Origin of the sequence: Paenarthrobacter ureafaciens (assembly GCF_004028095.1) — a bacterium.
Lineage (GTDB): Bacteria > Actinomycetota > Actinomycetes > Actinomycetales > Micrococcaceae > Arthrobacter > Arthrobacter ureafaciens.
Genome location: NZ_SBHM01000003.1, coordinates 1 through 57,671, shown reverse-complemented (window position 1 = coordinate 57,671; position 57,671 = coordinate 1). Strand labels below are relative to the sequence as shown.

The following is a 57,671-nucleotide window of genomic DNA, read 5'->3' as shown; positions in this document are numbered from 1 at the left end:
TGTGGCGTTGAGGACATCGAAGATGGTGCAGCCGGGTCCCTTGAGGCCGTCCTTGAGCACGAACGCAAGTTCCACCTCCACCCGCGGGTGGGTGTACCGGTCCCACTCCACGGAGCAGCCGGTTTCGAAGACCATGTCATCGAAGATCGCTCCGTAGTCCGGTTCGGTGATGCCGGTGGCGGCCTGCATGGCCTTGGACGTGAGGCCGATCTTTCGCCCCACCAGCGTGCGGCCGGCTTCTTCGTTACGTTGCCGCCACAGCTTCTGCACGGCGTAGGAATCTTCAACCGTCATCTCCGGATAGCGCGCGGTCAGGCGTGGGACCGGTTTGCGGTTCCTGCCCGCCTCGACGAGCTCGTCGGCAATGGCTTCGATTGTCCGGGCATCCAACATCCTCAGACCTGCGCTCCCAGTTTGAATCCTTCGGCTCCGGTGGCCTCGTCGGGGCGGGTGTAGGAGAAACCATCGGCCCCAACCGTGACTGCCATTTCAGACTTCTCTTCACGTTCAATGACCGGCTGGGGGTTGCCGTCGAGGTCCAGGACCAGGGAGGCCTCGGTGTACCAGGACGGGACCACGGGGTTGCCCCACCAGTCACGGCGCTGGTTGTCGTGGACGTCCCAGGTGACGGTGGGGTTGTCCGGGTCGCCGGTGTAGTAGTCCTGGGTGTAGATCTCCACCCGGTGGCCGTCCGGGTCCAGGATGTAGAGGTAGAAGGCGTTGGAGACGCCGTGGCGTCCGGGGCCGCGTTCGATGCGGTCGCTGATGCGCAGGGCACCCATTTTGTCGCAGATCTGGATGATGTTGTGTTTCTCGTGGGTGGAGAACGCGATGTGGTGCAGGCGGGGTCCGTTGCCACCGGTCAGGGCGGTGTCATGCACAGTCTGCTTGCGGTGCATCCACGCGGCGTACGTGACGCCGTCGGAATCCTTGATGTCTTCCGAGACCCGGAAGCCCAGGTCCTCGAGGTACTTGCGGCCGCGCGGAACATCCGGGGTGACCTGGTTGAAGTGGTCCAGGCGGACCAGTTCGCCCGCGGAGTACAGATCGTAGCGCTGGGTGAGGCGTTCAACGTGGTCAACCTCGAAGAAGAACTCGTACGGGAAGCCCAGCGGATCCTCCACGCGGACGGAATCGCCCACGCCCTTGGTGAAGCCTTCCTTGCGCCGTTCCACCCGGCAGCCGAGTTCACGGTAGTAGGCCTCGGCGGCATCCACCTCGGCGGGGGACTTCACCCGGTAGGCGAACGCGGCCGCCGCGGCCACCGGGCCCTTCCGCAGGACGAGGTTGTGGTGGATGAATTCCTCGAAGGAACGGAGGTAGATGGTGTTCTCGTCTTCCTCGGTGACGTGCAGGCCAAGGAGATCCACGTAGAACGCCCGCGACTTTTCCAGGTCCGTGACCACGAGTTCGAGGTAGGCGCAGCGGACGATGTCCGGAGCCGGAACGGTCGGGGTGGGGATGGGGCCGGTGAAGGGAGTAGTCATGATGGTCTTTCTTCGTCGAAAGGATGGTTGTGGGTACCCAACTGGGTCGCATTTGTGCGCGCTTTGAGGGCTGAAAACGCGCTCTATTGCGACCTGGTTGGGTGCTAGGCGCCGGACTTGGGCGTGTCTCCGAATTTGGGGGTGTGGACGGAGCCGAGGGTGATGTGCACGGCTTGCTGGTCGGTGTAGAAGTCGATCGAGCGGTAGCCGCCCTCGTGGCCCAGGCCGGAGGCTTTGACGCCGCCGAACGGGGTGCGCAGGTCGCGGACGTTGTGGCTGTTGAGCCACACCATGCCGGCCTCGACGTTTTGGGAGAAGTTGTGCGCCCGGGTCAGGTTCTGCGTCCAGATGTAGGCGGCCAGGCCGTACTTGGTGTTGTTCGCCAGGGCGAGGGCTTCGTCGTCGTTCTCGAACGGGGTGATGGCCACGACGGGACCGAAGATTTCCTCCTGGAAGATCCGCGCGTCAGGTGCGACGTCGGCAAACACGGTGGGTGCGATGTAGTTGCCTTCGGGCAGGTGGTCGGGCCTGCCGCCGCCGGCCAGGAGCCGGCCTTCGGACTTGCCGATCTCCACGTAGGAGGCCACCTTGTCGTAGTGCTCGGGGTGGACGAGCGCACCCACCTGGGTCTTGGGATCGTGGGGATCGCCGACAACGATGTTTTTGGCCCGGGCGGCGTACTTTTCGCAGAATTCGTCGTAGATGGCGCGTTCCACCAGGATGCGGGAGCCGGCGGTGCAGCGTTCGCCGTTGAGCGAGAACACGCCGAACAGGGCCGAATCGATCGCGGCGTCCAGGTCGGCGTCGGCGAACACGACGCACGGGGACTTGCCGCCGAGTTCCATGGACAGGCCCTTGAGGTTCTCTGCAGCGTTGCGGAAGATCGTCTGGCCGGTGGTGGTCTCGCCGGTAAAGGAGATCAGCGGAACGTCCGGGTGCTTCACCAACGCATCACCGGCTTCCTCACCCAGGCCGTTGACCAGGTTGAACACCCCGTCGGGCAGGCCGGCGTCCTTGAAAATCTGCGCCCACAAGGACGCCGAGAGCGGCGTGAACTCTGCTGGCTTCAGGACCACGGTGTTGCCGGTGGCCAAGGCCGGAGCGAGCTTCCACGACTCGAGCATGAACGGGGTATTCCACGGCGTGATCAGGCCGGCGACGCCGATCGGCTTGCGGTTGACGTAGTTGATCTGCGAGCCGGGGACCTTCATCGCGTCGTCGAACTGGGCCACGATCAGGTCCGCGAAGAAACGGAAGTTCTCCGCCGCCCGGAGTGCCTGGCCTTTGGCCTGGGTGATCGGCAGGCCGGTATCGAACGTCTCGAGCTCGGCGAGGCGGGCTTCCTGCGCCTCGACGGCGTCGGCGATCTTGTTCAGCACCCGGGCACGCTCGCGGGGCTTCATCTTCGGCCAGGGACCGTTGACGAACGCTTCGCGCGCTGCGGCGACGGCGAGGTCGATGTCTTCCTTCTGGCCCGCGGCGGCGGTGGCGTAGTTCTGGTTGGACACCGGGTCCAGCACGTCGAAGGTCTTCCCGGAGACGGAGTCAACGAACTCGCCGTTGATGTAGTGCTGGATATGGGTGGGCAGGTCCTCGGGAACGTAGTGCTTGGTGGTTTCGGTGGAGGTCGTCATCGTTGAGTTCCTAACTGGATACGGCGTGGGCGAGGTAGGCGTCGAGGGTGGCGGCGCGGTGTTGGCGGGCAGCTTTCTCGATGGTGTCGGCGTCTGCTCCGGACTCGATGAGTTGGAGCAGGGCCTCGTGTTCACGCACCGATTCCTGGGCCCGGCCGGGCACGAACCGGAACGTGGATGAGCGCAGGGACGCCAGCCGGTTCCAGCCGCGGTGGACCAGGTCAAGAATGTGCGGGTTGGGGCAGTGCTCGAACAGGACGGAATGGAAGTCCTGGTTCAGGGCGGTGAAGCGGACGGGGTCAAAGTGTTCCAGGCACTCGCGCATCTCGGCATTCACTGCACGGGCGCGGGCGATCGTGGCCGGATCAATCAGCGGTGCGGACAACGCGGTGGCCGCACCTTCCACGATGCTCAGGGTCTGCATCGTGTACAGGTACTCGGTGGGGTCGATCCCGGAGACCGTCGCGCCGACGTTCCGTTCGAACTTCACCAGGCCTTCGGCCTCCAGCCGGCGGATGGCTTCGCGGACAGGGACCACGCTGAAGCCCAGGTCTTCGGCGATCTTGGCCAGCACCAGCCGGTAGCCGGGGGTGTAGGCGCCCTCGACGATCCGGGCCTTCACGGCCTCATACGCTTGCTGGGATTTGCTCCCGACGGCGGTTTCAGTCACCGTGGGCTCCTTCCGTGGCTTGCAGGGACAGCCATTCGGCGTAGCGGGCCTGCCACTCCTTGTTCATGGGGTAAAGACCATCCACGCTGTTGCCTTGCTTGACCATCTCAAAGATGAAGACTTCTTCCTTTTCCTGGGCGATGCAGTCGTCCACGAGTTCCTCGGCGATGGCCGGGGGAATGACCAGGATCCCGTCGGAATCGGCAACGATGATGTCGCCCGGCTGCACAGTGGCGCCGCCGCAGGCAATGGTGATGTCGGTGTCCCACGGGATGTGCCGGCGTCCGAGCACGGCCGGGTGCGGGTTCGCGAAGTATGTCGGCATGTCCAGGTCCGCCACGGCAGAGTAGTCGCGGACACCGCCGTCGGTAATGATCGCCGCGGCTCCACGGACCTGGGCCCGCAGTGCGAGGATGTCCCCCACTGTTCCGGTGCCCTTTTCTCCGCGGGCTTCCATGACCAGGATTTCGCCTTCATTCACCGAATCGATCGCGCGTTTCTGGGCGTTGAAGCCACCGCCGTGGGTCTTGAAAAGGTCCTCACGGTTGGGTACATAGCGCAGCGTCCGGGCCAAACCCACCACCTTGCGGTCCGGGCGGGTGGCCTGCAAGCCGTCGATGCTGACGTTGTTCAACCCGCGCTTGCGAAGCTGCGACGACAGGGTAGCGGTGGCCACCGATTCGAGCTTCGCCTTTAACTCCGGCGTCAGCACACTCGCGGCAGCCGCCGGCTCCGCGGGTGCCAGCCCGGCGGCTTCGCGGGAACCGTAGGCCTCTTCCCGCTGCGTGTCATCGGTCTTGGGGCCGGCACCAAAGTCCGCGAACGGCGTCGTACCTTCCGTCACCTTGGTGGTGAGGCGGCCGGTGCTGAAATCACCTCCGGTGACCTCAATTTCGACGACGTCCCCCGGGACAGCCACGGAAGCTCCGGCGGGGGTGCCGGTGAGGATGATGTCGCCCTCCTCGAGCGTCAGCAGCTGGGAGAGGTCCGCGACGAGCTGCGCGAAGGGGAAGAGGAGGTCCTCGGTGGTGTCGTCCTGGACCAGCTGACCGTTATGCCACGTGCGGATGCGCAGTTTGGAAGGGTCGACGGCGTCTGCCGGGATGAGCGCCGGGCCAACGGGCGTGAAGCCGTCACCGCCCTTGGAGCGGAGGTTGGAACCCTTGTCCGCGTAGCGAAGGTCGTACACGCCGAGGTCGTTGGAAGCCGTGACGGCGGCAACGTGGCTCCACGCATCCTCCAAGCCAACGCGGCGGGCAGCTTTGCCGATCACCAGTGCGATCTCGCCCTCGTAACCGAGCAGCTCACAGCCGGCAGGGCGTTCAACGGTGCCGGGAGCGTCGGGGGAACCCAGGGACAACGACGACGGCGGCTTCAGGAAGTACGACGGTTGCGCCGGAGTCCGCCCACGCTGCGCAGCCCGGCTGGGGTAGTTGATGTGGACCGCAATCACCTTGCGCGCTGCCGCCAGGGTGTCCGATGTGACCTGTTCCAAACCCACTCCTCATCGAGTATGAAATCGTATACGATCACTCTGGCTCATCTGCGGGAAGGTGTCAAGGGCCCAACGTGCTTACTATGGCTGGACACCCGGGTCCGCCTGAAAGGGCGGTTGCCCTCCAGACGCAAGGAGCAGCCATGACGCTAAGCAAAGGCACGCACGTCGAATGGAACACGTCCCAGGGCGCGACGCACGGGAAAATCGTCGAGAAGAAGACGTCCGACTTCGAACTCGAAGGCAACACGCACCGGGCCAGCGAGGATGAGCCGCAATACATCGTGGAGTCGGACAAGACCGGTGCCCGTGCGGCGCATAAAGCCTCGGCCCTGACCGAGAAGAAGTAGCGCTGGCGAGGAGGAGCACTATGGCCAAAGAGCTTGCAACCCAACTCATCGAACAACTCCAAGCTGCCGGAGTGCAGCGTATCTACGGGATCGTGGGCGACAGCCTCAACCCCCTCGTCGATGCTGTCCGGCAGACCGGCGGCTCCGCCCAAGGGGGTATCGATTGGATCCACGTCCGGCATGAAGAAGCTGCCGCGTTCGCCGCAGCGGCCGAAGCGCAACTCACCGGAAAGCTGGCCGTGTGTGCCGGTTCCTGCGGCCCCGGCAACCTCCACCTGATCAATGGCCTCTATGACGCCAACCGTACCGGCGCCCCGGTGCTGGCGATTGCCTCCCACATCCCAAGCAAGCAAATAGGCAGCGGGTTCTTCCAGGAGACCCACCCGGACCGGCTCTTCAACGAATGCTCGGTGTACTCCGAACTGGTGAGCACCACCGACCAGGCGCCGCGCGTCATGCATAGCGCCATCCAAAATGCCGTCGCGTTGAGGGGCGTCGCCGTCGTCACTCTGCCCGGTGACATTGCGGGCCTGGAAGCCACGGCTTCAACGCCACTTCCGGCGACGTTCCGCCCCGCCAGTTTGGTTCCGGATCCGGCCAGCGTGCAGGAACTCGCCGATGCCATCAACGACGCCGGCAAGGTCGCCATTTTTGCCGGCGCGGGCGTCGAGGGAGCACACAGCGAGTTGATTGCCCTGGCTGAGTTGGCGAAGGCTCCGATCGGGCATTCCCTGCGCGGCAAGGATTTTGTCCAGTACGACAACCCGTTCGACATTGGCATGACGGGACTGCTCGGCTACGGAGCCGCGGCCGAAGGCATTGAAGACGCTGACCTGCTGGTCCTCCTGGGAACCGACTTTCCCTATGACCAGTTCCTTCCGGAGACCCGCACGGCGCAGGTAGACCGCGCCGCCCAGCGATTGGGGAGGCGGACCGACGTCGACATCGCCGTCCAGGGTGATGTGCTCCCCACCCTCACTGCGCTCCTGCCCCTGGTGAAGCCGAAGTCGAGCCGCCGCTTTCTGGACCAGATGCTCAAGAAACACGACCGCTTGATGAACAAGGCTGTGGGAGCCTACACGCGGAAGGTGGAGAAGAAACAGCCCATCCACCCGGAATACGCGGCGTCGTTGTTGGACCAGGTGGCCGCCGAGGATGCGATCTTCACTGCGGACACCGGCATGTGCAATGTGTGGACGGCGCGCTACATCAACCCTTTGGGGACCCGCCGGCTGATTGGGTCGTTCCTTCACGGTTCCATGGCCAATGCCCTCCCGCACGCCATTGGAGCGCAATTGGCCTATCCGGGCCGCCAGGTGGTGTCGGTCTCCGGCGACGGGGGACTGTCCATGCTGCTGGGTGAACTCATCACCGTGGCTGCCCACAAGTTGCCCGTGAAGGTGGTCGTGTTCAACAACTCCACGTTGGGCATGGTGAAACTGGAGATGCTGGTGGATGGCCTGCCCGACTTCGGGGTGGACGTCCCGGATGCCAACTATGCCGCTGTGGCCAAAGCACTCGGTTTTCACGCGGTGCGGGTGACGGACCCGGCAGACATTGAGTCAGCCTACCGGGAAGCGTTCGCACATCCCGGCCCCGCACTCGTGGAACTGATCACCGATCCGCAGGCGCTGTCCATCCCTCCGAAGATCTCCGGCTCGCAGGTCATCGGTTTCGCCACGGCCATGTCCAAGGTGGTGCTGAACCGCGGAGCGGGGGAGGCCGTCAGCATGGCCCGCAGCAACCTCCGCAACATTCCGCGCCGCTAGGACCCTGGTTCCGGCGGGCCGGGGGCTTACCTCTCCGGTCCGCCGGACCACTCCTTGCCCGCCCACGGATCGTAGTCAGCGATCAGCTTCTCCTGCTGTGGCCGCTTGTCCTCGGGGACATGCTGGAGGTTCACCCGAACGCGGTACCAGAGCGAGCTTGAGCCGCGCATCCCATCCACCAGGACGTCCGCCGGATGCAACTCGGGAACGACGTCCGCGTGGTTGGCTTTCCACTCCTCCAGGGCTTCGAGGGCTTCCGGCTTGGTTTTGGTCCGGGCTACTTCGATGAGCGGCATGGTCGATTTCCGGCGTCCGGACCCGTCGCCTGCCCTGGGTGCCTTTTCCGCCGGGCCCAATTCCTCCGCGAGCGCGAGGAGGCCCTCCAGGTTTCCCGGGGCTTGGTCGATGCCATCGTGGGGATCGCCGATGTCCTTGTACCTGCCAGGGACGGTGAGGACTGTGAACTGGTCCGGCCGGATGGTTGCTAGTTCTTTCCACGTCAGTGGCGTGGAGACCCTGGCGTCCGGCAGGGGCCTGATGGAGTAGGCGGAGGCCACGGTGCGGTCTTTGGCGTTCTGGTTGAAGTCAACAAATACGCTCTCGCCCCGTTCCTCTTTCCACCACCGGGCCGTGGCCAGCCCGGGCGCCCGGTTCCCGACTTCGCGCGCGAGGGTTTCGGCAGCCAGCCGGACCTGCCGGTAGTCATGGTCCGGCGCTATCCGGACCATGATGTGGAGTCCGCGGGAGCCACTGGTCTTGGGCCAGCCAACCAGTCCGACGTCGTCCAGCACCTCCCGAGCCACGTAGGCGACATCCACTATTTGTTTCCAGTCCACGCCCGGCATCGGATCAAGGTCGATCCGGAGTTCGTCGGGGTGGTCGAGGTCTTCGGCCCGCACGGGATGGGGGTTGAGGTCAAGGCAGCCAAGGTTCACCACCCACGCGAGACCGGCGGCGTCCCGTATCACGGCTTCCTCGGCCGAAGTGCCGGAGGAGTAATGCAGTGTTGCGGTGTCGATGAAGGGTGGGTGGTTCTCCGGAACGCGCTTCTGGAAGAACGGCTCCGCGTCGATGCCCTTGGGGAAGCGCTTGAGGACCATGGGCCGCCCGCCGGCTCCACGGAGTGCGCCTTCGGCAACCGACAGGTAGTACCGGACAAGGTCCAGTTTGGTGAGTCCCGGCTCCGGGAAGACCAGCTTGTCCGGACTGGAGACGCGGACGTCCACATCATCGATCGTAAGAATCTCGGCCGGGGTCTTGGACGGAGTCATGGGCGACACGCTAGCAACGATCAGCGGTGTGGACCATAGCCTGCTGCACCAGGCGGTGACCCTTGAGCACGCGTTGGCACGGCGATAGCATGGCCGCCTCCGGATGGTAGCCGCGTCTGGATTGGTGAGCCCCGGCAAGGCGGGTCGCAGCGGATCGGCGGGCGCCGCGAAGGCGGGTCGCAACGGCACATGCAGATGCACAAGGAGCCAATTATGAGTGAAGCAAACGAAAAGTCCGGCGCAGAGTTAATGGTGGACCTGATCATCAGTTTGGACGGCTACGCCTCCGGCGAGGGTTGGCCGGGCTGGTGGGGCCTTGAAGGACCGGAATACCTTGCCTGGCTCGAAGAAGAGGGAAAGAAGGATTTCACCACCCTCATGGGAGCGAATACCTACAGGGTGATGGCTGGACTGTCCCAGCAGGCGGTGGACGACTCTGCCGCGTTCTCCGAAGATGAAGGCGCCAGCCTGGGTGGCTTGGCTGACATGCGGAAGGTCGTCTTCTCCTCTACCCTGCAAGAGCCCCTTGCCTGGCCACATTGCGAGTTGATTCGCGGCGATGCCGTGGAGGCCGTTCGGGAGATGAAACGCACCCGTACAGGGACGTTGTCGACGCTGGGCAGCCTCAGCCTGTCCAGGTCCCTGCTGACCGCCGGGCTCGTGGACCGGTTCCGGCTTGTTATCTTCCCCGTGATCACGGGCCGGACCGGAAGCGAAAGGATCTATGACGGCTACCCGGACGTTGCCCTTGAGTTGATTAACAGCAGGACTTTTGATGGTCGGTCCCAGTTGTTGGAGTACATCCCCACGGTCTTGGAGGGCCCACCTCCGGCTAGAAAATAAGGCAACTTACTAATAGGCTGACGTGGGGACCTTCCCTGACCAGAGGAAACGAGGCGAACATGACTGAAGAACACGGCATCAGCAAGGTCACGGAAATCATCAACGACTCCAGAATCGGGATGCTCACCACCATCAATGAGTCCGGAGTGCTCGTCAGCCGGCCCCTTGCCGTTCAGGAGGTCCAGGAAGACGGCGACCTGTGGTTCCTGACTTCTCTCGGGACATCCCAGGTGGCGCACGTGAAGGCAGATGCCCGGGTCAACGTATCCTTTGGCCGGAGGACCGAGTGGGTCTCCGTGGCTGGAACAGCGGAGGTCGTAACGGACCGGGCGAAGATCCGCCAGCAGTGGAGCCAGGCCGCTGAAGCATGGTTCCCGGACGGACCGGAAACTCCCGAGGCCTGCCTGCTTCGCGTGGATTCCGACTCCGCGGAATACTGGACCAGTCCCGGCGGTACGGCCGCGACCGTCCTGCAGTGGGTCAAGTCCAAAGTGACGAACTCCCGGATGAGTGTCGGGGAGAGCGACACCGTAGATCTCTGAACCATGGTGGATGCTGAGCGGTTCCGCGCGATATTGAACCGGGAGAAGGAGCAAAAGCTCACCCTCCTGGACTCCCTTCGCGGCGACATCCGCTCGGTAAGCGCCGCCCGGGTGGACTCCAATGTGGACGACGAGCATGACCCCGAAGGCAGCACCATAGCGTTCGAACTGTCACAGGCCGGGGCCCTCATGGAGCAAAGCCGTGGGGGATTGGAGCAAATCGAGGCGGCGTTGGCCCGCATTGACGCCGGTACCTACGGCCGATGTGCCGTTTGCGGGGAGGAAATACCCGAGGGTCGCTTGGAAGCCCGCCCTTGGACTCCCTTCTGCGTCCGGCACGCCTCGGGGCGCAGGTAAACGGTTCAGTAATCCAGGCATTTACAACTGTCCGGTCGAGGGCCAGAATATCGGCCATGTCCATCCTTAACGTACCCTCGGAAGCTGAGGCCACCGGCCGGACGGCTGACATTTACCAATCCGACCTCAAGTCCCTGGGCTACGTTCCCAGCCACACCAAAGCTGTAAGCCTCAACCCCGAGGCCTACGAGGCGTGGGCGTCGCTGGCGCGCGCCATAGGTTCCTCCCTCGGGCTCAGGCGCTATGAGCTTGTCACCTTGGCCGCTGCCCAAGCCATCGGATCTTCCCACTGCCGCCTCGCGCACGGGAAGAAGACCCTGGCGATTATCGACGAAGAAGAACTGGCGGCGATCGCCCGCGACTACCGAACGGCGGGATTGCCACCGGAAGAAGTGGCCATGATGGATTACGCGGTGAAGCTCAGCACGGAGCCGTCCGCCATGTCCGACGACGACACCCTCCGCCTGCGCGACGCAGGGTTCAGCGATCGCGAGATTGTCGATATTACGCTGGCTGCGGCCGCCCGCAACTACTTCAGCAGGGCATTGCTGGCTTTGGCAGTTGATCTGGACGTACCCCAAGGTCTGTCGCCGGGGCTCAAAGACGCTCTACTGGCGCCCCTGCCACCGGACTGACGCACAGGGCTGGCTGACGGCACCGGCTCACTGCGCTGGCTCACTGCACTGCACCGACGTGCTGCATTGAGCCGCCGACGTACCGCACTGCACCGACGCGGGCCGCACTAAATCGACGCGTCGCCGTCGGACTCTATCTAGGCCACCACGCCCCGGTCCGAACCCGTGGGCTCCGGTCCGCTGTGGCCCGGCGGCGACGTCGTGGCGCGGTCGGCTGCAGGAGCTTGCTTGCGGCTGGCGAGAAGGAACGGGACGGCCAGCAACTCGATGACACCGGCAATCGCCAGCGACGCGGGATAGCCGTAAAGGTCCGCGCTGCGGCCCAGGAGCGGTTGGACCACGACGCCTCCGCTGGAACCCATCAGGGAATCAAAGCTCAAGACCGTAGCGCGCTGCTTGGACGGGATCATGTCATTGACGTACGCCTGCCGCACCGGAAGGGCCGCCGAACCCATGACCGCCCAAAGCGCCAGCAGCAGCAAGGCAACCCAGAACAAGCTGGTAAACCCCAAGGCCAGCAGGATCGCCCCACCGATGACGCCGGTCAGGATCAGCACCGAAGTGCGCCTGTGGAACATGCCTCGCAAATGCGGTGCCAACCAGCCCCCAAGAACCTGCGAACCGGCAACGATCGCGGCCGCGAGCCCTGCAATCGAGTAAGCCTTTGGATCGCCGAACAGCTCAAGCAGGAAGGGCTGCAAAGCATAGAAAACGTAAATCCCGACGCCGGCAGTGAAGGGAGCAGCGAGCATCACGTACCGGACGGGGCGGTTTTTCAAACCGTTTTCGATCGACGCCGACAACACCGTCCGCGTGGCTTCCAACGGGCGGGCGGAGCGCTCGGGTGAGAACCCGACGTCGTGCATCAACCGGAAAGCGACCGCGAACATGGCAACGAGTACCAGGACCCTCAGCAGGAACGGCACGCCAAGGTCCGTGGCCTGCGCAATGACACCCCCCGCCACTGAGCCGACCAGCATAGCGATTCCTTGCGCCATCTGCCCGCGGCCCAGGACGGTTTCCAGGCCGCCTTCGTATCCCGAATACCGCAGGGCGTCCACCAGCCAGGCTTCAACTGCCCCGGAGAAAAACGTGAAGCCAAGCCCCAACAGCACCGACACCACCGCCCACATCCAGAACGGTGCGGAGATCTGCCAGAGGACGTAGTAGAGGTAAGTGGACGAGGCGAGCGTCATGGTGCCCAGCAGGAACGAAGTACGCCGACCCCACCCATCGGCAACTACACCGGTGGGCACCTCGAACAGGACCATGCCCGCAGTGAAGAACGCGTTCGCGGCGAAAGCCTCAAGGTTGCTCAGTCCAGCATCCAGCAGGAAAAGGGTGTTGATGCCCCAGATGAAGGATGCCGCGATCGTGTTGCCCAAGGTGAGTGTCAGGTAGACACGCTGTATCGCGCGGGCGGCATCGTTCATGGTGTCGCCGCTGCCTTCGGAGTGAGGACGGGCCACGAGCCCATTGTCTTACCGTTCGGTTCCTGTTGCCATAGCGTTTCGCCGGCCCGTTCGACATGCACTGCCCGCCATCGCGCCGGCAGGAAAAGATGCCATAAACGCAGGATAAGGTGATCCCATGAAATCCGCCGCCGCCAAGGTAGCCGTGGGGGTCGCCGTCGTGGCCGTGGCGAGCCTGGGAGTAGTGGCCCTGGCAGCCAAACCAAGCACGGGGCCCGCAGAGCCCGGCTATTGCAGTGCCCCCGGAAGCCAAGCCACAAAGGTTACCCAGTACGTTGTGGGTGGCTACAAGGATCCGGAAGACACCTCGCGCTCGCTGCAAAAGGCGATTGACGCCGCGGCGAAGGACGGAGGGGCTGTTCTCCAGCTTCCCGAGGGAACGTTCATGCTGGACAAGCCGTTGGTGCTCAAATCCAACGTTGCACTCAAGGGCCAAGGCGCGGCCACAGTATTGAAGGCCGGGCCCGGATTCCTGTCCTCAAAGGGTCCTTTCGGAGGGCATCCGCTCATAACCACCAATGGTGCCAACAACGTGACCATCGCCGGGCTGACCGCGGACCACAGCGGAGACCAGCTGGATGGAAATGCCCCCGGACGGCTCTCCGAATACCTCGTGGACGTCCGGCACTCCAAGAACGCACTGGTGGAGGGTGTCCTAACCAGAAACCCCTTCACCTATTCCATCGCGGTAGTGGCCAGCAGCGACTTCTGTGTCCGCAACAACCAGACCGTTGCAACCAGCAGCGGCTCCTATGACCAGTTGGACGGCATCCACATCACCGACTCCCACGGCGGCGTGGTGGAAGGCAACACTGTGGACCAGGGACAAGGAGCTGATGGCGACGACGGCCTGGTGGCCCAATCGATCGGCGCCGAAGTCCATGACGTGGTGTACAGGAACAACCGTGTCCGCGGGGGCCCGCATGGTTCCGGCCTGCAGCTGGCCGTCGGGAAGCACTCCATCCACAACATCACGGTGGAAAACAACACCTTTTGGGGTTCGCCCAACGGGATCCAAACCGGTTACTACGACGGCAACGCAGCAGTCCGGGACATCCAGGTGTCGGGCAACTCGTTCACCGACATGCCGGGTCCCTGGCTGACTTTCCACGGTGAATTGCAGAACATCAGCGTGACGGACAACACCATTTGCCGCACGGGAGGCCTCAAACTTGGCGATGGCGCTGGAATCAAAGCAACCAACAACAAGGACGGGTGCTAGCGGGATCGCTGCAGTTCAGTTGCCCTGGGCCGGCACAAAGTACGTTTCGGCCCGCGGCGGAATTTTACCGTCGGGGAAGAGCGCGTCCGCCTGGGTGGCATACTGGCGAATCCGCCCTGGCTTGGAGGAAAGCCCCCGGTCCCATGACCAAGGCACGTAGCCGAGGCGTTCCAGTCGGGACGTATCCGGGCCGGACACCAGGTTGTAGGGGAAATCGGAATACAGCACCAGGTTCCGCTTGTGCTCCATTCCAGCCTCCCGCGTGATCAGGTGGTCGACATGCTTGCCTACGCCCACGGGGCAAAACAGGAGCTCGGCGCCAGTGACTGCCATGAGCTCGGCGACGTCCCCCTGCAGCCTGTTGATCAAGGCCTTGTCCGCGCGGGAGATGCGGCCCAAGGCAATGTCGAAGCGATACGTCGGATACGAGTGGGTCAGTTCGGGCAGGATTCTGTCCCACGCTGAGCTGCCATGCCGTGGGGGCCTGCGGCGCCGGAAAAGAGCGTCCACTCCTCCCATGTGCAAGGGACGGGCACCCATGTCCACCAGGACGTTGTTGTCCTCCGCCTTGCGGGCTTCAAACAGGTCCAGTGCGTTCGAATGGGTGCACTGGCGCAGGAAAGAACGGGCGGCCCGGGTGTGCGGACCGGGGGTGGCTTCGGTGAACAGGGTGGCTACGATGATTTCCCTGCCCCGGGCCTGCGCCTCGATCAGTGCTCCGCAGGACAAGACGGCGTCGTCCAGATGGGGAGAGAGGAAGAGCCAGGGGGCGTCCCCGGCCAGGGACCGTTCAATGCGGGTGTCTGTGCGCATGCGGATCACATCTCCTGCCGTGCCGTAGTGACCCCCGGGCGCGGACGGCGCCGGGCGAGTGGGATGGGTGTTTGTGCATATGCCGATCGGTACGCCGCTGCCTGTTTCCTGGCGAGCGCGTCCCAGTTGTAGCCGGCTGCGAAGTCCCGGCCACGGGGTCCCGCGGCTGCCAGTGCGGGATCCGGGTAATGACGCCGCATGGCTTGGGCGAGGGCGTCGACGTCGAACGCCGGCACCAGCCAGCCGGCCCCGGTGGGGACTATTTCGCGCAGGCAGGGAATATCGAAGGTGATGACGGGCGTCCCGGCAGCCAGCGACTCGACGGCGACCAAGCCGAAGGTCTCCGCCCGTGAGGGCACAACCACCAACCGTGCGTCGGCAAGGGCCTCGAATTTTGCCGCGCCGGAAAGCCAACCCAGGAATCGTACGCGGTCGTTGAGTCCTGCCGCCTGCACGGCCATCCTGACTTTGGCTTCGTCCGGGCCGGTTCCGGCAATAAGGAGTTGTCCGCCGGTATGCGGTGCTGCTTTGGACCAGGCCGCGATCAGCAGGTCCAATCCCTTGCCGGTGAATTCCAAGCGGCCGATGCAGAGGATGTCCTTGCCGAGGCGCGGCTGGACTTTCCACGCATCGGGGCTGACACCGTTACCGATGACGTCGACGTGCACGTCAGGGTTGATGGCCGCGAGTTGATCCGCGATGCCCTGCGAAACCGCGATGAGGTTCCGATGGCTGCGGACACCGAACCTTTCCACCCAGTGCAGGGGGAGTTTGTACTCGCGGGCCTTCTGCCGCGCGTGCAGCCACTGGACGACGCCCATGGTGGGCCTGCCCGTCCACAGCGGGGCTGCCATGCTGGAAAAGGGGGCGAAGAAGTCTTCCACCACAAGATCGGCCCGTGAGCGGCGCTTATGTGCTTCCACAGGGAGTTGTGCCGTATAGCCCGCCAGGCGCGTGAGGCGGTTGCCGCCGTCGCCCACCCCGATGGGAACGTAATGGACGCCGTCCTGGATGCGTTCTTCCCAGCCGGGATACCGCGTTGTCAGGACAGTAACGTCGAACCCCTCCGCGGCCAGCCGCCGGTTGATTTCATGCGTGCGGATGGATCCGCCGCCAGCACCCGGCATGGCGGGGTCCTCAAATCCCAGGTGCAGTATCCTCACGACGTCCTACCGCTCAGTTTCGTAATTCTTGGAAGGAATGCCCGTGCCTGACATCGCGGCCTGGTCCAGGACCTCCGGTGCCACGTGCCAGAGCGTGGTGAACCCGTTGGTGGGACCTTCAACCCTGACCAGCGATGTTGCGTTGGATTCGAGCCATTCCAACATGTCCCGTGTGGCGTAGCCGTAGCCTTGGCTCGTGGGGTGCGACTGGGTGAGGATGTAGTCGGCTCCGGCGCCCTGCATGAGTGGAGCGGACGGCCACACGCCGAAGCGTTGGTCGGCTGCGAAGGCGAACTCGGCGGTGCTGTTGGTGACGCTCACCTTCGCGTCTGCCGGCAGGTTGGTTTTCACCCAGTCACGGACCTGGACGAATCCGTTGTCCACTGTGGTGACTGTCCTCACACCCAACACAACGGTCAGGGCGACGAAGCAGACACCGATCACCGTCAGCAGTTTCCGTCCGCGCCGGAAGCGTTCGCGCATTTCGACCACCGCCACCACCGAGCACAGGACACCGGCGATCATGACTCCATAGCCGTACTGTTCCTCGAAGGTGCCAAAGACCGCGCTGTACGCTCCGGCGCAGCCGAGGGTGAGGCCGGTCAGGCCCAGCAGGCGGCGTTTGGCGTGGAGGCTGAAGCACAGCACCAGTCCGACCACCGGGCACAGTGCCAGCAGAACGTAGCTGGTACCAAAGTGGCTGCTCTGGTCTACAAGCCGTGCCAACAGGCTGGGCGAACCTTCCGCGGTGAAACCGGTACTCTTTTCGATGCCGGAGGCCCGCAACAGTCCGCTGGCTTTCGCCGCCACCCAGTCGGGCGCGTGGCCTTGGACGGTTGCCACGGCCAGGTAGGCGATGTAGGGGATTGCGGCGGTGGAAACAACGACGGCGGCCTGCCGCCAGGACAGCGTCTTCTTCCACACGACGGCCAGGACCACAGGGCCCGCGGTGCAGATGATGAAGAAGTCCTTGCACAGGACCGCGTAGCCGAGGAAGATGCCGGCTCCGATCAGTTGTGCAGTACGCCGCCGCATGGTCCGTGTCTCCGCGCTCATCGGCGGGGCCCCCATAATTGATCCTTGCGCGGTGTATTCGGCGGTCTTTTCAGCGGGTCCGACCAACAGGAGCAGGCCTGCCAGCACGGCGGCCATCGCCGAAGTCTCCAGGAAGGCGTGGCTGTTATTGCGGAGAATGAATGGTTCGAACGCGAGCATTGTGGCAGCCAGCCAGGCAGCGCGCGCCCCTGCCAGTCGTCGGATAAGCAGGAAGCCGAGCCCCACTGTGACTGCCCCGAGTGCGGCGTTAAGCCACCTCAGTTGGAGAACGACGTCCACAATGTCGCCTTCGATGCCGAAGAGCTTGATGATCCCGGCTTCCAGGACAAAGAACCCGGGTGGGTGGAGGAAGAACGGCCCGTCCGGAAGGGTGGGGAACTGGCCCTGGCTGACGGATTGGCCCAGCTGGACATACAGCAGTTCATCCACCCAGAGTTCAAAGGCCCGGGCCAGGCCAAAGGCGCGGACTCCGAAGGCCGCGAGTACTACGGCCACCAAGGCGGCGAAGGGGTGAAGGAGGGCACTGCTGATGGCATTTCCGGGCAGACCAAGCGATGAGGGAGACGGCTTGGAGTGCCGGCCGAAAGGGGAGCCTTCCCGTACCTTGCCGGGTGGGGTGATCCGCCGTCGTGCGGTTTCCGGACGCTTCAGCGTCAGCATCCCGCGCTGGTGGGCCAGCACCGCCACCCCACTGATGCCCGCAACCGCCAGCCACACCACCGGCTGCAGCCATGAGGCGAGAGCCAGCGTGAGGATCAGTGCCGTTCCGGCTGCGGCCGGCCGGGCGAAAGCGGTCCAGGGTGTCTCCGGCTTCAGGACGGGAAAGGCGATGGTGCCGAGCACTGCGGCCGCAACTACGGCCCCGACGGCGGAGCCGACAGCCATCCCGGCCACGGCCCCTAAATGCCAGCCGGCCCAAAGACTGCCTATGACGAGGACGCAGGCAAGAGCAAGGCCAAGCTGGCATCGCCGGTAAGCGCGCAGGGCGAGCAGGATGGTGGCCAGGACCGTCAGCACGGCGTAGCCGAGGCCGGCAGCAGCAAGCCACGGCAGGAGGCCAAGAGACCCGTGGTATTTCCCGGGAATAATGAGGCCGGCCAGCGCAGCCGGTGCCGTGGCGATGACGGCGAAGGCCACCAGGGCCAGTTGGCCGAACGAGGCAAAGGCGGACCCCAATACTTCGCGGACGTTCACACCGGGGCGCCGGAGCAGCGGGAAGGCGACCAGGGCCGTGCCCGCCGCGACGTAGACCGGCCCCTTGGCGATGGTAGCCAGGGCCTGGAAACCCGCAGCATCCGGTGAGCCTTGGGCGAGGAAAGCAACCGCCACGACGTCGGTGCCCACCAGGACAGAAACCACGCACAGCACCGAAGCGATGTCCGCCGTTTCCTCCCACCGCCACTTTTCCCTGAGGACGCGGGGCCGCCACGTCAGGTCCTTATAGAAGGACCACGGCACCGCAACGAGCGCAACTGCTCCAACACCGAAACCCGCCACTGCGCCCGCCGCGTTCCATGCGACGGCGATGGCAAGCATGCTGAAGGCCAGACGCAGGCCCACTTCACCGACAGTCGTGAAGGCGTACCACTTGAACCGCAACTCTCCTTGGAGCCAGCCCGAGGGGGCAGCAACCATGAAGATCACCAACGCTGCAACAGCTACGGCGGCCGCAAGTGCCGGCGTTGCGAAACCAAGGGCAAGCACACCGGTTATCAGTGCCGCAGCGAGGCCAGCCAGCAAGGAGACAAAAACGGAGAATGCGATCCCGTCCCGGCGTTCCTCCGAGCCAGCCGGATGCGCGGTCACGAAGTGCGACAGAGGCAGCGGAACCATAGCCGAGGCGACAATCCCCACCACCCCCAGGAGCATGGCGCAAGCGGCAAATTGTGTGTATTCCACGGTTGGCAGCAGATTCGCCATCAGCAGTGTGCAGGCGTAGCTAAGGACGCCAACAATCCCCGCCGCGATGGAAAGGAAACCGCTGTTCTCGGCTACCTTGGCCTCGTCGCGTCTCTGGCTGGAGGCGGATTTCGGCGCCTTGAGAGTTCCCGGCGCCTCACTGGGTTTGGGCGCCTTGGTGGGTGTTGTTTTTGTGGGTGTTGGCCCGAGGCCCACCTCACGCACGGTGTCAGTCATGTTCCCCCTGGATTTGTGGCCGCGGTGTTGGCGACGTGAGTTGTGTGGTCCTAACCGGCTTCGGCGGCAAAGGCGCTGCCGGGCCCGGCCAAGAGCATGCTGCGGCCTGCAGGTCGCAGCTGGACGTTGAGGACCCCTACCCGTTTGAGCAGGGCGAACGCCTCGAACTCGTCCTTGCCCTTCATGAGGAGGGATACTTCTCCGTTGTTCTCGGCGATCTCATCCGTCGGCCTTACGACACTGCTCAGGTCGGCCGCGACGGGCGCAGGAAAACGGATCAACGTCGCCATGTCCGAGGATGCCGCCTCCTCGGCGCCTTGCAGACGGAGTTCTTCTTCCAGGACAACCCCCGCAAGAAGTTCAGCACTGCGGTCCCAGGTGAAGCAGCGGGCCCACTGTTGGCACTGCGCTGAGATCTCCCGGGCTTTATTCGGGTTCGCCATCGTCTCCAGGGCCGTAACCAACGCGGGTCCGAATTCCCTTGCCGTGTCCACCAGCCACCCGGTGCGCCCCTCCACCACGGAGTCGCGGATGCCCGGAACGCGCAGGGCCATGCAGGGCACACCCCACGCAGCTGCTTCTATGACGGAGCAACCCCAGCCTTCAGCAGCGGATGTCGAAGCCGTCACCCATGCGCGGCTGAGGAGGGCATTACGCTGCGCATTGGGTTGATAGCCGTGGAAAGTGACCGTGTCATCGAGGCCAAGGTCCGTGGCCAGTTGTTGCAGCCTCGCCCTTTCGGGTCCGTCACCCATGACTTCCAAACGGAGGCGCGGGATGCTTCTCGCAGCAACCGCTAGCTGCCCCAGCAGCAGGTCCATGCGCTTATGCCGGACCAGGCGGCTGACGACGGCGATGGTCGGTTCAGGATCGCGGGGACCCACCGTCTGCGGAACCTCAATGGTGCCGTTGGGCACAACGTGCACAGGCCCCCGGAAGCCAAGCTTCCGCAACTCAAGCCGTGTGGAGGGGGAGACGGCGGCAATGGCGCGCTGGCCATAGACGGCTTTGGCTCCTGTGTTTTCCAGGAACCGCCCCACTGCCGCCATAGGGGCAGAGAACCGGCTGCGGAATTGTTCCTGGTGGACGTGGTGAATCAATTGCACAACTGGAATACGCCGCGGCAGAAACGCTGGTGAAAAGAAGGGGATTCCATTTTGGCAATCCACTACGGCGTCATAAAGACTTCCAGTCTGCAGCAGTTTACGGGCTGCCTGTGCATAAACACCCAAAGTTCCACCGCTGCGCAATATCCGGATTCCATCAAGAAAGTCCTCTGCAGACTGGCCGGGTTGGTGGCCCGTAAACCACGTTACTTTGGCACCGGCCTCAACCCAACGGGCCGAGATCTGGTGCATATATTGTTCCGCACCGCCGGCTTGGCTGTGTTTAATGTCCCGCCAATTCAGGACCAGGATCTGCTTGCCTGCTAGCCGCCCCATATTGGCGATGGGGCTGGTTCCCGCGTTCATGGCATGGCCCATTGGAGCTGCAGCACAGAGGCAAAACTGGCAAAGCCGTCCTGCAACGGACGGAATGTGGAAGCTGCACCGTCGGTCCACGCAACCGGCAATTCGACAATGCGTGCGTCCTCTTGCTGGAGACGCAAAAGGAGTTCAACGTCGAAAGCGAACCCTATGCTTCGGCATTGCACCATGGCTGCCGTCAGGGCGTCACGCTCAAAGAATTTGAATCCGCACTGGGTGTCGCGGATTCCCTTCACCTTGGACTTCGTCAGCACCCGGAAGGCAGTACCGCCGATGCGACGGCCGAGCTGTTGGGGTTGAACGAACGTGGACCCTGGAGCATGCCGGGACGCTATGACAGCTGCCGCTCCTTGGCCCAGGTGTTCCATGGTGGGAATCAAGGTCTCCAGCGGTGTCGCCAAATCCGCATCGAAGAAACCGGTGTACTTGGACGTTCCGCTCAGCAGCCCGCGCCTGACTGCGGCCCCCTTGCCCCGGCGGGAACAGCCGATGAGTGCGATGGGTACCGAATTTCCCCTTTCCCGCGAAATTCGGTCCACTACGTAACCGGTGTCGTCAACGCTCCCGTTATCCACCACCACAATGCGTGAAGACCACGATTGTTTTGCGAGGAAATCCACTGTTTGTTGAAGCGTGTGAGGTATTCGGCCGGCTTCATTGAACGCTGGAATGATTACTTCCAGGTCTACTGCTGAGCGGCGCAACAAACCAGGATGTCGATGCACTTGCTGGCCCCCAATTCGAACGGCCTGTGCTGTGTGCGAGTGGAGCAAATCCACCTGAACCTCCTATTAGTCAAACAACTTGACGTTGGGGTCCAAACTATTGGGGGCTGTCATAGTGGGGCACGAGTAGTCACTACTCGATTATTTGACGCGTGGTTCTTGGTTGCCGCATCGGGTACGCAGTTTTCCCGCCGGGGAGTACTTGCCCGGTCATATGTACCTGCTTGCGTGAGAGGATCTTTATACCTCGCCTAGGTTGCAGGAATTTTAGACCTGAAGTTCAGGGCAGGCAAGACCCTGCGGATACTATTTCCACGTTTGTTCTTTGGCCCCAATTACTTAGGCGCTGCTGGCCTGGCGCTTCTCTCAGGCTCTTGTGCCAGGTGCGAACGCCTCCTTGGCTTTCGGCGCCGGCCTGAGGCCTGCGAAGAAGTCGGCGAGTTCCGCCGTGGCACTCAACGGCAGGACGTTGGCGACGTACTGGTCGGGCCGGACCACCACCACAACGCCATCCCGGCTGAGGCCCCGTTCGTCGAAGATGTCTGCCGTAGGGTCCGTGCCAAAGACTTTCTCGAGGTACGTCAGCTTGAACGGGCCGACGGCGGGTTTGAAGACCTCCGGCACGGCGTTGATGTCCACCTCGGTGTGGTCTTGCTGATAGATCACCTTGACGTCGAACCAGGCATCGCGGTCAAGGTTCAACGGCGTAGCGGCCAGTGGTGAGTCCGGTGCCGTCTCGAGCCACTCGGCAAAGTCGGCCACTGGGCCAGGGGCGCCTGCCGGTGCCGCGTCGGCGAAGACATAGATGCGCCAGCGCCCATCCGCCTTGGCATGGTGGCCCAAATGGATCGGGTTGGTGTCGCAGACCCGTCGCACGGGGGCGGACTTGAAGCGCTTGCCGACCGGAAAGCCAGTTGCAAGGTCCTGGTGGGTTGCCTCGGCAACCACCATGGAGGGGGTGTATTGGGTCATGAAGCCGGCCGGGAACTCTGCGGTGCTGGTGTAGAAGTTCTCCAGTTCCGTGGGGTCCTCAAATTCCTCGGGCTTTTTGGCCATGAGGGATGACCATTGCTTGTCGAAGTCGATGAGGTTCTTGGCTACCACTTGCCGTTCACCGGAATAGGTATCGAGCAGGGACTCCGGGCTCCGGCCTTCCAGTACGTGGCCGAGTTTCCAACCGAGATTGAATCCGTCCTGCATGGAGACGTTCATGCCCTGCCCGGCCTTGGCGGAATGGGTATGGCAGGCGTCGCCGGTGATGAACACGCGAGGGGTACGCTTGCCGCGCTCCTCCGGCAGAACGTCGTCGAACCTGTCCGTCAGCCGGTGGCCCACCTCGTAAACGCTGTGCCAGGCGACATTGCGCACGTCCAGGGTATAGGGATGCAGGATCTGGTTGGCTTTGTGGATAATCTCCTCGATGGTCGTCTTACGGACCGCGCCGTGGTCCTCCGGGGAAACCTCGCCCAGGTCCACATACATACGGAACAGGTGGCCACCCTCGCGGGGAATGAGCAGGATGCTGCCGCCCGAGCCGGACTGGATGGCGCACTTGGTGCGGATGTCCGGGAAATCTGTCACCGCCAAGACATCCATGACGCCCCACGCGTGGTTGGCCTGGTCCCCGGCCAGGTGGCATCCGATGGACTCCCTGACCTTGCTCCGGGCACCATCGGCACCTACTACGTACTTGGCGTTGATAACCCGTTCCTGCCCTTCCAAGGGGCCTGCACTGTGAACGAGGGTCACGGAGACGGGGTAGGCGGTGTTGTCAGTAACCCGAAGGCTGCGGAATTCGTAGCCATAGTCCGGCTTCATCCTTGCGGGGGAGTTGGCCATGAACTCGGCAAAGTAGTCCAGCACGCGCGCTTGGTTCACGATCAGGTGGGGAAACTCGCTGATTCCGGTGGGGTCGTCAACTGCCCGCGCGCTACGGACGATTCTGGAGTGGTCCTCCGGGTCCGGCTTCCAGAACGCCATCTCGGTGATGCGGTAGGCCTCGGCGATGATCCGCTCAGCGAAACCGAAAGCCTGGAAGGTTTCGACGCTGCGGGCCTGGATGCCGTCAGCTTGCCCGATGGCCAGGCGGCCCGGACGACGTTCCACGATGCGCGCAGTGATATCAGGAAACTGGGCCAGTTGGGCCGCCGTCAGCATCCCTGCGGGGCCTGACCCAACTATGAGCACGTCGACCTCATCGGGTAGATCCTCCGGCCGGTTGATCCCCACGCCGGCTGCAGGTTCAACTCTGGGGTCGCCGGATACGTAACCGTGGTGGTGGAAATGCACGGGCTTTCCTCACTTCTTTGTGACGGGGCAACCTTGGGATGCCGGTGTGTTCTATAATAGAACGCGGTGTTCGATTATTGCGAATACCATAGTAATCCGGCTCACATCACCGAACAAGTCCGAATCACTCCAAACAGCGTCACCTCATGTCAGGATCAGGTATGGCCCGACTTATGCTCCTGGACACTGCCTCGCTCTACTTCCGTGCCTTCTATGGCGTTCCGGACACCATCCGCCGAAAGGACGGCACCCCGGTCAATGCCGTCCGCGGCCTTCTGGACATGATTGCCAGGCTGACCACGGATTATCAGGCAACGCATCTGATCGCTTGCTGGGATAACAACTGGCGGCCCAAGTGGCGGGTGGACCTCATACCCAGCTACAAATCCCACCGAGTGGCGGAAGAGGTAAGTTCAGGTCCCGACGTCGAGGTTGTTCCCGAAGCCCTCCAAGCGCAGATTCCCTTGATCAGCCACGTGCTTGAGCTGGCTGGAATCGCGATGGTGGGCGTCGACGATCACGAGGCCGATGACGTGATCGGAAGCTATGCGGGCCGACAGTCCATGCCGGTGGACGTTGTGACGGGGGACCGGGACCTTTTTCAATTGGTGGATGACGAGAAGTCGATCCGTGTCATCTACACGGCCCGAGGCATGAAGAACCTTGAGGTACTGACAGAGGTGGACGTCGTGCGCAAGTATCGCGTCCTGCCGCAGCAATACGCCGACTTCGCCACGCTCCGGGGAGATTCATCCGATGGACTGCCGGGCGTGGCGGGCATCGGCGAGAAGACAGCTGCGTCGCTGCTCGCCACACATGGTTCACTCGCCGGCCTCCTCGAGGCGGCAGAAGCGGCCGACGGCGGGCTGTCCGCCGGCGTTAAAGCAAAACTCGCCGCGGCCGCCGACTACCTGGAGGTAGCTCCTGCGGTGGTCAACGTGGTCCGTGACCTCGACCTGCCTTCCCTCGACGAGGTAGGCGCACAGTTGAAACCGGTGAACGGGGCTTCCCGTGACCAGTTACAGGAGCTCAGCACTGAATGGAACCTGGGCGGTGCCGTGAAACGCCTGCTCGACGCCTTCGACGCTCCCCGGTGATGCCCTGGCTGGTCGGCTCACAGCTTTGTCCATACGTTCACAGCCAATGAACAGCTTCGCATCAGCCTCCGCCGGGGTGGTCACCGCACTCTTGAGTCAGGGCAGCAACCCGGCTGCCCACCAGCAACAACGGTGACGCAACCTGGCGGTTGCGAAGTGAGGACTAGTTATGTCAAGAACCAAGCAAATCACGTTGGGTCTAGCGGCGGGAGCATTGGCCCTCGGCACCGGACTTGGTGTTACGAGCATGGCTTCGGCAACGACGACGCCGGACCCCGCCGCAACGTCGACGCCGAGTGAGGCGGCAACGCCAGGCCAAACGTCAGGTGACGGGTTGGCACCGGGCAAGGGACATGGCCGTCACGGCGGCCCCGGACGGGATGCAGGCCACCTGGCTTCTGCACTGGCTACCAAGCTGGGGGTTGATGAAACCAAAGTCACCGACGCCTTGAAGGCGTTCCGCGACGCCAACAAACCCGCTCAGGCTCCGTCTGACGACACTAAACCCTCGGAGGGAAGCACGCCGTCGGATGGAACCGAGCAGTCCAAGGGATCCGAAACCGGACGGCCGGACCGGGCAGCGATGGAGGCTGCGCTGGCAAAGTCGTTGGCTTCCTCCTTGGGTGTTGAGGAATCGAAGGTCACGGCGGCCCTCGAAGAGATACGTTCGGAGGCGAAGTCAGACCGTGCCGCCGAGCTGAAATCCAGGCTCGACAAAGCCGTCACCGACGGCAAGTTAACCCAGGCCGAGGCCGACGCAGTGACCAAAGCCGTGGAGGCAGGAGTCATTGGAGGGGGAGCCCGCTGACGTAGTCCCGCCGGTCGCGGTGAGGGGCCAGGTGAGCCATTGGGTTCGGAAGCCGTAGCGCACCCGTTTCCCCACTGCAGGACAACTGACTGAATACCAGGGCATAGCGGTTCTGAGTGACAGGATCCTTCGTGATTGCGGAGGGTCCTGTTGTTTTGTTGTCCCAAGGCGCCCAGGCTCCCTGGCTGGGGGCGCGGAGGGGTTGCTGGAGGCGCGGAGGGGTGGCTGGGGGCGCGCCAAGTGACCGGGGTGTGTCGGGGTGGCCGTGGGTGTTTCCTGTTTTGGGGCAGGGTGTCATGTTCGGTGGGGTGTGTGGTGGTGGTTTCGTTGGGGTGTTTGGGTGGGGTCGATGTGGGGTGGTGGTGTGAACCATGGGATGCCTTGGTGGGTGGTGATTTTCCATTGTTCTTTGTGGATGAGGTGGTGGTGGTGTGAGCACAGGAGGGTGCCGTTGTTGGTGCTGGTGGTGCCTCCTTGTGACCAGTAGGTGATGTGGTGGGCTTCGCACCAGGGTGCGGGGATGGTGCAGTCGGGGAAGGTGCAGCCTTGGTCTCTTGCGGCGATGGCTTTGCGGATGTGGGGTGGGAAGATCCGGGTGGTGCGGCCGATGTCGAGGATTTGTCCGTTGGTTCCGAGGAGGACGGGCAGGATGTCGGCGTCGCAGGCGATTTTGCGGATGGTGCTGGCGTGGATGGGGCCGGTGAAGGTCGCTGTTGCGCTGCCCGGCCGGGCTGAGGAGCCGCCCTTGTCTGGCCGGGCTGGCCGGGTTGGCTGGTCTGGCTGGGTTGGCTGGTGTGGTGGGTTTTGGAGTCGGGGGTAGAGGTCGTTGGCGTCGATGGTGACGGTGAGTTGGGGTTTGAGGCCTCCGTTGGCGGGGAGTCTGCCGGTGCGCAAGGCGTAGTTGCAGCCGGTGATGAGACCGTCGAGGAGTTTCTGGGCGCGGGAGCGGCGGTCCAGTTCGGGCCCGGGTGTGCTGCGCCCGCTGACCCTGACGGCACTGACCGTGCTGACGGTGTTGGCGTTGCTGACGCTGGTGGCAGCGCTGACGGCGCTGACGGTGCTGGGGCTGGCAGTAGTGCCCGCGCTGGTGGTGTTGGGGTTGTTGTGTGGGGTTAGGCGTGGGTTGGTGGCGGTGTTCATGGTGGTGATGAGGGTTTCGTATTGTTCGTCGGTGGCGAAGATTTCGATGTGGTGGAGTCCGCGGCGGGGTTTGCGGATGAAGGCTCCTTGGATGGGGCGGAGTTCTTTTTCGGTGGGTTCGGGTCCGTCGTGGTCGATGCGGTTGATCCAGTGTTGGGCGGTTTTGGCCAGGAAGTCGGGGTCGTTGTCGGTGGCGGTGCGGGTCAGGGCGTGTTCCATGGTGGTGAGGGTGTCGGGGTGGGCGATGAAGGCGACGCGTTCGAGGGCTGTGGTGATGATGGTCGCTGAGCGGGAGGGCACGTCGGTGGCGGCGAACGCGGTGGCGAGGTGTTCGTGGCGTGGGGTGATGGTTTCGCCGGTGAGGGTGGTTCCGGGCAGCAGGAGCGCGGCTTGGGTCAGGCGGCGGCGGGCTTCGCGGATATCGATCCGGAGCCTGGCGCGCAGGAACTCGGCGGCGTTGCGGTACCCGTCATCAAGTACCGAACCAGGCCCCGCAACAGAAGACGTGACAGGCCCGGACCCCGCAACGGCTCCAAGCACGGCACCGGCACCGGCAACGGAGGCCGGACGGCCGGCCCGGGCAGTGGTGCCGGGTGTGTGCGGGTGGGCGGGGTGTGGGGTTTGGGTCCAGCCGGTCCGCCAGCCCGGGGCGGTCTGTGCGGGGTTGTGTTTGGCTTCGGTACGGGTGCGCTCGACCGCGTGGGCTGCGATGATCTGCAGGTAGCCGATGCTTCGGGAGAGGTCCTCGACCCGGGCAGCGAAGTCTGCTGCTTCCTGAACATCGAACACGTGTCCTGCCGGTAACGCCAGGGCACGGGCAGCCTCCAACACCGCCGCCCCGTCCTCCAACGCCTCCATGACATCCTCAACGACCCCACCGCCGCCGGAAGGGTATTTGCTGGGAAGGTCACCGACGCCGGGAGGTCCACCGCCGTTGGCAGCAGCAGCACCGGGCCTACCCGCCCGTTCAACCACAACCTGCCCGCTCAAACCCATAAACCAAGCCTTCCACCCCACCCAAACCCTGTAACCAGCCCTCAGCCCCTATGTGGAAAAACAAGCCAGGAAACCAGCCGAAACCTCCCCGAGACTCCGGTAAATGGACCCTCGGATGGGTACACATTCGGTACGTCGTACTGGGTAGGACTCTCCATCCCAGTCTCAACAGTGCCTCCCTCGACTTCGGAATACAGGGTTAGATGGAGGTATCCGCACATCGTTATAACGCAGGAGAAACATGCCTACCGCTACCGCATACGCTGCCCCTTCGGCCACAGGAGACCTCGCCCTCACCACCATTGAGCGTCGCGAAGTCGGCCCGCACGACGTCCACATCGACATCAAATTCGCTGGCATTTGCCACTCGGACATCCACACGGTCCGCGGCGAATGGGGCACGCGGCAGTACCCTCTGGCACCCGGACACGAAATAGCCGGGATCGTTACTGAAGTAGGTTCCGAGGTGACCAAGCACAAGGTCGGCGACCGCGTCGGCGTGGGCTGCATGGTCAATTCGTGCAAGGAATGCGCCAACTGCGAAGCAGGCGAAGAGCAGTACTGCCTGAACGGCAACGTCGGCACCTACGGATCCGTGGACCTCGACGGCACCATCACCCAGGGCGGCTACTCCAGCGACGTGGTGGTGAACGAAGATTTCGTTGTTTCCATCCCGGAATCGCTGGACCTCGACGTCGCAGCCCCGCTGCTGTGCGCCGGAATCACCACCTATTCACCCCTGCGTCACTGGGGCGCGGGACCCGGCAAGAAGGTCGCTGTGGTGGGACTCGGCGGCTTGGGCCACATGGCTGTCAAGCTAGCCAGCGCCATGGGTGCTGAGGTCACGGTGCTGTCCCAGTCCCTCAAGAAGATGGAGGACGGCTTGAAGCTCGGGGCCAAGGACTACTACGCCACAAGCGACCCCGCCACCTTCGAGAAGCTCGGGGGAACTTTCGACCTCATCATCAACACCGTCAGCGCATCCATTGATATCAGCGCCTACCTGAAGCTGCTCGCCCTGGACGGAACGTTGGTCAACGTGGGAGCCCCCGCAGAACCGCTCCCTGTCCAAGCGGGCGCCTTGATCGGCGGACGCAGGTCCTTCGCCGGGTCTGCGATCGGTGGCATCCGCGAAACCCAGGAAATGCTCAATTTCTGTGCCGAGCATGGCCTCGGTGCCGAGATCGAAGTCATTCCCGCGGAGAAGATCAACGAAGCCTACGAGCGCGTCCTCGCCTCGGACGTTCGGTACCGCTTCGTCATCGATGCGGCCACCATCGCCTAGGCACGCCATCGCCCAGCCACTCCATCGCCCAGGTAATCCAACGCCGAGGCAATCCAACGCCGAGGCACGCAGCACCCAAGCCAGCCAGCATGGGGACGCCCCCGAACTCCTGAAACAATAGGCTGGTGACTTTTTCACTGGATGCCATCGGAAGCGGCCTGGTCTTCGCCGGTTCCCTGGGCAAACTCGCCGACGCTTTGGAAAGCGGGCACGACGGCGGCACGGCCGTCGTGCAGGCACCCCCGGGAACCGGCAAGACAACTCTTGTGCCGCCATTGGTGGCCAACGTCGCAGCGCGGCGGGGCCGAACAGCTCCGCGGGTGGTGGTGACCCAGCCCCGTCGCGTTGCTGCCCGCTCCGCCGCCCGTCGCCTTGCCACGTTGGACGGAAGTCCGCTCGGAGACCGGGTAGGCTACACCGTCCGTGGCGAGTCGCGGACGGGTCCCGGGACTGTAGTGGAATTCGTCACCCCGGGCATCCTCCTCCGGCGACTCCTGGCAGACCCCGGCCTCGACGGCGTTGACGCGGTGGTCCTTGACGAAGTCCACGAACGCGGCCTGGAAACGGACCTTCTGCTGGGCATGTTGTCCGAAGTGAGGCAGCTGCGTGAGGAACTCATCCTGGTGGCGATGTCTGCCACGCTTGACGCGCAACGTTTCGCGGCCCTGCTGGGGCAAACCTCCGACGGCGGGCAAACCTCGGACGGCGGCGGGCCGGCGCCCGTCGTCGACTGCCCGTCGGCGCTCCACCCCCTGACGGTGGAATGGGTTCCAGCGCCGTCACAGCGACTGGACGAACGTGGCGTAACCCGTGCATTCCTCGACCACATTGCGGAGACAACTGCGGTGTCCCACGCAAGGGCTTTGCGCAGGGGTCCCTCGGTGGACGCGCTGGTCTTCCTCCCCGGCGTCCGTGAAGTCTCGGACGTGGCGGCGAGGCTTCGTTCCGGGCTCGTTCCCGGAACCGAGGTGTTGGAGCTTCACGGGCAGGCAGCTGCGGATCAGCAGGACCGGGCCGTGTCCGGTCGGCGGCCCGGGGACCCTCCGCGGATCATCGTGTCCACCGCCCTCGCGGAGTCGTCGCTCACTGTTCCGGGGGTCCGGTTGGTGGTGGACTCGGGGCTTTCCCGGGAGCCCCGGCGTGATTCGGGGCGTGGCATGTCGGGGCTGGTCACCGTGTCAACGTCGCGGGCGTCGGCAGAGCAGCGGGCGGGCCGCGCCGCACGCCAAGGTGCCGGCACAGTGGTCCGCTGCTACGACCAGCAAGCTTATGCAGCCGCTCCAGCGCACCAGACCCCGGAGATCGCCGTCGCCGACCTCACCTCAGCGGCCCTGCAGCTTGCCTGCTGGGGTGCGCCCAAGGGCGAAGGCCTTGCCCTTCCCGATGCCCCGCCGCGGGCTTCGATGGATGACGCGGTGGAGGTCCTGCGGGAACTGGGGGCTCTCACCGATGCTGGACTGGCAACAGATCTCGGCAAGGTGCTGGCACGAATACCCGCTGACCCCAGGCTGGCCAGGGCTTTGCTGGACGGGTCCTCCACCGTCGGGCGGAAGCATGCTGCAGAGACCGTGGCCCTCGTGTCGGGAGATCAGCGTGCCCCGGGCGGAGACCTGGTGCAACTCCTCAGGGCGATGCGCAGTGGATCCCTTCCGGCGTCGCGGCGCTTTTCAGAAGAAGCCCGGCGGCTGGAATCCATGACCCGCAACGTGGGCAACGCCGTCGTTCCGTCCGATACGTCCCTTAAGCTGACTGGGGACCAGGCGCCCGGATACGTTGTCGCCCTGGCGTTTCCGGATCGGATCGCCCGGAGGGCATCGGACCACGGCTCCAGCTATCAGCTCACCTCGGGGACCCGCGCCGGGTTGCCGGCGGGAAGTCCGCTCGCCGCGCACGAGTGGCTCGCGGTTGCGGAAGTATCGCGGGCCCAGGGGCGCGATACTGCCGGGACCGGGGCCGTGATTCGTTCGGCTGCTCCGCTGTCAGAATCTTTGGCCCGGGCAGCGGCTCCGAGCCTCGTGCAGGAAATCGTGGAGGCACGGTTTGATCAAGGTCGCCTCAGCGCCCGTTTGGAGCGGCGCATCGGCGCGATCGTGGTCTCCTCGACGCCCATCCGGCCTTCTCCCGAAGCGGGGCGGGAAGCCATTGCCACCTCTTTGGGCAGGGGCGGCCTGGCAATGCTTGGCTGGTCGGAAGCGGCTGATTCGCTTCGTCGACGGCTGGCGTTGTTGCGCCGGGAGTTGGGCGGGCCGTGGCCCGACGTCAGTGAGGCCGGCCTCTTGGCGCGCCTTGACGAATGGCTTGCCCCCGAACTCGAGGCCCTTGCGGGCGGCAAGCCGCTGAACGCAGTCGACCTGGCAGAACCGTTGCGGCGCCTTTTGCCGTGGCCGGAGGCGGTTCACTTCGACGCCCTCGTTCCGGAGCGGCTGGAGGTTCCCAGCGGCTCGCGCGTACGCATCCTCTACCCGGAGGTTGCGGAAAGAGCAGCGGACGACGGCGGCAGGCCAGTGGTGGCAGTCAAGCTTCAGGAATGCTTTGGTTGGGACCGCACGCCACGGTTGGTCGACGGCAGGGTACCGGTTCTGTTCCATCTCTTGTCGCCGGCGGGCAGGCCGCTGGCAGTGACGGACGATTTGGCCTCGTTCTGGTCGGGTCCGTATTCCCAGGTCCGTGCCGAGATGCGGGGACGCTACCCGAAACATCCCTGGCCGGAGGACCCTTGGACCGCGCCCGCCACGGCCAGGACCAAGAACCGCATGTAGCTCCCGGACTTCTTGCGTAGCATTGCGACGGTGACTCAAACCCCTGTCGATTCTTCCAGCGTGCCCGGAATATGGTGGTCGGCCGTTGTCCGTGGTTTTACGGACGTCCACACCACAACGGTGCCGTTGCCGGTTCTCCTGGCCATTATCGGCGGCGCGACGCTGCTGAGTCTTCCCCGTCTCACGTGGCGCTGGTTCGGCCTTTATGTCACGTTTGTCCATGAACTCGGCCACGCCTACGCCGCCCTGATGACAGGCCGCTTCGTCCACAGCCTCCGGATCGGACTGGACCACTCCGGCCGGCTCGTCAGCAGTGGACGCAGCGCGTTCGGAGCCGCGTGGTCCGGTTTTTGGGGGTATCCCGCACCTGCCGTTGTGGGGCTGGCCCTGATCGCCGCCTTCTCTGCGGGCCGGGCCGGAGCCGCCATGTCCGTCGGCGCTGTGATCCTCTTGGTCTCCTTGATCTTCCTCCGTAACCTGACAGGCATCCTGGTTGCCGTCATCAGCGCGGGAGTAGCCCAGCTGCTGCTGGTGTTCGCCGACCCCGGGACAGTGAACTACGTCGTGCTTGCCCTCGGCATCGCGCTGTCCGTGGGGGCCGTGCGGGACCTCTTCAAACTGGCCGGGGTGCACACCCGTCACAGGTCGCGGATCCAGTCCTCTGACGCGTGGATCCTGGCCAGAACCACGGGAGCACCGGCGTTTGTCTGGTTGAGCGCCTTTACGGTTGTTATCTCGGCAAGTGTGCTGGTGTCCGGCTGGTTGTTGTGGGGCATGCTGGATTTTGTGCGTCCCTAGTGCTTGCCCTGTGGTCGCTTGAGGGTGTCCAATCCTTGTACATGTCCGAACCGCCTGAGCTCGGACACGAACTTGGCTACCACCCAGGAGGTGCCCATGTCCGCGAAAGGTACGCGCGAAGCGGCCAAAACCACAGTCCAGGGCGGACCCGAGCCCCGCCGGTCCGAGAACGGGACAGCCCTCGCAGCCAGCCAACCCGCCAACGTCCGGAACGTGGCACTCGTGGGACATTCGGGTGCCGGGAAGTCGATGCTCGTTGAAGCGCTCCTCGCGGCAACGGGGGCCATCACACGGATGGGGTCCATCACGGATGGAACCACTGTGAGCGACTCGGACCCGTCCGCTGTCCACCAACAGCGCTCCGTCACGCTCTCCGTAGCGCCGATCCTCGTGGGCGACGTGAAGGTCAACCTGATAGATACCCCCGGCTACACCGACTTCACCGGCGAATTGCGTGCCGGTTTGAGGGCCGCGGACGCGGCCCTTTTTGTTGTCTCGGCCGTGGACGGGATCGACGGCGCGACCGTCGCGCTGTGGGGCGAATGCGAGAAGATCCAGCTTCCCCGGGCCGTGGTCATCAGTCGGCTGGACCACCCACGGGCAGACTTCCACGCCGCCGTCGAACGCAGCCAGGACGCTTTCGGAGAGGCCGTACTGCCGATGTACCTGCCCACTCCTGACGGTGTGGCCGGCGTCCTCGACCCCCCGGGCTCCGCAGACCCGGCGCTTGAGTCCGCGCTCGAAGCTGCCCGTGGGCCGCTCATTGAGGGCATCATCGCCGAAAGTGAGGATGAAACCCTCATGGACCGGTACTTGGGCGGCGAAGAACTCCCTCTGTCGGACCTCATTCAGGATTTGGAGACAGCGGTTTCGCGGGGCCGTTTCTTCCCGGTCATGCCAACCTCGGCCGAAACCGGTCTTGGGTTGCAGGAGCTGATGTCGCTGCTCGTCGATGCCCTGCCGTCGCCCCCGGCGCGTCCCGCGCCGCCGGCCATGAAGCTGGACGGGTCATCCCTGAAACCGCTGAGCTGCGACCCGGACGGGCCGTTGGCTGCGGAAGTGGTGAGGACGACGGTTGATCCGTTCCTCGGCCGGGTTTGCCTCGTGAGGGTGTTTTCCGGAACCCTGCGGGAGGATTCGTCGATCCACATCGGCGGTCGTGGTTTGGCGGACAGGGGCCACGAGGACCACGATTCCGACGAACGCGTCACTCATTTGTACTCGCCCGTGGGTTCCAGCCTCAAAGCTGTTCCTTATTGCATCGCGGGAGATATCTGCGCCATCAGCAAACTGGCCGGAGCTGAGACCGGGGACACGGTGTCGGACCGCGAAAGCCCCTTGCTCATCGAGACGTGGAACATTCCCGAACCGTTGATGCCCATCGCGGTCGAAGGGGCCTCACGCAGCGATGAGGATGCCCTCGCCAAGAACATCGGAAAGATCGCGGCGGCAGACCCCACCCTGAGGGTGGAACGCAACCAGGACACCCACCAATTGATTCTTTGGTGCATGGGCGAGGCCCACGCTGAGGTGGTCCTGGACAGGTTGCGTGCCCAGGGCGTGAAACTCCAGACCGTCGATGTCATCACGCCGTTGCGGGAGACTTTCGCCGGCAACGCATCCGGTCATGGACGCCACGTGAAGCAGTCCGGAGGCCACGGACAATTCGCCATCTGCGACATCGACGTGGAACCGTTGCCGCGCGGTGCGGGGTTCGAGTTCGTGGACAAGATCGTCGGAGGGGTCATCCCCGCCACCTACGTGGCTTCCGTGGAAAAGGGCATTCGGGCCCAGATGCTCAAGGGCGTGGCTGAGGGCTTTCCTGTGGTGGACATCAAGGTGACGCTAACCGGCGGAAAAACCCACAGCGTGGACTCCTCCGATGCCGCCTTCCAGGCAGCCGGCGCGCTGGCCCTTCGGGAAGCGGCAGCAGCCACCAGGATCCAGCTGCTGGAACCCGTTTCCAGTGTGGTGGTGAATGTTCCCGACGAGTACGTGGGCGCGGTCATGAGCGACCTCTCGGGCCGCAGGGGACGCGTGACGGGCACTGACGCAGCTCCCGGCGAGGGCGCCGAGATCAGCGCGGAAGTGCCGGACCAGGAACTTCTCCGCTACGCAGTGGAGTTGAGGGCCCTGACTTCCGGCACCGGACGCTTCCGGCGGTCCTACCTTCGGCATGAACCCGTCCCCAAGTAGGGCAGGCTGGTACTGCCGCCAAGCGCTCAGGGATTGTCCCGCACAAACTGTGCAACGGCGGGTGCCAAGGAAGCCCCGATCTCCTCCGCACTCCGTTTGGCACCCTTGACCGCGAAAGAGTGGTCCCCGCCCTCACACCACTGGAGCGTCGCCGTCGGTCCAATGCGTTCTACTACCGACTCCAACAGCTCAGGCGTTGCAAAGGTATCCCGGGTGCCTTGGAGGAAGAGCATCGGAACAGCGATGCCGTACAGGTGCTCATCGCGCAACTTGTCGGGCTTCCCGGGGGCGTGCAGGGGATAGCCGAGATACACCAGACCGCGCGTTTTCATGCCCTCCGCGACGGCCATGGACGCAATCCGGCCCCCAAAGGACTTTCCGGCCGCCCACAGCGGTTCGCCCTCGGACAGTCCGGCTGCTGCCTCCATTGCCGCGGTCCACGCAGCGATGGCCAGCGGTGGCCGGTCCGGGAACCGCCTGCCGGCTTCGCGATAGGGAAAGTTGAACCGGAGGGTCGCCACGCCTTCATCGGCCATTGCCTCCGAGAAACCCTGCAGGAAGGGATGCTCCATCCCGGCACCCGCTCCATGGGCCACCACCATCGTGGCGAGGGGCTTGGAGGGGCGGATCGAAAGGCCGGAAACTTCGGCGTCGCCGACGTGGATGGACACTGCGCGGGGCGTTAGGGGCATGCATCCATCATGAAGGACGCGTGGCCATATTCCGGCGCATTGCGCGAAATGCCTCCGAGCTGCAGACGCGCACGGCCCGGACACGGTAGCTTGTGGGCATGGCGAGCGAATCCACCACCATCACAGTGCCCGGTCCCGATGGCCCACGGGAGGTGCGGGTTTCAAGCCCGGGCCGGGTGGTGTGGCCGGAAGCGGGTCTCACCAAACTTGATCTTGCGAACTACCTGGTGGCAGTGGGTGAGGCCTTCGTGACCGCCAACGGCAACCGTCCCGTCAGCCTCCAACGGTATTCCGGAACCATCGAAGGCGACATGTTCTTTTCCAAGAACCCGGCCAAGGGTGCCCCGGACTACGTCAGGTCGGTGATGGTGACCTATCCCAGCGGACGGTCGCATCCGCAACTGGTCATCGACGAGCCTGCAGCTGCCGTGTGGGCAGCCCAGATGAACACCGTCGTCTTCCACCCGTGGGCCTCCAAAGCAGATAACCCGGACAACCCCAATCAACTCCGCATTGATTTGGACCCCCAGCCCGGCACGGACTTTGCCGATGCGATCCCGGCGGCGCAGGAACTGCGCAAGGTCCTTGACGAGGCAGGACTGACCGCCTTTATCAAAACGTCCGGCAACCGCGGCCTCCACGTGTACGCACCTATTGAGCCCAAGCACGAGTTCCTCGAAGTCCGCCATGCCGTGATTGCCGCCGGACGCGAGCTGGAGCGCCGCATGCCGGACAAGGTCACTACGGCGTGGTGGAAGGAAGAGCGCGGAACCCGGATCTTCGTGGACTTCAACCAAGCGAACCGGGACCGCACCATTGCCGGGGCTTACAGCCCGAGGGCGGTTCCCCAGGCACAGGTTTCCTGCCCCCTGACGTGGGACGAACTGGAGGATGCCGACCCCGCCAAGTACACCATCCGGACTGTCCCGGAACGGCTGGAGAAGTCAGGGGACCCGTGGGCCACCATGCACGACGCCCCCGGGAACATCGATGTCCTGCTGCAGTGGTGGGAGCGTGACGTCAAGAACGGCCAGGGCGAAATGCCGTTCCCCCCGGAATTCCCCAAGATGCCGGGGGAGCCGATGCGCGTGCAACCCAGCCGGGCCCGCAAGCCGGAGGAGTAGGCGGGGTCGGACAGTGAAACGGGGGCTGACTCCAGCGATAGTTGCGGCACGGCCTGGCCCCCGCCGCTGCGTGGGGGCGCGTCTTTCGGCTGCACTTCTTGGACTCGGCCTGCTGACCGCCTGCACCGGTTGGCCGGATCAGCCGCCGCCTGACGCCCCCTCGCAGGCAACTACTGCAACTGGACCGTCGCCGACCCGGTCAGGTCCGACGTCGGCCCCTCCTGAGGCGTCCTGGTCGCCGGCAGTACCTACTGACGCAATGACAGCATCGGCGGCTTTCCGTGAGTTGCAGTCCAGCATTGAACTTTTCAGCCGTGAGATGATCGCGCTCGGCGCCCCGGCTGTGATCGTGGAGGCGAGGTCCGGGACCCAGGCCTGGAAGCACGCGGCGGGCTTCAGGAACATTGCAACCGACACACCGGCGGGGCCCGATGATCCCATGGTGATGGGCGGGGTTTCCCGGAGCATGCTCGCGGTTTCCGTGCTGAAGCTCGCTGAGGAAGGGCTCCTGGTTCTGGACGCCCCGGCCTCCGCTTATCTCGCGCCTGCGGACATCCCTCCTGGCGGTGCGGCCGCGACCATCCGCGGGTTGCTCGCGGACCCGGACAGCGGGCGTACGGACTTGCTGCTGCGCCGGGTTGTGGAGGTTTTGCGGGGCACTGGGTACTCCGAGGTCCTGGCCCGGGACATCCTCGATCCGCTCGGCCTTCGCACGGTGGCTGTCTACGGTCCTGAACCCATACCGCCCGGGGTGGTGCACGGCTTCGTACAGCTCAATGGGAAAACCGTTGATGTGATGGAGACCGGAGCGCTGGGGTCCCGCGGTGCGCAGTTGTTTGGCACGGTGGGGGACATCAACGCTTTCTACTCGGGCCTCCTCGGCGGCAAGCTCGTGGCACCCTCCAGCCTTATCCTGATGAAAGGGAGCGTCCTGGCAGAGTACGGACTAGGCCTGGACCAGTGGCAGGATCCCTGCACCAACGGAAATTACTACGGCCATGCGGGCGATGTGCCTGGGTACGGAGTGATGTCGCTGAGCAGCGCTGACGCCAACAGGCAGATCACTATCGCCGTGGCGTATCCGCCGGCGCCTTTGGCGGAAGCACCGTCGGCCGTAGCTTTGGAGATCACCAGCCTCGCCCAAGTGGTGCTCAACGCGGGCTGCCGGTTCCGCTTTGGATAACCCGGGGGCTATTCGAAACGCGACGGATCGCCGGTTCCGCGGCGGACAACCTCGGCGAAACCGCTGGAGAAGTCGATGACGGTGGTCGGTTCCGACCCCGTATCGCCGGAATCGATGACTGCATCCACCTCGTTGTCCAGGCGCTCCTTGATTTCCCATCCCTGGGTCAGTGGTTCTTCCTGGTCGGGCAGGAGAAGCGTGCTGGACAGCAGCGGCTCCCCGAGCTCAGCGAGGATGGCCTGAACCACCTTATGGTCCGGAATTCGCACCCCTACCGTCTTCTTCTTGGGATGCAGGAGGCGCTTGGGAACTTCCCGGGTAGCCGGGAGGATGAACGTATAGCTACCGGGGGTGACGGCCTTGATGCTCCGGAAGACGTCATTGTCCAACATGACGAACTGCCCCATTTGCGCAAAGTCCTTGCAGACCAGGGTGAAGTGGTGTTTGTCATCAAGGTGCCGGATGGTGCGGATCCGGTCCAGCGCCTCCCGGTTTCCTATCCGGGCTCCCAAGGCATAGCAGGAATCAGTGGGGTAGGCGATGAGGCCGCCGTTTTGGACCATGTTCACAACCTGGCTGATGGCGCGCGGCTGTGGGTCAACTGGGTGGACGTCAAAGAATCTGGCCATGGAATGAGCCTACGTCAAAGCTAAGACAGAACGTCCTTATTGGAGAATTTCGCGTACGCCAGGGCACCGCAGACCGCCACGTACCCCGCTTGGAGAAGCGCGTTCTCCCCAAAGGAGTTCCAGGACATGGGTTGCCGCAGCAGATCGGCGAAGCCAAGCCAGTGGTGGCTGAACAACCACGGATGCAGCCAATCGAGCTGCGGGAGGTTGTCCAGTACCTGCGAAACCACCGCCAGAACAACCGTGGCGGCCATCGCGCCAACCGGGACATCAGTGAAAGTCGACACCAGGAGGCCGATCGCGGACAGCCCCAGCAGGGAAACCGTAATGTAGGCGGCAATGAGCAGCGTGCGCACCGCGGCCTCTCCCACACCGATGGTGTCACCCGACAGTAGGGTCACCGGACCCACCGGGAAAAGTACGACGCCGGCCAAGGCACCTGACGCGGCCACGATCAACGTCGCTGCGCAGCAAAAGGCAACGGCGCCGGTGTACTTCACCAGCAGTAGCCGGACGCGCCCTGCCGGCGCGATCAGGAGATACCGCAACGTCCCGAGGTTGGCTTCTCCGGCGATGGTGTCTCCCGCTACGACACCTACCGTGAGGGGGAGAAAGAGGGGAACGCACACCACCAAGGCGGTAAAGGCAACGAACAGTCCGTTCTGGCTGACGCGGTCAAGGAAGAGCGGACCCCGACCGGGCGGCACGTCCCTGCTGGAAAGCTTCACGGCCACGGCAATCAGGATCGGCACAGCTGCCAGGGCCAGGAGCATGGCCCACGTCCGCACCCTCCGGAACAACACGGACAGCTCTGAACCCAGGAGTGCCAGCCCCGGACCGCCCGAGGCGCCTGAACCGCCGTCGGGCTGCCTCCGGGTTTCAGCCGACGACATCGAACCCAGCGCCCGTAAGCGCAACATACTGTTCCTCGAGGCTTGCGTTTTCCACCGAGAAACCGCGCACCCTGACGCCGTCCCGGACCAGGGCAGCCGAAATCTCCTCAGGGGCAACGCCGTCCATCCCGGTGGCCATCGCCGTTCCTGCCGACGGCGTGCCGGGCACCAGGCCAAGGCGCGCCAGGACACCGACGGCTTGATCGACGTCGGGCGTCTTTACCGTGACCCGGGACTGTCCGGCAGAGCGCAACTGCTCCAGCGGCCCCTGGGCAACCAGCCGGCCGGCGCTCATGATGCCCACGTGGGTGCACATCTGTTCCACCTCGGACAAGAGATGGCTGGAGACAAAGACCGTGGTCCCGTCGGCCGCGAGGGAGCTCACCAGATGCCGGACCTCCCGGGTTCCTTGTGGATCCAAACCGTTGGTGGGTTCGTCGAGGACCAGCAGTGACCGGTCCCGCAGCAGCGCGTTCGCCAGGCCCAACCGCTGCTTCATGCCCAGCGAATAGGCCCGGACCTTCTTCCGGGCTGCATGTTCCAGGCCAACCCGTTCGAGTGCTGCGGCAACCCGCCTCTTCCGGGTCGCCGTCTCGGCATGCCGGTCGGCAGTATCCAAGCGCAGCAGATTCCCCTCTCCGGACAGGAAAGGATAGAAGCCCGGCCCTTCCACCAACGCCCCAACGTCGGGGAGTACGCTGGCAAGCCCCTGCGGCATGTCCTTGCCCAACACGGTGATGCTGCCTTGGTCGGGTGACACCAGGCCCAACAGCATGCGGATGGTGGTGGTCTTTCCCGAACCGTTCGGGCCAAGAAAGCCAAACACGGAACCGCGGGGAACGGCCAGATCGGTGCCGGCCACGGCGGCTCGTTGGCCGAACCGCTTTACCAATCCTCTGGTCTGAATGGCCAGTGCTGTGCTGTTGCCGCCCCCGGGTTCCGCCATGGAACCGTCCTCAGCCGGCAGCAGTCCCGCGCGCACCGGCAACGTCCTGGAGGCGTTCCAAGGGAACCATTCCGGCGAACACGCGGCCGTCGTCGAGGATCAACACGCTCACAAGGGAGGTAGTCAGGGCACGTCCCCCGGCAACCGGCTGCAGGGCCTGGGCAAGCTGCGGATTGGTCACGAGGCCTTGTGGGGCCGAACCTGCGGGCAGTACCACCACCGAGTCCCAGCCCTGGCCGGAGACTTCTTTGCTTGGGTGGCGTGGCCCTGCCGGGCCCGAACTTTCGGAGGTTTTCGGACGAGGTGCCCACGTTGGTGCTTCCTTTTCCGTCACGGCGGCCTCCTTTACGGTGGCACCGGGCGGGGGAGTGAATGTGAACAACGCAGGGTCCGGAACGCCCGGATCAAAGCTTGAGAAGCTGGCGCTGAAGGCCGGGTCTGCCTGCCCTTTCGCCCGCACTGTCACGCCCAAGGGGAAGCCCGTTTCGGAATCGACGTTGATGGCGATCCTATCCACCAGGGTGTCCGTGCTCCGGGGCACGAGCATCAGGGTGTATGCGCCCCGGCCAGCCACGGTTGCAGGTTCGCCAACGCTCACTTCGGTGTGGTCGTCCATGGTTTCGAGGAACCTGTCCGCGAGTGCTTCGGGGCTGGGGAGGTTCCGCGCGTTGTCGTCAGGCGCTGCGGGGCTGCTGGCGGCCTCCGGACGTGCGGGCAGCGTGGTGTGAACGGCGCTGTTGTCCGCCGAGCTGTAGAACCAGGCCTCCGTGCCGTTGACCACCACGTCGCGCTCAGCCATCCGGTCCAGGACTTGCAGGCGTGCTTTCGAAGGACCGGCCACGTAGATGCGGGCCTCGTGCGAACCCGTGAGGAATTCGAAGAGGGAAGGCTCTCCCTGGCCTCCGCCGGGTGCGCCTACGTTCAGGTCCGGCAGTCCCAGCTTGGAACTCTGCAACACCGTGCCCGAGAACGCGCGGACCTCGGTCCGGGCGATCATGGCCACGATTTCCTCCGCTGACTTGGGCGGCAGGGTGGGAGTTGCGCCGGCTTGCACCGTGCCCACCAACACCGCAGCAAGGAGGGCAAGTGGAATCAGCAAGGCGGGCAGCCACCGCTGCTTTGCCCGCGCCATTGCTACCGACCACCGCTAGTGAAAGGCATGCATCCAGATTACTCCGGATACCGGCACTAAGTACCCAGTAGACCTTCGGCCAGCGTCACTGCTCCCTGGACAGGGGAGCGATCCAGGATCCGTACCGCGGAAGGATCGTCCAGGGAGAGCTTGCGTGCCACTGCATCGGCCAGTTGCCTCTGATTAACCAGGAGTCCACCTGCCATCACCAGCGGCAAGTCCAAGCCAAGTTCCCCGAGGACCTGGCGTGCCATGCTGGCCAGCGAGTGCGCCGCTTCGGCCTGGATACGCAGGGCCGCGGGGTCCCCGGATACTGCCAGGTCCAGAACCAGTGGTGCCATCGACGCCCAGTAATCCGGTTCAGGTTTGGCGTAGAAGTGGTCCATCAACTGGAGCGCGTCTGCGCTCTGTGTTGCAGTCAGCACCGCCTGTACCAGGGGACCTGGTTCCAGTCCGGCGTAATGCTCGCGCAATGCCTCGCGGACTGCGTCCCGGACCACCGAATAGCCCCCGCCCTCATCGCCCAACAGGTAGCCGTAGCCGCCGCTGCGGGCTTCCCTTCCCTCCCGGTTCCGGCCCCAGGCAACCGAGCCCGTACCGGCCACCAGGACCGCCCCTGCGTCGAGGCCTGCTGCTGCGAGGATGATGCGGGTGTCATGGACGACGTCGATCACGGCGCCGGGAAAGTGCTCGGCGAGCAGGGCGGACAGCACGGCCCTGCTGGCTGGAGTATCGGCTCCCGCTGCTCCGGCGCAGACGGCCCGGACATCCTTTCCGACGGCGGCGGCTATCCGGCGTAGGACCGCGTCCACGCCGTGGTGGCCCACGGAGGACAGGTTGGCGCTGGTTTCGGTGATCTCCGGGGCGTCCGGTTCACTCCGGGACGGCCCCGCGCTCCCGGGCTCGTGCCGTAGCGCGTGTGTCCTGGAACCACCTATGTGGAGCCCCAGTACTGCCGGGCTCACAGTATTACCCCAAAGGTGGGAGGGGACTGCCGGGCGGGGTGCTGCAGGGAGAAAGGCAAGGGCAATCCTTCCGATCGGGCCGCGGGGCGGGGAGCTGGGGCGGTACACCAACGCTGGTGCACCGCCAATGCGGCATGAATCTGGTCATGTGACGCTGACACCCACGAGGTTACCGACGAATTCGGCACTCGGCACGGCGTAGAGCTCCACAATCTTGGAGAACAGCCCGGCGGCATCGATCCCCGGCCAATCATCGGGCAGGAAAGAGGCGGGCAATCCGGGATCCAGGTACGGGATGATCCGCCAACGGTCGATGCTCCTGACATAGGTGGCGAAGGCCTCACCCGAAGGCCCGGCGCCCGCCGAGCCTTCGGGTGAGGCGACTGCGGAGGAATGCTCCCTGATGAAATCGCGGTGCAGCTGTGCCAGTGCATCCAGGTCCCACCACTTCGCGGCAGTTTCTTTCAGCCCTCCTCCCGGCAAGGGAGGCTGCGTCACGAAGATCGTGGCCATGCTGCGCAGTTGAAGATCAGCCAGGATTTCTTCCACTTCACCGCGGAGCGTGTCCGGACAAATCCAAAGTCCGGCTGCAACTGTCCCGCACCCTATCCAATACAGCCTGCGGCGGAGTTGGTGGCGCTTGTCCCGTTCAGTTTCAGGTATCGAGAAGGACACCAGGCACCAAGGATCGGTCGGGGCCATGGTCCGTGGCGTGAAGATTCTCCTGTCACCACGGGCCAGCATGGACGCGGCACCGGGGGTGAGGGTGAATCCCGCCAGGCCGGAGCGGGTGTCCGGAACCAAGACACCTTTCTTCCGGAGGCGCCCGAGGGCCGTCCGGGTGACCGTCCCTGACGTACCCAACGCTTCCATCAAGGCAACGATGTCCTTGGTGGCCATCCAACCGCCCGCCTCGCGCATGTACAAGCCGACGACGGTCCGCAGCAGTGACGTAGTACTCCCGGGGCGGGAGTCCATATCGTCAAGGACAGCGCTCACTGCAGTTCCAGGAGGACATCACGGATTGCCGTGATTCCAAGCTCCACTTCCGCGTAGCTGGTGCTCAGCGGCGAGAGCCCGATCCGCAGGCCGTGCGGCGGGCGGAAGTCGGGGATTACCCCGCGTTCCCAGAGCTTCGCAGTGACGTCCGCAAAGAGTGGATGGTCCACCGTGACGTGCGAACCACGCTCGGCAGGGTCCCGGGGGCTGGCGATGGCAACGCCCAGGGGCACCAGCATTTCATCGGCGAGGTTCATGGCATGTTCGGTGAGCTTAGTGGACTTCTCCCGAACAGCATCCATGCCCACGGAGGCGATGAGCTGCACCATGTCCTTGAGGGGCTGCATGGCAAGTACCGGGGGAGTGCCTGTGATGAAGCGGCGGATGCCCTGTGCAGGCTGGTAGGCGTCAGTCATGCCGAAGGGATCGGCAGCCCCCATCCACCCCCAGATCGGTTGTTGGAGGATATCTTGGCAGGCGCTATTCACATAGGCGAACGCAGGAGAACCCGGACCGCCGTTGAGGTACTTGTACGTGCAGCCCACGGCGAGGTCGACGTTCCAGGCGTCCAGTTCCATGGGCACCGAACCCACCGAATGGCACAGGTCCCACAGCATCAGGGCCCCGGCATCGTGCACCTTGGCCGTGATCGCCTTGACGTCTGCAAGGAACCCGGAGCGGTAGGCCACATGGCTCAGAACCACGACGGCGGTCCGCTCGCCCAGCAGCCCGTCGAGGTCGTGCGGACGAACCCCCGCGGCCGGGTTCGCGGCAATCCACCTGATGCTGGCGCCGCGTTCCTTGGCGATACCCTCGATGATGAAACGATCGGTGGGAAAGTTATCCCGGTCAATGATGATTTCGTCCCTGCCTGGCTGTGAATCAACAGCGGCGCGAATCAGTTTGTACAGCATCACCGATGTCGAGTCCCCAACAGTTACCTGTCCTGCGGCGGCACCCAGTGTCACCTCGCCGATGCGGTCGCCGACCCGCGTTGGTTCGTCCATCCACTGCTCGTCCCAGCCGCGGATCAGCCGGCTGCCCCACGCGTCCTGCACGAATGACTGCAGCGAGGCCACTGTGATGTCCAGCGGCCTGCCCAGCGAGTTTCCGTCCAGGTACGCGGTGAGTTGGCCGTCGTCGGGCGTGTAGAAAGCGGCCCGCTGTGCGGCGAGCGGATCAGCGGCGTCGAGTTGCGCCGAGGTGGGCCGAAGGGTTTGGTGTGCGGTGGTCATGGGTTCTCCTGCGGAGGTGGGTAGGGGGCTGCGCGTAGGGAGGCTGTGGCGTCCGGAAATGGAGCCGCTGTCAGGAACGGTTCAACTGCCGATCTCCGTCCGGACGGCATAAAGCTCCGGGAAGAACGTCAGGTCCAGTGCACGTTTGAGGAAGTCGACCCCTGACGATCCACCGGTACCCACCTTGAAGCCGATGGTCCGCTGCACGGTGCGGAGGTGACGGAATCGCCACGCCTGGAAGTTGTCCTCCACGTCCACCAGGTCCTCGCAGGCTTCGTACAAACCCCAGGGTGTGTCATCGGATTCATAGATCTTTTGGAACACCGGCACCAGTTCCTTGTGGAAGACCCACGGTTCCGAGGTGTCGCGGTGCAGCACGTCGGCAGGGATGTCGTAGCCGGCGCGGGCAAGGACAGCCAGGAAAGAGTCGTAAAGGGTGGGCTCGGACAAGAGCGTACTCAGCAGCGCGTGGGCTTCGGGGTCGCTTTCAAAAACCCGAAGCATGCCGCGGTTCTTGTTGCCCAACAGGAATTCCACGCCGCGGTATTGATAGGACTGGAAACCGGAGGAGTTGCCCAGGAAACCGCGGAACTGCGCATATTCCCGGGGCGTCAGTGTCCCCAGTACAGACCATTGTTCGGTCATGGTCCGTTGGATCGCCTTGACCCGGGCGATGCACTTCAAGGCCTTTCCGAGGTTGTCCTGGTCGAACAAGCGGCGCGCTTCAAGGAGTTCGTGAAGAATCAGCTTGAGCCACAGCTCGCTGGTCTGGTGCTGGATGATGAACAGCAGTTCGTCATGGTGTTCGGGCTTGCTCACCGGGTGCTGGGAGCTGAGCAGCCGGTCAAGGTCCAGGTAGCTGCCGTAGGACATGGCATGCCGGAAATCGGTATGGACGGTGTCCTCGATGGGACGTATGTTCCGTGAACCCGGGGATTCGGAAGCAGGGGCGGCCGATTGCGCGGCGGGGTTTTCCATGCATCCAGAATATCACTGAGTTGACGAGCGTCAAGGAAATGATTTGCGCCGGTCCTCCTGCCGGCTGTGCCGTAGGCTGACCTTAACCTTTGGGGAAGGGAGAACGCGGATGGCATCGTCCGTCAGGCCGGTATCCATCTACTTGGACGTCGACGGCGTGGTGAACCCGTTCAGCCCTGTCGGCACCACCGACTGGGGCGGTGACTGGTGCATCGCGGACGCCGGCATCCTGGAGGTCGCCTTCGCGCCGGAAGTCGTCGAGGCCCTGAACGACCTGGCCGCCCACCCTGCCGCGCGCTTCGTGTGGCTCACCACGTGGGAGCGGCTTGCCCCGGAGTTCCTCTGTCCGGCCATAGGTTTGAAGGGGCAGGACTGGCCCGTGCTGTCCAGCCAAGGCTGGGACGAAGGCCCCGAATGGTGGAAGCTTACTGCCCTGCAGAAGGATCTCGCGTCTTCGGGCTCGGACCGGTTCGTGTGGCTTGACGATCAACTGGGCCGGGACGCGGACGCACAATCCTGGGCCGACTACCAGGAAGACCGCGTGTTGTGTATCTCACCGGATCCCCGCCAGGGCCTGTCGCGCAGCCACCTTGCTGCCGTCAGGGCCTTCCTGGGCTGATCACGCCGGGGCGCACGTTTGGCCGGAGGGTGGCTGGCACGTAGGATTCTTAAGGTTTCAGCCCGCACGATGAAGCCGGCAAGTCCAGCCAGTTGAACAGCTGCTGAACTATGCTGTGCTTGGCAGGTATGGGGAAGTGAAACTGCTGAACGTCGACTCTGCAGATTGGGCAACAGGTGGAAATCACCTTCATGGTCGCGCTTGTCATAGCGTTGGCCCTCTTCTTTGACTTCACCAACGGGTTTCACGACACAGCCAATGCGATGGCAACTCCCATTGCTACGGGGGCGATCAAACCCAAGACTGCGGTAGCGCTGGCCGCCGTGCTGAACCTGGTGGGCGCGTTCCTCTCCACGGAGGTGGCAAAGACCATTTCCGGGGGCCTGATCCGGGAAGGCGCCGACGGTATCCATATCACTCCGGACATCATCTTTGCCGGGCTCATGGGCGCCGTCCTCTGGAACATGATCACCTGGCTCAAGGGCCTTCCATCAAGTTCCTCGCACGCCCTGTTCGGTGGTTTGATCGGTGCGGCAGTGGCGGGTATCGGCCTCCACTCCATTAACTTCGAAACAGTGCTTTTGAAGGTGATCCTTCCCGCCCTCTTCGCTCCGCTGATCGCAGGAGCCGTGGCCTACATCTGTACCAGGCTCGCCTACGCGCTGACCTCGCGGCACGATCCCGAAACCGGGGACAAGCTGACCCAGAAGCGTGGGGGCTTCAGGACCGGCCAGATCTTCACATCGAGCCTCGTGGCCTTGGCCCACGGAACCAACGACGCACAGAAGACCATGGGCATCATCACCCTCGTACTCATCGCCGCCGGCACCCAGACTCCCGGCTCCGGCCCACAGTTCTGGGTCATCGCAGCCTGTGCGTTCGCCATTGCCATTGGTACGTACGCCGGCGGTTGGCGCATCATCCGCACCATGGGCTCGGGCCTGACGGAAGTAAAGCCCGCCCAGGGATTCTCGGCCGAAACCAGCACCGCGACGGCCATTCTTGCCTCCTCGCACCTCGGCTTCGCACTCTCCACCACGCAGGTGGCCTCCGGCTCGGTCATCGGCTCCGGCCTGGGACGCAAAGGCACCTCGGTCCGTTGGGGTACCGCTGGCAAGATCGCCTTGGGCTGGCTCTTCACTTTGCCGGCATCCGCGATCGTCGGTGGGCTGACGGCGCTTCTGGTCAATACCGGCGTCGTTGGCCTGGTCATTGCGGCCGTCGTAGGCACCGCCGCCATTCTCTTCATGTTCGTGGTCTCCCGCAGGGAGCACGTCGGCCACCACAACGCCGTCGAGGTGGATGAAGCCGGCCACGCGGTTGTGTTCCGCAAGAAGAAAAAGTCCAAGTCCAACAAGAACAAAGGTGCACAGCGATGAAGTGGTTGGAATTGCTGCTGGTTGCCGGGGTGACACTCGTGTCCGCGGTGACGGTCGTGGTCCTCTACTCGCTGGGTGTCCGGCTGACCGCGATAGCAGGCGACGTACAGCAGAAGTCGCCGGCACTCTTCAAAAGCCTTGCCTACGTTTGCTTCGGCATCTGCGGGCTGGCTGTGCTGTTCGGGATCTACCTGATCGTTCCTTACTTCGGAAAGTAGCCCGCTCTCTGGCAGTAAAGCCCATTCGGGAGAATAATCGGCAGTGAAATTACATCACTGCACCCTGGTGATCCGGCAGATGCGGGGCTGTCATGAAGAGCCGATCCCTAAGCCACCTCATCGGACTGGCCTTGGCGCCGGTCCTGATGCTGGGCCTTTCTGCCTGCCTTCCCCCCGGTTCCGACTTCAACAGCCCCTCACCCAACCCGGCGCCGGAACCAACCTCTGCTGCGGCAACCGCCCAGCCTCCCGCCGTCGAACCTACAGCGGCGCAGCCCGCCGGCCCGGCCGGTCCCGCGGCCCCGCAAGCTGAGGCGCCGGTGGTCCGCTGGGTGCCGGTCGGACCGGTCGGACCCAATGACCCGACGGCGGGACAGCGTTACCTGCTGCTGCAGCAGTTCCAGTGCGACGCCCTGGCTGAAAGCGTCCGGCCGGACAGCGTCCAAGGGGCGGCAGACGTGACTGTCTGGCAAGCGGCAGCGGCCGTATGCCGCGCAGTGCAGAGCGGTTCCGAGCAGGATTGGCTTCAAGCGTCAGTGGCGGTCGCGGCGACTCCGCGCATCCCGCAGACGCAGTGCCTGGAGTCCACGGTTGCAGCAACATCCGCCGCAGTCATTGCGCAGCACCGGGCCAGCCCGGGCCTGCCCATCAAGGCCACCTCGCCTCCCGGCGAGGCGTGCCCGCGCCACCTTAGCGGCCTGACAGTAGTGAACGAGGACCTGACGGCGGTGCCGGGCCAACTCCGGGCCTCCGGACCACGTTCGGGCGGCACAATCGTGCGGCTGGACGGCTACTACGTCCGCGTAGGCGACATCCTCTTTGACGGAGAACCCGCCTTCCCGGAAATTGTGTCCGGTGGAGGCGACTACCAGACGATGTACCTCAGGATTCCTCCGGCCAACGGGCGGGACACCCTCCGGATTTCCATCACTGACACAGTGGATATCAGTGGAACAGTGACCTTCTACTATGAGGACACCGCGCCCTCGTCACCTCCGCCTTCCACCGGGCCAAGCCAAACGCCGTCGCCCCAGCCGGGTGGGACGCAACCGGGCGGGACACAGCCCGGCGGGACACAACCGGCCCCTTCGCCCAGTACCGCTCCCAGTGAAGCGTCACCCACGGCGTTGCCGTGAGCGGACAAACGGCGGCAGGAGCTCCGGAGGAGGACGATCGCAGCCTCGTCAACACCCGGTGGCAGCGGACCCTGGACGTTTTGTCCGTGATTGGTCCGCCCTTGACGGTGGCCACGGCACTGCTGGTCTATTTCGGCTGGGCACGTACCGACGCGCAGGCAAAGGCAATGGGCCTCGACGTCAGCCTCTTTGGCTACACCGTGCAGGATTTCATTCTTCGGAGCATCCAGTCGCTCTTCCAGCCCTTGGCATGGCTCGCGGTGATCGGCTTGCTGTGGCTGATGCTGGACCGGGCTGTTTCCCGGCTTCTGGACGCCTCAAGGCACAGGACGCTGTTGCACCGCACAGCGCTGGTGGTCTTGGTGCTGGGATTCGCGTTTGCTGCCGTGATGTGGGTGGTCGTTGTTACCCAGCCGGGCCGGACTTTGCTGTACGTGCCGTTCCTGATTGCTGCAGGCCTGATAGTCGGGGCCTGGGGCCTGAGTGTCCGACGGCGTGCAGCGGCTCCTGCCGTCCGCACACTGCGGGTCACGCCACGCGCCTTGGAACGGTCCCTCGTTTTTGTCCTTGTCACCCTCCTGCTGTTCTGGGGCACCTCCGACTACGCCCAGGCACTGGGCCGCGGCGCCGCCTTCGACTACCAGGAGCGCTCCGGGCTTTTGCCCACCGCAGTGGTCTACAGCAAAGAGCGCCTGGGCGTCACTGCACCCAACGTCCGTGAGGAGTCAGCTGGAACGGATGCGGCTCCGCTGTACCGCTATTCCGGCTTGCGGCTGCTCGTGGTCAGCGGTGGGCGGATCTTCCTGCTCAACGATCGGTGGACCCTGGCCCAAGGCCGCGTGGTGGTGCTGAGGGACGACGGGAGCGTGCGGGTGGAATACGGCAACGCAAGCGCGGACTGAATTGTCGGTGGGTTTTGGCTAGTCTGGGGCCATGTCGATCTTCCAGTACTACGTGGCGTCCACCATTGACGGCTTCATCGCTTCCCCGGATGACGATCTGGGCTGGTTGCTCCAATTCGACAAGGTGGAAGGTGTAAGCGGAAGCTATGAGTCCTTCTTCTCCGGCGTCGGGTGCATTGCGATGGGTGGGGACACCTACCGATGGCTCATGGCGCACGAGGCCGGGAAGTGGCCTTACCCGAACATCCCGTGCTGGGTTTTTACCCATCACGAATATTCCGCCCCGGCAGGCGCCGACGTGACATTCGTCCGTGGCGACGTCCGCGAATTCGCCCCGGACCTGTTGGCGGATGCCGGGGACAAGAACGTGTGGCTGGTCGGCGGCGGGGACCTGGTAGCCCAATTTGCCAACGCGGGGCTGCTGGACGAGATGATCGTCACGATCATTCCGGTGGTGCTGGGAGCGGGTAAGCGGCTGCTGCCGCTTAACGGCCCGACGGCGCCGCTGGAGTTGGTCTCATCGAAGATCCTTGGCGGGGCCGCGGCCGAACTGCACTACAGGATGCCGGAAAAGAGGATGCCGGAAAAGCGCGACTGACGCCTTGCCGGCACTTTGCCCGCCGGCTCCGCCCGACAAGCGGTCAGTGACGGTTATCGCGGATCATGTTGGTGATCCGCGCGGTGGAGAGCCTCCGACCCTGCTCGTCAGTGATCACAATCTCGTGCGTTGCCAGCGTGCCGCCAAGGTGGATTGCCGTGCAGGTTCCCGTGACGGTTCCGGCAGCAATGGAGCGGTGATGGGTTGCGCTGAGCTCGATGCCCACTGCATGGCGGCCTGGACCTGCGTGAACGGATGCCGCGAAGGAACCCAAGGTCTCGGCGAGGACTGCGTGCGCCCCGCCATGAAGGATGCCGGCTACCTGGGTGTTGCCCTCCACCGGCATGGTGGCGACGCTGCGTTCGGCGCCCAGTTCGCTGAAGCGGATGCCCATTTTGACCACCAGTGCGCCCACGCCGCCGGCCGATAGCCACTCGTGGAATTCTTCCGGTACGCCTGCTTGCCTGAGCTCATCCACAAACTGGTTCGGCGTGAAATTGTCCATCATGCCAACTAGGCTGGCACCTGTGAGTGAAACAACCAAACCGGACCAGGTTCCAACGGCCCAAGCTTCTGCCATCGCCACGGCAGCCCCCTCTTCCGCATCCCGAGCGAACATCACGGGGGAGGAGCGGCCCAGGCTGCTGGTCCTGGATGGCCACTCCATGGCCTTCCGCGCCTTCTACGCGCTCCCTGCGGAGAACTTCTCCACCGCCCGGGGGCAGCACACCAACGCAGTCCACGGATTCACGTCCATGCTGATCAACCTCATCAAGGACCAGAAGCCCACGCACGTGGCAGTGGCGTTCGATGTCTCCGACGACACCACGTTCCGGAAGGCCGAATACAGCGAATACAAGGGTGGACGCAACGCCACACCGCCCGAATTCCAAGGCCAGATCGGCCTCATCGCCCGGGTGATGGAAGCATGGGGAATCAAGACCATAGCCCTGCCCGGCTACGAAGCCGACGACATCCTCGCAACCCTCGCCGCCCAGGCCGACACCGAGGGTTTCGAGGTGCTCCTGGTCTCCGGAGACCGGGATTCCTTCCAGTTGATCAATGACAACGTCTTCGTGCTTTATCCCAAGCAGGGAGTCAGCAACATTCCCAAACTCGATGCTGCAGCCATCGAGGAAAAGTACTTCGTCAAACCGGCTTTCTACTCTGACCTCGCCGCGCTGGTGGGCGAATCCGCGGACAACCTTCCGGGCGTGCCCGGCGTCGGCCCCAAGACGGCGGCAAAATGGATCAACCTCTACGGCGGCCTGGAGGGAATCCTCGAGAACCTCGATTCCATCGGCGGCAAGGTTGGCGGCGCCCTCAAGGAGAACGTCGAGAACGTCAAGCGCAACCGCAGGCTCAACCAGTTGCTCACGGATCTGGAACTGCCCGTATCACTGGCGGACCTCCATGAGCCGCGCCCGGACCGGCAAGCCATTGAGGAGCTGTTCGAGGAACTCGAGTTCCGCACGCTCCGCACCCGCCTTTTCGACCTCTACGGCGACGACACCGCAGGTGCAGCGCCGGACACCATCGAGGCTCCCGAATTCAACACGCTCACCGACGCGGCCGCTTTGGAAGAGTTCTTTGCGGCCGGATCGGGTGTCCGCTCCGCCCTCGCAATCCAGCAGATTCCGGGCCGCATCGGCGAGGACGCTGCTGCGGTTGCCGTAGTCCGCAACAACGGTGCCGCCTTCATCGAGCTGACCTCCTTGGACGCCGCCGCCGAATCAGTGCTTGCAACGTGGCTGCAGGACCCTGAGGAAGCCAAGGTGGTCCACGAGTTCAAAGCCGCGCTGAAAGCACTGCACAACAGGGGACTGGGACTGGAGGGAGTGGTGGATGACACCTCCATCTCCGGCTACCTCATCCAGCCGGACCGCCGCAGCTACGATCTCGCCGAGCTGGCCCAGGTCCACCTGAAGATCACCCTAGGCCCCGTGGCTGCGCCTTCCGGCCAACTGGAGCTGGACCTCGCCGGCGACCAGGCTGCCGCCGCAGCGCTGGTCCAGCATGCCGCCGTCGTGCATGCCCTCAGCAAGCACTTCGAGAAGGAACTTGCCGAGCGGAAGGCCGATGCCCTCCTGACCACGCTGGAACTTCCCGTGGCCCGCGTCCTGGCGCAGATGGAGCTCACCGGCATCTACGTCTCCATGGACCGGATGAATGAGCAGCTCGCCGATCTCACCAAGGTGATCGAGAACGCCCAGGAACAGGCCTTCGCGGCGATCGGACATGAAGTCAACCTTGGTTCGCCCAAGCAGCTGCAAACAGTCCTGTTCGAGGAACTCGGGCTGCCCAAGACCAAGAAGATCAAGTCGGGGTACACCACCGATGCCGCTTCGCTGAAGGCCCTGTTGGAGAAGACCGGGCACGAATTCCTGGTCCAGCTCATGGCGCACCGTGAATCGTCCAAGCTCGCCCAGATGGTGGAGACGCTGAAGAAGTCCGTGGCGGAGGATGGCAGGATCCACACCACCTATGCCCAGAACATCGCAGCAACGGGCCGCATCTCCTCCAACAACCCCAATCTGCAGAACATCCCTGTCCGCAGCGAAGAAGGCCGGCGCGTGCGCAGCATCTTCGTTGTCAGCGACGGCTACGAATGCCTGCTGTCCGCCGACTACTCCCAGATTGAGATGCGCATCATGGCGCATTTGTCCGGGGACGAAGCTTTGATCCAGGCGTACCGGGACGGCGAGGACCTGCACCGCTTTGTCGGTTCACGAATCTTCAACGTGGCTCCTGCGGAAGTCACGAGCGCCATGCGTTCCAAGGTCAAGGCGATGTCCTACGGGCTTGCCTACGGACTCACTTCCTTTGGCTTGTCCAAGCAACTGGAGATTTCCGTGGACGAGGCCCGGACCCTCATGAAGGACTACTTCGACCGCTTCGGCGGTGTCCGCGATTACCTGAGGGGCGTTGTGGACCAGGCCCGCGTGGACGGCTACACGGCAACCATCGAGGGTCGGCGGCGCTACCTTCCGGACCTGACAAGCACCAACCGTCAGGCCCGCGAAGCGGCCGAACGCATTGCCTTGAACTCTCCAATCCAGGGGTCGGCAGCAGACATCATCAAGCGGGCAATGCTCGGCGTGGCCGCGGAACTCGCCGGCCAGGGCCTGAAGTCGCGCATGCTGCTGCAGGTTCATGACGAGCTGGTGCTGGAAGTTGCCCCCGGCGAACGGGAAGCCGTGGAGAAGCTCGTAGCCGAGCAGATGGGCGCGGCGGCGGATCTGTCGGTTCCCCTTGATGTCCAGATCGGCATCGGTGCCAGCTGGTACGAGGCAGGCCACTAAGCACGTCCCACCAAGAGGTCCGGCCAAGGGGCGCGCCGCCGGAAGGCTGGCGCGCCCCTTCGGCTCTGGCTAGGCTCGGGTGCGTGGCTGATCCCAAGGAAGAAAAACCAGGAAAATACACCGTCCACCAATTCGCTGCCGCCACGCAGGGCAGCGCCGATTTCGACCGTAGCGCCGCATGGGTGCAGGCGGTCTCCCACGGGTTCCACCAAAACCGGCGGGACGAAGACTACATCCGGAAAACGCTGGCGGCCTACAAGGCGGACCAGCGCACCCTGACAGGCGTTTACGTCAACGGCGACGTGCCCCCGCATTCCCTCGCCGCAGACGTCCCTGTCGCCACGTATGCCACCATGCGGAAGCCACTGAACATCGGCTTTGGCAGGCAACTGGAGGCAAGCCTGGTAACGGCCGTCACCGTCCGGGGAACCCACCGGCGCCAAGGCATCCTGCGCGGAATGATCACCGCGGACCTGGAAGCCGCAAAGGACGACGGCATCGCGATCGCAGCCCTGACCGCTTCCGAAGGCAGCATCTACGGACGCTTCGGTTTCGGCGTGGCCACCTACGAGCGGAACATCACGGTGGATTCCGGCGCCCGCTTCCGGCTTCGGGGCAGCATGACGGGGACGGTGGAGGTTGCTGATCCTGCTGTCCTGCTGGAGCTTGCTCCGCAAATTTTCGACCGTGTGCAGCGTGCCACGCCGGGGTCCATCGGGCGCCAGGAGTATTACCGCCTCCTGGCGTCGGGCTCCATCGGGCATGACGGCAAACCGGACACCGCTGTGCGGTGCGCCCTCCACTACGGTGCCGACGGCGCTCCTGACGGCTACGTCTCCTACCGTTTCAAGGGCTGGGACACCAAGCCCTACACCATGGAAATCGTGGATCTCGTCGCCGGCAGTGACGCGGCCTACCTTGACCTGTGGCGCTTCCTGGGGAGCATCGACCTTGTTGATGTGCTGATGTGGGCGGAAGCACCGGTCCATGATCCTTTGGCATGGGCCATGGAGGATCCCCGCTGCCTGGTGGACTCCGATGTCCGTGACATGCTGTGGCTGCGCATCTTGGACGTGCCCGCCGCGTTGTCGGCGCGGCAGTACGCAGCGGCGGACAAGCTCGTCCTGCGGGTTGCGGATGCACTCGGACATGCGCACGGTACCTGGGAGCTTGATTCCGACGGCGAACCGGCGGCAACCGTACGCAAGGTCACCGCACGTGAGGCGGACCTCGAACTGGACGTGGCCGACCTGGCTTCGATCTACCTCGGCGCCGTTTCACCTGTCACGCTGGCTGCGGCCGGCCGCGTCAAGGAACTGAGCCCCAAGGCAGCTTTCCGGGCCCAGCAGTTGTTCGCGGTTGAACGGCCGGCGCACTGCCTGACGCACTTCTAGGGGAAGCGCACACGTCCTTTTGACCCTGCTTTGCAGAATCAACTACAATAAACGGGCGTGTACTACGTGCGCGCAGCCATTTTGTAACAATCCACAAATCAGGATGACCCGGCACTTTGCCGTGTTCTGCCGTCCGGAGCCGGGCGGCAGCGGTTTGCCTGACCGACATACTATCCACAACGGAGCCCCTACTACATGACCATCACCTCCACCGAGAAGCCCGGTGCCCCCGTCGTCGCGATCAACGACATCGGCACCGCTGAGGACTTCCTCGCAGCAGTCGACGCCACCATCAAGTACTTCAACGACGGAGACCTCGTCGAAGGTACTGTCGTCAAGGTCGACCGCGACGAAGTCCTGCTCGACATCGGTTACAAGACCGAAGGTGTCATCCCTTCCCGCGAGCTTTCCATCAAGCACGACGTTGACCCCGGCGAAGTTGTCGCCGTTGGCGATCAGGTCGAAGCCCTGGTTCTCACCAAGGAAGACAAAGAAGGCCGTCTGATCCTCTCCAAGAAGCGCGCACAGTACGAGCGCGCCTGGGGCGACATCGAGAAGGTCAAGGAAGAAGACGGTGTCGTTACCGGTACCGTCATCGAGGTTGTCAAGGGTGGCCTCATCCTGGACATCGGACTGCGCGGCTTCCTGCCGGCATCCCTCGTCGAGATGCGTCGCGTCCGCGACCTCGCTCCGTACATCGGTCAGCAGATCGAAGCCAAGATCATCGAGCTGGACAAGAACCGCAACAACGTTGTTCTTTCCCGCCGTGCATGGCTCGAGCAGACCCAGTCCGAGGTCCGCTCCACGTTCCTCAACAAGCTGGAAAAGGGCCAGGTTCGTCCGGGCGTCGTTTCCTCCATCGTCAACTTCGGTGCCTTCGTGGACCTTGGCGGCGTAGACGGCCTCGTCCACGTTTCCGAGCTCTCCTGGAAGCACATCGACCACCCGTCCGAGGTTGTCGAGGTTGGCCAGGAAGTTACCGTCGAGGTCCTCGAAGTGGATCTGGACCGCGAGCGTGTCTCCCTGTCGCTCAAGGCTACGCAGGAAGATCCGTGGCAGACCTTCGCCCGCACCCACGCCCTCGGCCAGGTTGTTCCGGGTAAGGTCACCAAGCTGGTTCCGTTCGGTGCGTTCGTTCGCGTCGAAGACGGCATCGAAGGCCTCGTGCACATCTCCGAGCTGGCTGTCCGCCACGTGGAGCTCGCCGAGCAGGTTGTCTCCGTTGGCGACGAACTGTTCGTCAAGGTCATCGACATCGACCTCGAGCGTCGCCGCATCTCCCTCTCCCTCAAGCAGGCCAACGAGGGCGTTGACGCTGACAGCACCGAGTTCGATCCCGCTCTGTACGGCATGGCCGCAGAGTACGACGAAGAGGGCAACTACAAGTACCCCGAGGGCTTCGACCCCGAGTCGAACGAATGGCTCGAGGGTTACGAAGCACAGCGCGCAGCCTGGGAGCAGCAGTACGCTGACGCCCAGACCCGCTGGGAAGCACACAAGAAGCAGGTTGCACAGCACGCTGCTGACGACGCCGCTGCTGCAACGTCCGGCGAAGGCGACTCCGGCGCTACCAGCTACTCCTCGGAGCCGGCTGCTGCCGAGTCCAACGCAGGCACGCTGGCTTCCGACGAGGCCCTCGCTGCACTGCGCGAGAAGCTCACCGGCAACTAATTCCGCCCGCCCTTCGGGGTTGAGCTGAATAGCCCAAGAAGGACCCCCACCGCATTCGGTGGGGGTCCTTCTGCGTCCGGACGGTGGTGCGGCACAACGGCCGTTCCGCACCGGCGGGCAGGCAGGAACCTAGCGGGGAACGTCAACCCATTCAGTTCCCTGCGGATTCAGCACCGAGGCACCCGCCGTCAAGGCCGCAACCCGGTCCTGGGCTTCTTCCAGTACGGCGGGCTCGTCAGGCAGGGCAACCCTGAGTACGGCCTGCCGGGCTTCGTACAGCGTTTCCGCCATGACGAAGCCCCCGCTGCGAAGTTCGTTTTCCAGTCGTCCGGCGTCCGCGTGCGGCACGCCGATGTCACAGAGGCGCAGGCGTTTCCGTTCCACCAAGGGAGCAAGGTCCAGGGCTTTGGAAACCGATTCGGAATAGGCCCTGACCAAGCCGCCCGCTCCCAGCAGGATTCCACCGAAATAACGCACGACGACGGCACTGACGTCGCTCAGGTCGGTGACCCCGTCCGCCGTCTCGCGCTTGATGAGCGCCTCAAGCATGGGAATTCCGGCCGTGCCGGAGGGCTCACCGTCATCAGACGACCGTTGGATCATACGGTCCGGGCCGATGACGAAGGCGGAGCAATGGTGCCGGGCATCGTGGAATTCCCGGCGGAGATCGGCCACCAGGGACCGGGCAGTGTCCTCATCCGGCGAACGGCGGAGCACCGTAATGAAACGGGAGCGGCGGATCTCGAGTTCGTGGCGGAAATCGGACCCGGCCGCCAGGGTTGTGTAGCTGGTTGCTCGGCTGTCGTCCTGGGTTTCCACCGCTTCAGTCTAGTGTGGAGGGGTGCTGAAGATCGGGTTGACGGGCGGTATCGCCTCAGGGAAGTCGTTGGTGGCGTCGCGGTTGCGCGAATTGGGAGCAGTACTCATCGACGCCGATGTCCTCGCGCGGCAAGTGGTGGAACCCGGCACGCCCGGCCTGGCCCAGGTGGCCGACGCCTTCGGTCCGGACGTGATCCGGAGCGACGGCACCCTTGACCGCCCCGCGCTGGGCGCGATTGTGTTCCAGGACCCGTCCAGGCGGGAGGTGCTCAACGGCATCATCCACCCCTTGGTCCGTGCCGCCGCAGCCGAGATGCTGGCCGGCGTGACCCAGGGGGGCATCGTGGTGCAGGACATCCCCC

50 protein-coding genes (1 of these 50 running past the window's edge) are annotated in these 57,671 nt (G+C 64.2%); 25 read left to right on the top strand and 25 right to left on the bottom strand.

Annotation, left to right across the window (positions count from 1 at the left end; genetic code table 11):
* The 5 genes from hpaH to AUR_RS00580 all read right to left on the bottom strand — a co-directional run.
* Positions 1-393: the 5' portion of a 2-oxo-hept-4-ene-1,7-dioate hydratase gene (gene hpaH / locus AUR_RS00600; protein WP_062096802.1), read on the bottom strand. The gene continues 393 nt to the left of window position 1, outside the view; the window shows 393 of its 786 coding nt (coding positions 1-393); it begins with the start codon at positions 391-393; its stop codon lies beyond the left edge, outside the window.
* 2 nt (positions 394-395) lie between these two features.
* Entirely contained in the window at positions 396-1,487 is a 1,092-nt protein-coding gene (hpaD, locus tag AUR_RS00595; RefSeq protein ID WP_021474576.1) for a 3,4-dihydroxyphenylacetate 2,3-dioxygenase, read from the bottom strand.
* A 104-nt stretch (positions 1,488-1,591) separates the two neighbouring features.
* Positions 1,592-3,121 (bottom strand): 5-carboxymethyl-2-hydroxymuconate semialdehyde dehydrogenase, encoded by a 1,530-nt coding sequence (gene hpaE / locus AUR_RS00590; protein ID WP_062096803.1) that lies wholly within the window; start codon positions 3,119-3,121, stop codon positions 1,592-1,594.
* Positions 3,122-3,131: 10 nt separating this feature from the next.
* Positions 3,132-3,791: a GntR family transcriptional regulator gene (locus AUR_RS00585; RefSeq protein ID WP_062096804.1), complete on the bottom strand. Its 660-nt coding sequence runs from the start codon at positions 3,789-3,791 to the stop codon at positions 3,132-3,134.
* Positions 3,784-5,286 (bottom strand): fumarylacetoacetate hydrolase family protein, encoded by a 1,503-nt coding sequence (locus AUR_RS00580; protein ID WP_062096805.1) that lies wholly within the window; start codon positions 5,284-5,286, stop codon positions 3,784-3,786. Before AUR_RS00580 ends, AUR_RS00585 begins: the two co-directional genes overlap by 8 nt.
* Before the next feature lie 143 nt (positions 5,287-5,429).
* On the opposite strand from AUR_RS00580, the gene AUR_RS00575 reads away from it, so the two are divergent.
* Both AUR_RS00575 and AUR_RS00570 read left to right on the top strand, forming a co-directional pair.
* Positions 5,430-5,636: a hypervirulence associated TUDOR domain-containing protein gene (locus AUR_RS00575; protein ID WP_021474572.1), complete on the top strand. Its 207-nt coding sequence runs from the start codon at positions 5,430-5,432 to the stop codon at positions 5,634-5,636.
* A gap of 20 nt (positions 5,637-5,656) precedes the next feature.
* Positions 5,657-7,405, top strand: a complete 1,749-nt coding sequence (locus AUR_RS00570; RefSeq protein WP_021474571.1) for a pyruvate dehydrogenase — start codon at positions 5,657-5,659, stop codon at positions 7,403-7,405.
* 26 nt (positions 7,406-7,431) lie between these two features.
* Here AUR_RS00570 and ligD (AUR_RS00565) read toward each other — a convergent pair whose 3' ends face one another.
* On the bottom strand, positions 7,432-8,676 hold the full coding sequence (ligD, locus tag AUR_RS00565; RefSeq protein WP_062096806.1) for a non-homologous end-joining DNA ligase: 1,245 nt from the start codon (positions 8,674-8,676) through the stop codon (positions 7,432-7,434).
* A gap of 213 nt (positions 8,677-8,889) precedes the next feature.
* Here ligD (AUR_RS00565) and AUR_RS00560 point away from each other — a divergent pair, with 213 nt between their 5' ends.
* The 4 genes from AUR_RS00560 to AUR_RS00545 are packed head-to-tail and all read left to right on the top strand — an operon-like array spanning position 8,890 to position 11,053.
* The gene (locus AUR_RS00560) at positions 8,890-9,519 is read left to right on the top strand and encodes a dihydrofolate reductase family protein (RefSeq protein ID WP_062096807.1); all 630 of its coding nucleotides are present in this window, start codon (positions 8,890-8,892) and stop codon (positions 9,517-9,519) included.
* A gap of 59 nt (positions 9,520-9,578) precedes the next feature.
* Positions 9,579-10,061 (top strand): pyridoxamine 5'-phosphate oxidase family protein, encoded by a 483-nt coding sequence (locus tag AUR_RS00555; protein ID WP_062096808.1) that lies wholly within the window; start codon positions 9,579-9,581, stop codon positions 10,059-10,061.
* A 3-nt stretch (positions 10,062-10,064) separates the two neighbouring features.
* Positions 10,065-10,418 carry a TraR/DksA family transcriptional regulator gene (locus AUR_RS00550; RefSeq protein ID WP_062096809.1) on the top strand — a complete coding sequence of 118 codons (354 nt, stop codon included), beginning with the start codon at positions 10,065-10,067 and terminating at the stop codon, positions 10,416-10,418.
* A gap of 56 nt (positions 10,419-10,474) precedes the next feature.
* A complete protein-coding gene (locus AUR_RS00545; RefSeq protein WP_062096810.1) occupies positions 10,475-11,053 on the top strand; it encodes a carboxymuconolactone decarboxylase family protein in 579 nt (192 codons plus the stop codon).
* A 137-nt stretch (positions 11,054-11,190) separates the two neighbouring features.
* Here the strand turns inward: AUR_RS00545 and AUR_RS00540 are convergent, their stop codons facing one another.
* A complete protein-coding gene (locus tag AUR_RS00540; RefSeq protein WP_062099177.1) occupies positions 11,191-12,486 on the bottom strand; it encodes an MFS transporter in 1,296 nt (431 codons plus the stop codon).
* Positions 12,487-12,643: 157 nt separating this feature from the next.
* Between AUR_RS00540 and AUR_RS00535 the strand changes: the two genes are divergently transcribed.
* Positions 12,644-13,747 carry a glycosyl hydrolase family 28-related protein gene (locus AUR_RS00535; RefSeq protein WP_062096811.1) on the top strand — a complete coding sequence of 368 codons (1,104 nt, stop codon included), beginning with the start codon at positions 12,644-12,646 and terminating at the stop codon, positions 13,745-13,747.
* A 15-nt stretch (positions 13,748-13,762) separates the two neighbouring features.
* Here the strand turns inward: AUR_RS00535 and AUR_RS00530 are convergent, their stop codons facing one another.
* The 6 genes from AUR_RS00530 to AUR_RS00505 form a co-directional block, all read right to left on the bottom strand.
* The gene (locus AUR_RS00530; RefSeq protein ID WP_062099179.1) at positions 13,763-14,560 is read right to left on the bottom strand and encodes a PIG-L family deacetylase; all 798 of its coding nucleotides are present in this window, start codon (positions 14,558-14,560) and stop codon (positions 13,763-13,765) included.
* Between the two features lie 5 nt (positions 14,561-14,565).
* Positions 14,566-15,687 (bottom strand): glycosyltransferase family 4 protein, encoded by a 1,122-nt coding sequence (locus AUR_RS00525; RefSeq protein WP_082694559.1) that lies wholly within the window; start codon positions 15,685-15,687, stop codon positions 14,566-14,568.
* A gap of 42 nt (positions 15,688-15,729) precedes the next feature.
* The gene (locus AUR_RS00520) at positions 15,730-18,915 is read right to left on the bottom strand and encodes a polysaccharide biosynthesis protein (protein ID WP_062096813.1); all 3,186 of its coding nucleotides are present in this window, start codon (positions 18,913-18,915) and stop codon (positions 15,730-15,732) included.
* 50 nt (positions 18,916-18,965) lie between these two features.
* The gene (locus AUR_RS00515; RefSeq protein ID WP_241650834.1) at positions 18,966-20,273 is read right to left on the bottom strand and encodes a glycosyltransferase family 4 protein; all 1,308 of its coding nucleotides are present in this window, start codon (positions 20,271-20,273) and stop codon (positions 18,966-18,968) included.
* A 110-nt stretch (positions 20,274-20,383) separates the two neighbouring features.
* On the bottom strand, positions 20,384-21,127 hold the full coding sequence (locus AUR_RS00510) for a glycosyltransferase (RefSeq protein WP_241650830.1): 744 nt from the start codon (positions 21,125-21,127) through the stop codon (positions 20,384-20,386).
* A gap of 366 nt (positions 21,128-21,493) precedes the next feature.
* Positions 21,494-23,416 (bottom strand): FAD-binding monooxygenase, encoded by a 1,923-nt coding sequence (locus tag AUR_RS00505; RefSeq protein WP_062096816.1) that lies wholly within the window; start codon positions 23,414-23,416, stop codon positions 21,494-21,496.
* A gap of 146 nt (positions 23,417-23,562) precedes the next feature.
* Here AUR_RS00505 and AUR_RS00500 point away from each other — a divergent pair, with 146 nt between their 5' ends.
* Positions 23,563-24,513 carry a 5'-3' exonuclease gene (locus tag AUR_RS00500; RefSeq protein ID WP_062096817.1) on the top strand — a complete coding sequence of 317 codons (951 nt, stop codon included), beginning with the start codon at positions 23,563-23,565 and terminating at the stop codon, positions 24,511-24,513.
* Positions 24,514-24,682: 169 nt separating this feature from the next.
* Complete coding sequence (locus tag AUR_RS00495) at positions 24,683-25,321, top strand: hypothetical protein (protein WP_062096818.1); 639 nt, start codon at positions 24,683-24,685, stop codon at positions 25,319-25,321.
* Between the two features lie 294 nt (positions 25,322-25,615).
* Here AUR_RS00495 and AUR_RS00490 read toward each other — a convergent pair whose 3' ends face one another.
* A complete protein-coding gene (locus AUR_RS00490) occupies positions 25,616-27,457 on the bottom strand; it encodes an HNH endonuclease signature motif containing protein (protein ID WP_241650828.1) in 1,842 nt (613 codons plus the stop codon).
* A 241-nt stretch (positions 27,458-27,698) separates the two neighbouring features.
* On the opposite strand from AUR_RS00490, the gene AUR_RS00485 reads away from it, so the two are divergent.
* The 4 genes from AUR_RS00485 (at position 27,699) to AUR_RS00470 (ending at position 34,495) form a co-directional block, all read left to right on the top strand.
* A complete protein-coding gene (locus AUR_RS00485) occupies positions 27,699-28,742 on the top strand; it encodes an NAD(P)-dependent alcohol dehydrogenase (protein WP_062096819.1) in 1,044 nt (347 codons plus the stop codon).
* Between the two features lie 122 nt (positions 28,743-28,864).
* Positions 28,865-31,501 carry an ATP-dependent helicase HrpB gene (gene hrpB, locus AUR_RS00480; RefSeq protein ID WP_321171951.1) on the top strand — a complete coding sequence of 879 codons (2,637 nt, stop codon included), beginning with the start codon at positions 28,865-28,867 and terminating at the stop codon, positions 31,499-31,501.
* Positions 31,502-31,531: 30 nt separating this feature from the next.
* On the top strand, positions 31,532-32,299 hold the full coding sequence (locus AUR_RS00475; RefSeq protein WP_241650827.1) for a M50 family metallopeptidase: 768 nt from the start codon (positions 31,532-31,534) through the stop codon (positions 32,297-32,299).
* A 96-nt stretch (positions 32,300-32,395) separates the two neighbouring features.
* Positions 32,396-34,495 (top strand): elongation factor G-like protein EF-G2, encoded by a 2,100-nt coding sequence (locus AUR_RS00470; RefSeq protein ID WP_062096822.1) that lies wholly within the window; start codon positions 32,396-32,398, stop codon positions 34,493-34,495.
* Positions 34,496-34,521: 26 nt separating this feature from the next.
* On the opposite strand, the gene AUR_RS00465 is transcribed toward AUR_RS00470, so the two are convergent.
* A complete protein-coding gene (locus AUR_RS00465) occupies positions 34,522-35,187 on the bottom strand; it encodes an alpha/beta hydrolase family protein (protein WP_062096823.1) in 666 nt (221 codons plus the stop codon).
* Positions 35,188-35,285: 98 nt separating this feature from the next.
* Here AUR_RS00465 and ligD (AUR_RS00460) point away from each other — a divergent pair, with 98 nt between their 5' ends.
* Together ligD (AUR_RS00460) and AUR_RS00455 are read left to right on the top strand one after the other, a co-directional pair.
* Complete coding sequence (gene ligD / locus AUR_RS00460; RefSeq protein WP_062099183.1) at positions 35,286-36,311, top strand: non-homologous end-joining DNA ligase; 1,026 nt, start codon at positions 35,286-35,288, stop codon at positions 36,309-36,311.
* A gap of 259 nt (positions 36,312-36,570) precedes the next feature.
* On the top strand, positions 36,571-37,494 hold the full coding sequence (locus AUR_RS00455; protein ID WP_062096824.1) for a serine hydrolase domain-containing protein: 924 nt from the start codon (positions 36,571-36,573) through the stop codon (positions 37,492-37,494).
* Positions 37,495-37,502: 8 nt separating this feature from the next.
* On the opposite strand, the gene AUR_RS00450 is transcribed toward AUR_RS00455, so the two are convergent.
* The 8 genes from AUR_RS00450 to kynA form a co-directional block, all read right to left on the bottom strand.
* On the bottom strand, positions 37,503-38,123 hold the full coding sequence (locus AUR_RS00450) for an L-threonylcarbamoyladenylate synthase (protein WP_021470371.1): 621 nt from the start codon (positions 38,121-38,123) through the stop codon (positions 37,503-37,505).
* Between the two features lie 20 nt (positions 38,124-38,143).
* Positions 38,144-39,016, bottom strand: a complete 873-nt coding sequence (locus AUR_RS00445) for an ABC transporter permease (RefSeq protein WP_062096825.1) — start codon at positions 39,014-39,016, stop codon at positions 38,144-38,146.
* Positions 39,003-39,962, bottom strand: coding sequence for an ABC transporter ATP-binding protein (locus AUR_RS00440; RefSeq protein WP_062099185.1), 960 nt, complete (start codon positions 39,960-39,962; stop codon positions 39,003-39,005). Before AUR_RS00440 ends, AUR_RS00445 begins: the two co-directional genes overlap by 14 nt.
* A gap of 10 nt (positions 39,963-39,972) precedes the next feature.
* Entirely contained in the window at positions 39,973-41,094 is a 1,122-nt protein-coding gene (locus tag AUR_RS00435) for a LolA family protein (RefSeq protein ID WP_062096826.1), read from the bottom strand.
* Positions 41,095-41,150: 56 nt separating this feature from the next.
* Entirely contained in the window at positions 41,151-42,059 is a 909-nt protein-coding gene (locus tag AUR_RS00430; protein WP_031215919.1) for an N-acetylglucosamine kinase, read from the bottom strand.
* A gap of 144 nt (positions 42,060-42,203) precedes the next feature.
* The gene (locus AUR_RS00425; RefSeq protein WP_128397016.1) at positions 42,204-43,058 is read right to left on the bottom strand and encodes a PaaX family transcriptional regulator; all 855 of its coding nucleotides are present in this window, start codon (positions 43,056-43,058) and stop codon (positions 42,204-42,206) included.
* Positions 43,055-44,293, bottom strand: coding sequence for a kynureninase (locus tag AUR_RS00420; RefSeq protein WP_062096827.1), 1,239 nt, complete (start codon positions 44,291-44,293; stop codon positions 43,055-43,057). The genes AUR_RS00425 and AUR_RS00420 overlap by 4 nt, the downstream gene beginning before the upstream one ends.
* Before the next feature lie 81 nt (positions 44,294-44,374).
* A complete protein-coding gene (gene kynA, locus AUR_RS00415; protein ID WP_021470378.1) occupies positions 44,375-45,271 on the bottom strand; it encodes a tryptophan 2,3-dioxygenase in 897 nt (298 codons plus the stop codon).
* A 109-nt stretch (positions 45,272-45,380) separates the two neighbouring features.
* Here kynA and AUR_RS00410 point away from each other — a divergent pair, with 109 nt between their 5' ends.
* The 6 genes from AUR_RS00410 (at position 45,381) to AUR_RS00385 (ending at position 50,123) form a co-directional block, all read left to right on the top strand.
* Entirely contained in the window at positions 45,381-45,890 is a 510-nt protein-coding gene (locus AUR_RS00410) for an HAD domain-containing protein (protein ID WP_021470379.1), read from the top strand.
* Between the two features lie 176 nt (positions 45,891-46,066).
* On the top strand, positions 46,067-47,269 hold the full coding sequence (locus AUR_RS00405; protein WP_021470380.1) for an inorganic phosphate transporter: 1,203 nt from the start codon (positions 46,067-46,069) through the stop codon (positions 47,267-47,269).
* Entirely contained in the window at positions 47,266-47,487 is a 222-nt protein-coding gene (locus AUR_RS00400; protein ID WP_021470381.1) for a hypothetical protein, read from the top strand. The genes AUR_RS00405 and AUR_RS00400 overlap by 4 nt, the downstream gene beginning before the upstream one ends.
* 92 nt (positions 47,488-47,579) lie before the next feature.
* Positions 47,580-48,623, top strand: a complete 1,044-nt coding sequence (locus AUR_RS00395; protein WP_062159994.1) for a hypothetical protein — start codon at positions 47,580-47,582, stop codon at positions 48,621-48,623.
* Entirely contained in the window at positions 48,620-49,525 is a 906-nt protein-coding gene (locus AUR_RS00390) for a hypothetical protein (protein ID WP_021470383.1), read from the top strand. Before AUR_RS00395 ends, AUR_RS00390 begins: the two co-directional genes overlap by 4 nt.
* Before the next feature lie 31 nt (positions 49,526-49,556).
* A complete protein-coding gene (locus AUR_RS00385; RefSeq protein ID WP_062096830.1) occupies positions 49,557-50,123 on the top strand; it encodes a dihydrofolate reductase family protein in 567 nt (188 codons plus the stop codon).
* A gap of 43 nt (positions 50,124-50,166) precedes the next feature.
* Here the strand turns inward: AUR_RS00385 and AUR_RS00380 are convergent, their stop codons facing one another.
* On the bottom strand, positions 50,167-50,631 hold the full coding sequence (locus tag AUR_RS00380; protein WP_031215923.1) for a hotdog fold thioesterase: 465 nt from the start codon (positions 50,629-50,631) through the stop codon (positions 50,167-50,169).
* 157 nt (positions 50,632-50,788) lie between these two features.
* Here AUR_RS00380 and polA point away from each other — a divergent pair, with 157 nt between their 5' ends.
* The 3 genes from polA (at position 50,789) to rpsA (ending at position 56,490) form a co-directional block, all read left to right on the top strand.
* Positions 50,789-53,425, top strand: coding sequence for a DNA polymerase I (gene polA, locus AUR_RS00375; RefSeq protein WP_241650833.1), 2,637 nt, complete (start codon positions 50,789-50,791; stop codon positions 53,423-53,425).
* An 83-nt stretch (positions 53,426-53,508) separates the two neighbouring features.
* A complete protein-coding gene (locus AUR_RS00370; RefSeq protein WP_021470387.1) occupies positions 53,509-54,819 on the top strand; it encodes a GNAT family N-acetyltransferase in 1,311 nt (436 codons plus the stop codon).
* A 195-nt stretch (positions 54,820-55,014) separates the two neighbouring features.
* On the top strand, positions 55,015-56,490 hold the full coding sequence (rpsA, locus tag AUR_RS00365; RefSeq protein ID WP_021470388.1) for a 30S ribosomal protein S1: 1,476 nt from the start codon (positions 55,015-55,017) through the stop codon (positions 56,488-56,490).
* A gap of 129 nt (positions 56,491-56,619) precedes the next feature.
* Here rpsA and AUR_RS00360 read toward each other — a convergent pair whose 3' ends face one another.
* Complete coding sequence (locus tag AUR_RS00360; RefSeq protein WP_062096833.1) at positions 56,620-57,309, bottom strand: IMPACT family protein; 690 nt, start codon at positions 57,307-57,309, stop codon at positions 56,620-56,622.
* Positions 57,310-57,331: 22 nt separating this feature from the next.
* Between AUR_RS00360 and coaE the strand changes: the two genes are divergently transcribed.
* A partial coding sequence (gene coaE / locus AUR_RS00355) for a dephospho-CoA kinase (RefSeq protein ID WP_128397015.1) occupies positions 57,332-57,671 on the top strand: 340 nt, incomplete at its 3' end.

Excerpts from the sequence above, each read along its gene's own strand:
- hpaD (WP_021474576.1), bottom strand. The coding sequence starts at position 1,487 with ATGACTACTCCCTTCACCGGCCCCATCCCCACCCCGACCGTTCCGGCT.
- hpaE (WP_062096803.1), bottom strand. The coding sequence starts at position 3,121 with ATGACGACCTCCACCGAAACCACCAAGCACTACGTTCCCGAGGACCTG.
- AUR_RS00575 (WP_021474572.1), top strand. The coding sequence starts at position 5,430 with ATGACGCTAAGCAAAGGCACGCACGTCGAATGGAACACGTCCCAGGGC.
- AUR_RS00570 (WP_021474571.1), top strand. The coding sequence starts at position 5,657 with ATGGCCAAAGAGCTTGCAACCCAACTCATCGAACAACTCCAAGCTGCC.
- ligD (WP_062096806.1), bottom strand. The coding sequence starts at position 8,676 with ATGACTCCGTCCAAGACCCCGGCCGAGATTCTTACGATCGATGATGTG.
- AUR_RS00560 (WP_062096807.1), top strand. The coding sequence starts at position 8,890 with ATGAGTGAAGCAAACGAAAAGTCCGGCGCAGAGTTAATGGTGGACCTG.
- AUR_RS00555 (WP_062096808.1), top strand. The coding sequence starts at position 9,579 with ATGACTGAAGAACACGGCATCAGCAAGGTCACGGAAATCATCAACGAC.
- AUR_RS00550 (WP_062096809.1), top strand. The coding sequence starts at position 10,065 with ATGGTGGATGCTGAGCGGTTCCGCGCGATATTGAACCGGGAGAAGGAG.
- AUR_RS00545 (WP_062096810.1), top strand. The coding sequence starts at position 10,475 with ATGTCCATCCTTAACGTACCCTCGGAAGCTGAGGCCACCGGCCGGACG.
- AUR_RS00540 (WP_062099177.1), bottom strand. The coding sequence starts at position 12,486 with ATGAACGATGCCGCCCGCGCGATACAGCGTGTCTACCTGACACTCACC.
- AUR_RS00535 (WP_062096811.1), top strand. The coding sequence starts at position 12,644 with ATGAAATCCGCCGCCGCCAAGGTAGCCGTGGGGGTCGCCGTCGTGGCC.
- AUR_RS00530 (WP_062099179.1), bottom strand. The coding sequence starts at position 14,560 with ATGCGCACAGACACCCGCATTGAACGGTCCCTGGCCGGGGACGCCCCC.
- AUR_RS00525 (WP_082694559.1), bottom strand. The coding sequence starts at position 15,687 with ATGCCGGGTGCTGGCGGCGGATCCATCCGCACGCATGAAATCAACCGG.
- AUR_RS00520 (WP_062096813.1), bottom strand. The coding sequence starts at position 18,915 with ATGACTGACACCGTGCGTGAGGTGGGCCTCGGGCCAACACCCACAAAA.
- AUR_RS00515 (WP_241650834.1), bottom strand. The coding sequence starts at position 20,273 with ATGCACCAGATCTCGGCCCGTTGGGTTGAGGCCGGTGCCAAAGTAACG.
- AUR_RS00500 (WP_062096817.1), top strand. The coding sequence starts at position 23,563 with ATGTCAGGATCAGGTATGGCCCGACTTATGCTCCTGGACACTGCCTCG.
- AUR_RS00495 (WP_062096818.1), top strand. The coding sequence starts at position 24,683 with ATGTCAAGAACCAAGCAAATCACGTTGGGTCTAGCGGCGGGAGCATTG.
- AUR_RS00490 (WP_241650828.1), bottom strand. The coding sequence starts at position 27,457 with ATGGGTTTGAGCGGGCAGGTTGTGGTTGAACGGGCGGGTAGGCCCGGT.
- AUR_RS00485 (WP_062096819.1), top strand. The coding sequence starts at position 27,699 with ATGCCTACCGCTACCGCATACGCTGCCCCTTCGGCCACAGGAGACCTC.
- AUR_RS00470 (WP_062096822.1), top strand. The coding sequence starts at position 32,396 with ATGTCCGCGAAAGGTACGCGCGAAGCGGCCAAAACCACAGTCCAGGGC.
- AUR_RS00465 (WP_062096823.1), bottom strand. The coding sequence starts at position 35,187 with ATGCCCCTAACGCCCCGCGCAGTGTCCATCCACGTCGGCGACGCCGAA.
- ligD (WP_062099183.1), top strand. The coding sequence starts at position 35,286 with ATGGCGAGCGAATCCACCACCATCACAGTGCCCGGTCCCGATGGCCCA.
- AUR_RS00455 (WP_062096824.1), top strand. The coding sequence starts at position 36,571 with ATGACAGCATCGGCGGCTTTCCGTGAGTTGCAGTCCAGCATTGAACTT.
- AUR_RS00450 (WP_021470371.1), bottom strand. The coding sequence starts at position 38,123 with ATGGCCAGATTCTTTGACGTCCACCCAGTTGACCCACAGCCGCGCGCC.
- AUR_RS00445 (WP_062096825.1), bottom strand. The coding sequence starts at position 39,016 with ATGTCGTCGGCTGAAACCCGGAGGCAGCCCGACGGCGGTTCAGGCGCC.
- AUR_RS00440 (WP_062099185.1), bottom strand. The coding sequence starts at position 39,962 with ATGGCGGAACCCGGGGGCGGCAACAGCACAGCACTGGCCATTCAGACC.
- AUR_RS00435 (WP_062096826.1), bottom strand. The coding sequence starts at position 41,094 with ATGGCGCGGGCAAAGCAGCGGTGGCTGCCCGCCTTGCTGATTCCACTT.
- AUR_RS00420 (WP_062096827.1), bottom strand. The coding sequence starts at position 44,293 with ATGACCACCGCACACCAAACCCTTCGGCCCACCTCGGCGCAACTCGAC.
- kynA (WP_021470378.1), bottom strand. The coding sequence starts at position 45,271 with ATGGAAAACCCCGCCGCGCAATCGGCCGCCCCTGCTTCCGAATCCCCG.
- AUR_RS00410 (WP_021470379.1), top strand. The coding sequence starts at position 45,381 with ATGGCATCGTCCGTCAGGCCGGTATCCATCTACTTGGACGTCGACGGC.
- AUR_RS00400 (WP_021470381.1), top strand. The coding sequence starts at position 47,266 with ATGAAGTGGTTGGAATTGCTGCTGGTTGCCGGGGTGACACTCGTGTCC.
- AUR_RS00395 (WP_062159994.1), top strand. The coding sequence starts at position 47,580 with ATGAAGAGCCGATCCCTAAGCCACCTCATCGGACTGGCCTTGGCGCCG.
- AUR_RS00385 (WP_062096830.1), top strand. The coding sequence starts at position 49,557 with ATGTCGATCTTCCAGTACTACGTGGCGTCCACCATTGACGGCTTCATC.
- AUR_RS00380 (WP_031215923.1), bottom strand. The coding sequence starts at position 50,631 with ATGATGGACAATTTCACGCCGAACCAGTTTGTGGATGAGCTCAGGCAA.
- polA (WP_241650833.1), top strand. The coding sequence starts at position 50,789 with ATGGCCTTCCGCGCCTTCTACGCGCTCCCTGCGGAGAACTTCTCCACC.
- rpsA (WP_021470388.1), top strand. The coding sequence starts at position 55,015 with ATGACCATCACCTCCACCGAGAAGCCCGGTGCCCCCGTCGTCGCGATC.